General features: G+C 72.9%; 53 protein-coding genes, 1 tRNA gene and 2 pseudogenes (2 of these 56 cut by a window edge). 16 read left to right on the forward strand and 40 right to left on the reverse strand.

The genetic code is table 11. The features are described 5' to 3' along the window. Positions 1 to 44: the 3' portion of a cob(I)yrinic acid a,c-diamide adenosyltransferase gene (locus GA0070621_RS18380; RefSeq protein WP_091197472.1), read on the forward strand. It extends 529 nt beyond the left edge of the window; 44 of the gene's 573 nt are visible here — the last part of the coding sequence; its start codon lies off the left edge, out of view; it ends in the stop codon at positions 42 to 44. Further along, positions 20 to 439, forward strand: coding sequence for a VOC family protein (locus GA0070621_RS18385; RefSeq protein WP_091197474.1), 420 nt, complete (start codon positions 20 to 22; stop codon positions 437 to 439). Before GA0070621_RS18380 ends, GA0070621_RS18385 begins: the two co-directional genes overlap by 25 nt. Before the next feature lie 91 nt (positions 440 to 530). On the opposite strand, the gene GA0070621_RS18390 is transcribed toward GA0070621_RS18385, so the two are convergent. The 3 genes from GA0070621_RS18390 to GA0070621_RS18400 all read right to left on the reverse strand — a co-directional run bounded on the left by GA0070621_RS18390 (position 531) and on the right by GA0070621_RS18400 (position 3,262). After that, a complete protein-coding gene (locus GA0070621_RS18390) occupies positions 531 to 1,265 on the reverse strand; it encodes a DedA family protein (RefSeq protein ID WP_091197477.1) in 735 nt (244 codons plus the stop codon). Between the two features lie 81 nt (positions 1,266 to 1,346). Further along, positions 1,347 to 2,030, reverse strand: coding sequence for a response regulator (locus GA0070621_RS18395; protein ID WP_407940354.1), 684 nt, complete (start codon positions 2,028 to 2,030; stop codon positions 1,347 to 1,349). A 56-nt stretch (positions 2,031 to 2,086) separates the two neighbouring features. Continuing rightward, positions 2,087 to 3,262 (reverse strand): sensor histidine kinase, encoded by a 1,176-nt coding sequence (locus tag GA0070621_RS18400; protein ID WP_157740017.1) that lies wholly within the window; start codon positions 3,260 to 3,262, stop codon positions 2,087 to 2,089. Between the two features lie 131 nt (positions 3,263 to 3,393). Between GA0070621_RS18400 and GA0070621_RS18405 the strand changes: the two genes are divergently transcribed. Further along, positions 3,394 to 3,993, forward strand: a complete 600-nt coding sequence (locus tag GA0070621_RS18405; protein ID WP_091197483.1) for a class I SAM-dependent methyltransferase — start codon at positions 3,394 to 3,396, stop codon at positions 3,991 to 3,993. A 79-nt stretch (positions 3,994 to 4,072) separates the two neighbouring features. Here GA0070621_RS18405 and GA0070621_RS18410 read toward each other — a convergent pair whose 3' ends face one another. The 18 genes from GA0070621_RS18410 to prmC all read right to left on the reverse strand — a co-directional run bounded on the left by GA0070621_RS18410 (position 4,073) and on the right by prmC (position 21,003). Beyond that, positions 4,073 to 4,681, reverse strand: coding sequence for a hypothetical protein (locus GA0070621_RS18410; protein ID WP_091191628.1), 609 nt, complete (start codon positions 4,679 to 4,681; stop codon positions 4,073 to 4,075). A gap of 824 nt (positions 4,682 to 5,505) precedes the next feature. Then, the gene (locus tag GA0070621_RS18415) at positions 5,506 to 5,961 is read right to left on the reverse strand and encodes a DUF2550 domain-containing protein (RefSeq protein ID WP_091197486.1); all 456 of its coding nucleotides are present in this window, start codon (positions 5,959 to 5,961) and stop codon (positions 5,506 to 5,508) included. A gap of 12 nt (positions 5,962 to 5,973) precedes the next feature. Next, positions 5,974 to 6,252, reverse strand: coding sequence for a F0F1 ATP synthase subunit epsilon (locus GA0070621_RS18420; RefSeq protein WP_091197489.1), 279 nt, complete (start codon positions 6,250 to 6,252; stop codon positions 5,974 to 5,976). A 128-nt stretch (positions 6,253 to 6,380) separates the two neighbouring features. Further along, a complete protein-coding gene (locus GA0070621_RS18425) occupies positions 6,381 to 7,523 on the reverse strand; it encodes an LCP family protein (RefSeq protein ID WP_091197492.1) in 1,143 nt (380 codons plus the stop codon). 215 nt (positions 7,524 to 7,738) lie between these two features. After that, entirely contained in the window at positions 7,739 to 9,175 is a 1,437-nt protein-coding gene (gene atpD / locus GA0070621_RS18430; RefSeq protein ID WP_091197495.1) for a F0F1 ATP synthase subunit beta, read from the reverse strand. Then, the gene (locus GA0070621_RS18435; RefSeq protein ID WP_091197498.1) at positions 9,175 to 10,113 is read right to left on the reverse strand and encodes a F0F1 ATP synthase subunit gamma; all 939 of its coding nucleotides are present in this window, start codon (positions 10,111 to 10,113) and stop codon (positions 9,175 to 9,177) included. The genes atpD and GA0070621_RS18435 overlap by 1 nt, the downstream gene beginning before the upstream one ends. A 2-nt stretch (positions 10,114 to 10,115) precedes the next feature. Further along, positions 10,116 to 11,768 (reverse strand): F0F1 ATP synthase subunit alpha, encoded by a 1,653-nt coding sequence (gene atpA, locus GA0070621_RS18440; protein WP_091197501.1) that lies wholly within the window; start codon positions 11,766 to 11,768, stop codon positions 10,116 to 10,118. Positions 11,769 to 11,854: 86 nt separating this feature from the next. Further along, positions 11,855 to 12,676, reverse strand: a complete 822-nt coding sequence (locus GA0070621_RS18445) for a F0F1 ATP synthase subunit delta (protein ID WP_091197504.1) — start codon at positions 12,674 to 12,676, stop codon at positions 11,855 to 11,857. Next, positions 12,676 to 13,206: a F0F1 ATP synthase subunit B gene (locus tag GA0070621_RS18450; protein WP_091197506.1), complete on the reverse strand. Its 531-nt coding sequence runs from the start codon at positions 13,204 to 13,206 to the stop codon at positions 12,676 to 12,678. The genes GA0070621_RS18445 and GA0070621_RS18450 overlap by 1 nt, the downstream gene beginning before the upstream one ends. 26 nt (positions 13,207 to 13,232) lie before the next feature. Continuing rightward, entirely contained in the window at positions 13,233 to 13,460 is a 228-nt protein-coding gene (locus GA0070621_RS18455) for an ATP synthase F0 subunit C (protein WP_091197508.1), read from the reverse strand. A gap of 68 nt (positions 13,461 to 13,528) precedes the next feature. Continuing rightward, a complete protein-coding gene (gene atpB / locus GA0070621_RS18460) occupies positions 13,529 to 14,326 on the reverse strand; it encodes a F0F1 ATP synthase subunit A (RefSeq protein WP_091197511.1) in 798 nt (265 codons plus the stop codon). Between the two features lie 11 nt (positions 14,327 to 14,337). After that, positions 14,338 to 14,574, reverse strand: coding sequence for an AtpZ/AtpI family protein (locus GA0070621_RS18465; RefSeq protein ID WP_091197513.1), 237 nt, complete (start codon positions 14,572 to 14,574; stop codon positions 14,338 to 14,340). A gap of 193 nt (positions 14,575 to 14,767) precedes the next feature. Next, positions 14,768 to 15,199 (reverse strand): hypothetical protein, encoded by a 432-nt coding sequence (locus tag GA0070621_RS18470; RefSeq protein ID WP_091197514.1) that lies wholly within the window; start codon positions 15,197 to 15,199, stop codon positions 14,768 to 14,770. Further along, positions 15,192 to 16,481 carry a serine hydroxymethyltransferase gene (locus GA0070621_RS18475; protein WP_167667043.1) on the reverse strand — a complete coding sequence of 430 codons (1,290 nt, stop codon included), beginning with the start codon at positions 16,479 to 16,481 and terminating at the stop codon, positions 15,192 to 15,194. The genes GA0070621_RS18470 and GA0070621_RS18475 overlap by 8 nt, the downstream gene beginning before the upstream one ends. Positions 16,482 to 16,538: 57 nt before the next feature. Next, a complete protein-coding gene (locus GA0070621_RS18480) occupies positions 16,539 to 18,653 on the reverse strand; it encodes a transglycosylase domain-containing protein (protein WP_091197520.1) in 2,115 nt (704 codons plus the stop codon). 149 nt (positions 18,654 to 18,802) lie between these two features. After that, positions 18,803 to 19,414, reverse strand: coding sequence for an arsenate reductase/protein-tyrosine-phosphatase family protein (locus GA0070621_RS18485; RefSeq protein WP_091197523.1), 612 nt, complete (start codon positions 19,412 to 19,414; stop codon positions 18,803 to 18,805). Next, positions 19,415 to 20,056, reverse strand: a complete 642-nt coding sequence (locus tag GA0070621_RS18490) for an L-threonylcarbamoyladenylate synthase (protein ID WP_091197526.1) — start codon at positions 20,054 to 20,056, stop codon at positions 19,415 to 19,417. Beyond that, positions 20,056 to 21,003, reverse strand: coding sequence for a peptide chain release factor N(5)-glutamine methyltransferase (prmC, locus tag GA0070621_RS18495; protein WP_091197528.1), 948 nt, complete (start codon positions 21,001 to 21,003; stop codon positions 20,056 to 20,058). The genes GA0070621_RS18490 and prmC overlap by 1 nt, the downstream gene beginning before the upstream one ends. Before the next feature lie 73 nt (positions 21,004 to 21,076). Here prmC and GA0070621_RS18500 point away from each other — a divergent pair, with 73 nt between their 5' ends. Continuing rightward, on the forward strand, positions 21,077 to 22,630 hold the full coding sequence (locus GA0070621_RS18500) for a GGDEF domain-containing protein (RefSeq protein ID WP_091197531.1): 1,554 nt from the start codon (positions 21,077 to 21,079) through the stop codon (positions 22,628 to 22,630). Positions 22,631 to 22,657: 27 nt separating this feature from the next. Here the strand turns inward: GA0070621_RS18500 and prfA are convergent, their stop codons facing one another. Beyond that, complete coding sequence (prfA, locus tag GA0070621_RS18505; RefSeq protein WP_091197534.1) at positions 22,658 to 23,746, reverse strand: peptide chain release factor 1; 1,089 nt, start codon at positions 23,744 to 23,746, stop codon at positions 22,658 to 22,660. A gap of 131 nt (positions 23,747 to 23,877) precedes the next feature. Continuing rightward, positions 23,878 to 24,102, reverse strand: a complete 225-nt coding sequence (gene rpmE / locus GA0070621_RS30515; RefSeq protein WP_091197536.1) for a 50S ribosomal protein L31 — start codon at positions 24,100 to 24,102, stop codon at positions 23,878 to 23,880. Between the two features lie 265 nt (positions 24,103 to 24,367). Between rpmE and GA0070621_RS18515 the strand changes: the two genes are divergently transcribed. Continuing rightward, positions 24,368 to 25,264 (forward strand): phosphatase domain-containing protein, encoded by an 897-nt coding sequence (locus tag GA0070621_RS18515; RefSeq protein WP_091197538.1) that lies wholly within the window; start codon positions 24,368 to 24,370, stop codon positions 25,262 to 25,264. Between the two features lie 59 nt (positions 25,265 to 25,323). Here GA0070621_RS18515 and rho read toward each other — a convergent pair whose 3' ends face one another. The 9 genes from rho to argS all read right to left on the reverse strand — a co-directional run bounded on the left by rho (position 25,324) and on the right by argS (position 40,078). Further along, entirely contained in the window at positions 25,324 to 27,369 is a 2,046-nt protein-coding gene (rho, locus tag GA0070621_RS18520; protein ID WP_091197540.1) for a transcription termination factor Rho, read from the reverse strand. 295 nt (positions 27,370 to 27,664) lie between these two features. Continuing rightward, positions 27,665 to 28,603, reverse strand: coding sequence for a homoserine kinase (gene thrB, locus GA0070621_RS18525; RefSeq protein WP_091197543.1), 939 nt, complete (start codon positions 28,601 to 28,603; stop codon positions 27,665 to 27,667). 74 nt (positions 28,604 to 28,677) lie between these two features. After that, positions 28,678 to 29,922: an MFS transporter gene (locus GA0070621_RS18530; RefSeq protein ID WP_091197545.1), complete on the reverse strand. Its 1,245-nt coding sequence runs from the start codon at positions 29,920 to 29,922 to the stop codon at positions 28,678 to 28,680. A 21-nt stretch (positions 29,923 to 29,943) separates the two neighbouring features. After that, positions 29,944 to 30,753 carry a polysaccharide deacetylase family protein gene (locus GA0070621_RS18535; protein WP_091197548.1) on the reverse strand — a complete coding sequence of 270 codons (810 nt, stop codon included), beginning with the start codon at positions 30,751 to 30,753 and terminating at the stop codon, positions 29,944 to 29,946. 302 nt (positions 30,754 to 31,055) lie between these two features. After that, positions 31,056 to 34,325 (reverse strand): efflux RND transporter permease subunit, encoded by a 3,270-nt coding sequence (locus GA0070621_RS18540; protein WP_091197550.1) that lies wholly within the window; start codon positions 34,323 to 34,325, stop codon positions 31,056 to 31,058. 186 nt (positions 34,326 to 34,511) lie between these two features. Then, positions 34,512 to 35,561: a threonine synthase gene (thrC, locus tag GA0070621_RS18545; protein ID WP_091197553.1), complete on the reverse strand. Its 1,050-nt coding sequence runs from the start codon at positions 35,559 to 35,561 to the stop codon at positions 34,512 to 34,514. Between the two features lie 113 nt (positions 35,562 to 35,674). Continuing rightward, on the reverse strand, positions 35,675 to 37,000 hold the full coding sequence (locus GA0070621_RS18550; protein WP_091197556.1) for a homoserine dehydrogenase: 1,326 nt from the start codon (positions 36,998 to 37,000) through the stop codon (positions 35,675 to 35,677). Then, the gene (lysA, locus tag GA0070621_RS18555; protein WP_091197558.1) at positions 36,997 to 38,406 is read right to left on the reverse strand and encodes a diaminopimelate decarboxylase; all 1,410 of its coding nucleotides are present in this window, start codon (positions 38,404 to 38,406) and stop codon (positions 36,997 to 36,999) included. Before lysA ends, GA0070621_RS18550 begins: the two co-directional genes overlap by 4 nt. Positions 38,407 to 38,413: 7 nt before the next feature. After that, positions 38,414 to 40,078, reverse strand: coding sequence for an arginine--tRNA ligase (gene argS, locus GA0070621_RS18560; RefSeq protein WP_091197561.1), 1,665 nt, complete (start codon positions 40,076 to 40,078; stop codon positions 38,414 to 38,416). Positions 40,079 to 40,176: 98 nt separating this feature from the next. On the opposite strand from argS, the gene GA0070621_RS18565 reads away from it, so the two are divergent. The 4 genes from GA0070621_RS18565 (at position 40,177) to GA0070621_RS18580 (ending at position 42,706) form a co-directional block, all read left to right on the forward strand. Then, complete coding sequence (locus GA0070621_RS18565) at positions 40,177 to 41,001, forward strand: DUF3105 domain-containing protein (protein ID WP_091197563.1); 825 nt, start codon at positions 40,177 to 40,179, stop codon at positions 40,999 to 41,001. 10 nt (positions 41,002 to 41,011) lie between these two features. Continuing rightward, a complete protein-coding gene (locus GA0070621_RS18570; protein ID WP_091197566.1) occupies positions 41,012 to 41,677 on the forward strand; it encodes a DUF305 domain-containing protein in 666 nt (221 codons plus the stop codon). A 186-nt stretch (positions 41,678 to 41,863) separates the two neighbouring features. Next, complete coding sequence (locus tag GA0070621_RS18575) at positions 41,864 to 42,559, forward strand: winged helix-turn-helix domain-containing protein (protein WP_091197569.1); 696 nt, start codon at positions 41,864 to 41,866, stop codon at positions 42,557 to 42,559. A gap of 75 nt (positions 42,560 to 42,634) precedes the next feature. Continuing rightward, positions 42,635 to 42,706: transfer RNA gene (locus tag GA0070621_RS18580), tRNA-Arg, on the forward strand. A 53-nt stretch (positions 42,707 to 42,759) separates the two neighbouring features. Here GA0070621_RS18580 and ligD read toward each other — a convergent pair. Then, positions 42,760 to 43,719, reverse strand: a complete 960-nt coding sequence (gene ligD, locus GA0070621_RS18585) for a non-homologous end-joining DNA ligase (RefSeq protein ID WP_091197572.1) — start codon at positions 43,717 to 43,719, stop codon at positions 42,760 to 42,762. A gap of 49 nt (positions 43,720 to 43,768) precedes the next feature. Beyond that, positions 43,769 to 44,548, reverse strand: coding sequence for an isocitrate lyase/PEP mutase family protein (locus GA0070621_RS18590; protein ID WP_091197574.1), 780 nt, complete (start codon positions 44,546 to 44,548; stop codon positions 43,769 to 43,771). Between the two features lie 52 nt (positions 44,549 to 44,600). Between GA0070621_RS18590 and pdxR the strand changes: the two genes are divergently transcribed. Continuing rightward, complete coding sequence (gene pdxR / locus GA0070621_RS18595) at positions 44,601 to 46,001, forward strand: MocR-like pyridoxine biosynthesis transcription factor PdxR (protein ID WP_091197576.1); 1,401 nt, start codon at positions 44,601 to 44,603, stop codon at positions 45,999 to 46,001. 357 nt (positions 46,002 to 46,358) lie between these two features. Here the strand turns inward: pdxR and GA0070621_RS30955 are convergent. Further along, positions 46,359 to 46,523 (reverse strand): annotated as a pseudogene (locus GA0070621_RS30955) (MFS transporter); the annotation flags it as partial. A gap of 132 nt (positions 46,524 to 46,655) precedes the next feature. Between GA0070621_RS30955 and GA0070621_RS18605 the strand changes: the two are divergent. From GA0070621_RS18605 to GA0070621_RS18615, 3 genes are all read left to right on the forward strand, one after another. Continuing rightward, complete coding sequence (locus GA0070621_RS18605) at positions 46,656 to 47,051, forward strand: winged helix-turn-helix transcriptional regulator (RefSeq protein ID WP_091197579.1); 396 nt, start codon at positions 46,656 to 46,658, stop codon at positions 47,049 to 47,051. A 77-nt stretch (positions 47,052 to 47,128) separates the two neighbouring features. Next, positions 47,129 to 47,674 (forward strand): TetR/AcrR family transcriptional regulator, encoded by a 546-nt coding sequence (locus tag GA0070621_RS18610; protein WP_091202592.1) that lies wholly within the window; start codon positions 47,129 to 47,131, stop codon positions 47,672 to 47,674. A gap of 34 nt (positions 47,675 to 47,708) precedes the next feature. After that, positions 47,709 to 49,880, forward strand: coding sequence for an MMPL family transporter (locus tag GA0070621_RS18615; protein ID WP_091197582.1), 2,172 nt, complete (start codon positions 47,709 to 47,711; stop codon positions 49,878 to 49,880). A 23-nt stretch (positions 49,881 to 49,903) separates the two neighbouring features. Here GA0070621_RS18615 and GA0070621_RS18620 read toward each other — a convergent pair whose 3' ends face one another. Beyond that, positions 49,904 to 51,160 (reverse strand): erythromycin esterase family protein, encoded by a 1,257-nt coding sequence (locus GA0070621_RS18620; RefSeq protein ID WP_091197584.1) that lies wholly within the window; start codon positions 51,158 to 51,160, stop codon positions 49,904 to 49,906. 91 nt (positions 51,161 to 51,251) lie between these two features. Here GA0070621_RS18620 and GA0070621_RS18625 point away from each other — a divergent pair, with 91 nt between their 5' ends. Next, a complete protein-coding gene (locus GA0070621_RS18625; protein ID WP_091197588.1) occupies positions 51,252 to 51,443 on the forward strand; it encodes a DUF2795 domain-containing protein in 192 nt (63 codons plus the stop codon). A 28-nt stretch (positions 51,444 to 51,471) separates the two neighbouring features. Here GA0070621_RS18625 and erm read toward each other — a convergent pair. Continuing rightward, a pseudogene (gene erm, locus GA0070621_RS18630) lies at positions 51,472 to 52,257 on the reverse strand (ErmE/ErmH/ErmO/ErmR family 23S rRNA (adenine(2058)-N(6))-methyltransferase); the annotation flags it as partial. Positions 52,258 to 52,596: 339 nt separating this feature from the next. Continuing rightward, entirely contained in the window at positions 52,597 to 53,493 is an 897-nt protein-coding gene (locus tag GA0070621_RS18635; protein ID WP_091202594.1) for a Gfo/Idh/MocA family protein, read from the reverse strand. A 175-nt stretch (positions 53,494 to 53,668) separates the two neighbouring features. On the opposite strand from GA0070621_RS18635, the gene GA0070621_RS18640 reads away from it, so the two are divergent. Together GA0070621_RS18640 and GA0070621_RS18645 are read left to right on the forward strand one after the other, a co-directional pair. Continuing rightward, on the forward strand, positions 53,669 to 54,064 hold the full coding sequence (locus GA0070621_RS18640; RefSeq protein WP_091202595.1) for a hypothetical protein: 396 nt from the start codon (positions 53,669 to 53,671) through the stop codon (positions 54,062 to 54,064). After that, the gene (locus GA0070621_RS18645; RefSeq protein WP_091197595.1) at positions 54,057 to 54,473 is read left to right on the forward strand and encodes a hypothetical protein; all 417 of its coding nucleotides are present in this window, start codon (positions 54,057 to 54,059) and stop codon (positions 54,471 to 54,473) included. The genes GA0070621_RS18640 and GA0070621_RS18645 overlap by 8 nt, the downstream gene beginning before the upstream one ends. Positions 54,474 to 54,533: 60 nt before the next feature. On the opposite strand, the gene fabG is transcribed toward GA0070621_RS18645, so the two are convergent. Continuing rightward, positions 54,534 to 55,292, reverse strand: a complete 759-nt coding sequence (fabG, locus tag GA0070621_RS18650) for a 3-oxoacyl-ACP reductase FabG (protein WP_091197599.1) — start codon at positions 55,290 to 55,292, stop codon at positions 54,534 to 54,536. 70 nt (positions 55,293 to 55,362) lie between these two features. Then, positions 55,363 to 56,123: the end of an alpha-amylase family protein gene (locus tag GA0070621_RS18655; protein WP_091197602.1), read on the reverse strand. The gene runs 892 nt beyond the window's last position; 761 of the gene's 1,653 nt are visible here — the last part of the coding sequence; the start codon falls outside the window, past its right edge; it ends in the stop codon at positions 55,363 to 55,365.

The following is a 56,123-nucleotide window of genomic DNA, read 5'->3' on the forward strand; positions in this document are numbered from 1 at the left end:
ATCCGGACGGAGATGTGCTATGGGTGCCGGGCGGGAAGCGCTGACCGTCGGCGGCCTGCACCATGTCGAGGTCTGGGTACCCGATCTCGCCGCCGCCATTGCCGGTTGGGGCTGGCTTCTCGGCGAGTTGGGCTGGACGCCGTACCAGGACTGGCCGGCCGGCCGGTCGTGGCGGCTCGGCCCCACGTACCTGGTGATCGAGGAGTCCCCGGCGTTGAGCGGCCGGGTGCACGACCGGCTCGCGCCCGGTCTCAACCACCTGGCCTTCCACGCCGGCCCGCCGGCCGCCGTGGACCGGCTGGTCGGGGCCGCCCCGGAGCACGGCTGGGAACTGCTCTTCCCGGACCGCCACCCGCACGCCGGCGGTCCCGGCACCTACGCCGCCTACCTGACCGACGGTCAGGGGTACGAGGTGGAGCTGGTCGCCGCACTCGACTGACGGCCGCTCCCGCCGGGCTGTGTGCCTGGCGGCGCTGCTGCACACGGTGTGCCCCGGCGGGTCGGTGACCTGGGCCGCCCCGGCCCGGCGCTCAGGACCGGTCCAGCGCACCACGACGTGCCGGGGCGCTCCGGCCGGCACCGGGCCGGCGACAAGCCGTCGGGCGGGAGCCGTCCCGCCAGTCGGTCAGCCGGCGGCGTCCCCGGACCGGCCCGGGACAGGTCCGCGCGTCCCGGCGTACCCGGAACCGGTGGCCGCCGAACGCGACGGCGACCGCCGCGACGACCAGCACCCCCGCGGCGGCCGGCAGCGCGGTCGGCGCCGCGCCGACCGCCCAGCCCAGCAGCACCGTCCCCGGCACCCAGACCGCCACCGCCAGCGCGTCGAAGAGCACGAACCGGCGGTACGGCAGCCCGGCCGCCCCGGCCACCCGGGGCACCAGGGTACGGACGAACGCGGTCCACCTGCCGAGCAGCACGGCCGGCCCGCCCCGGGCGGCGACCAGGTTCTCGGCCCGTCGCCAGCGGCCCTCCCCCACCCACCGGCCCAGCCGGCCGCGCCGCAGCCGGGGCCCGAGCAGCCGCCCCTCCAGGTAGCCGAGCTGGTCCCCGGCGAACGCCGCGAGCGTGGTGACGGACAACGCGACGTCCAGGTCGAGACGACCGGCCCGGGCCAGCAGGCCGACCGTCAGCATGGTGGTGGCGGCCGGCAGCACCATGCCGACCAGCAGGCCCACCTCGGCGGCGAGCACGGCAGCGGCCGCCAGCAGGACGTACGCCGGCGGGAGGGTGCCGAGCCGGTCCAGCAGGGAGTCCAGGAGAGTCACGTCAACCAGCGTGCCGGGGCGAAGCGGTCGCGCCGTCCTTCCGCCGGCCGGTCGGGGTCCTCCGGGTGGCCGGTTGCCTCCCTAGGGGTTCCCCGCCACCGGGTTGAAGTCGTCGTCGACCAGGCCGAGCCGGTGCGCCAGCACCGCCGCCTGCACCCGGTTGCGCAACTCCAGCTTCTCCATCGCGGCGGACACGTGCGTCTTCACGGTGGTGATCCCCAGGTGCAGTCGCGCGCCGATCTCCGCGTTCGACAGCCCGGCGCCGACCAGCGCCAGCACCTCCCGCTCCCGGGCGCTGAGCAGCCGCAGGCCCGCCGCGCGCCCGGCCGGGCCCGGCCGCCGTTCCCGGTCGTGGGCGGCGAGTGCCCGGTGTACGACGCGGGCCAGCACCGGCGGCGCCAGCAGCGCCTCACCCCGCGCCGCCCGGCGTACCGCGTCCACCAACTCCTCCGGGGCGCCGTCCTTCACCAGATAGCCGATCGCGCCCGCGCCGAGTGCGCCGTACACGTTCGCGTCGTCGGCGAAGGTGGTCAGCACCAGCACCCGAGCGGACGGTTGCCGGTCCAGGATCCGTCGGGTCGCCTCGATGCCGTCCATCCGGGGCATCCGCAGGTCCATGAGGATCACGTCCGGCCGCAGCCGCTCGACGAGACGTACGGCGTCGTGGCCGTCCCCCGCCTCGCCCACCACCTCGAAGCCGCCGGCCGTCCGCAGCAGCAGGCCGACCCCGGCCCGGACGAGGGTCTGGTCGTCGACCACGAGCACTCTGATCAAGCGTTCTCCCCGATCACACGTTCTGCCTGATCACGCGCTGTCCCCGATCACGCGTTGTCCCTGATCGGCAGCCGGGCCCGTACCCGCCAGCCGCCGCCGTCCGTGGTCGACGCGGTGAGCGTGCCACCGAGCAGGCCGACCCGCTCCCGCATCCCGTTCAACCCGTAGCCGGACGCCGGCAGCGCGGGGCGCGGCCGCACCGGCCCGCTGTCCAGCACCTCCAGCAGCAGCGCACCGTCGACCACCTGCACGTCCACCGAGGCGATCGCCCCCGGTCCGGCGTGCTTGAGGGTGTTGGTCAGCGCCTCCCGCACCACCCGGGCGGCCGTCGTACCCACCACCAGCGGCACCCCGGCCAGCGCCGACGGCACGGTCGCCTGGACCGCCACGCCCGCCTCGCGGACCCGCCGGGTGGCGTCCCGGATCACCTGCCCCGGCTCCACCTGCGGCTCGGCCGGCTCTACCGCATCCGGATCCCGGAGCACCTCCAGCAGCTCCCGCAGTTCGTCCAGCACCTGCCCGGCCGTGTCGCCCAACTCGCTCAGGGCGGACACCGCCTCGTCCGTCCGGCCGGTGTGCTGCACCGCGTACCGGGCCGCGCCGGCGCGCAGGGCGATCGCCGCGATGTGGTGGGCCACGATGTCGTGCAGGTCCCGCGCGATGGCGGCCCGCTCGGCGAGCCGGGCCGCCCGGGTCTCCGCCGCCCGCCGTTCCTCCACCTCCCGGGCGCGTTCCTCGGCCGCCGCCGCGGCGTGCCGCACCCCGCGCAGGTACCGCCCGAACGCCATCGGCGCGGCCGCCACGCCCGCCAGCATGACCAGGCGAATCACTCCAGCAGCACCGCCGGAGAGAACCTCCGCGTTGCCCCGGGCCAGGACGTCGACCAGCGACACCCCGAGGAAGAGGACGTACCCCGCCGCCGTCGAGGACCGGCCGGACCGGTACGCGACGCAGCCCAGCGCGACCGCCCCGGCGAGCTGCGCGGTGTCCGCGCCGGCCAGCGCCACCGCGTCGGCGACCAGCATGAGCGCCGACTCCGCGAACAGCACCGGCCAGGGCCACCGGCGTACGGCCACCAGGGCGAGCCCGGCGAGGACCGCGAAGACGCCCGCCAGCTCCCGGGGTGACCCGTGCATTGCGACCCGGGTACTGGCCAGGCCCAGGGCGGCCGTGACCAGCCCGAGCAACAGCTCGCGCCACCAGCCACGCCACCCACCCGTCACCTGGCCAACCATACGGACGTACACCGCCCGCGCCGGCCCTCCCATCGGCCACCGCGCCTCCTCCAGGTGGCCGGTACCCGGACCACCGGCACGAGGGCCGCGCCGCCGTCCCGCACCTAGCGTCGATCGGCATGATCAGCGACGCACCGGCCTTCCTCATCCAGTTCGTCCGGCACCCGATCACCACCGGCGCGGTGCTGCCCAGCGGATCGACGCTGGCCCGGGACATCACGGCGGCGGTGCCGCGGGCGGGCCATCCCCTGGTGGTCGAGCTGGGTCCGGGGACCGGGGCGTTCACCCGGGCGATCCAGCGGCGGCTGGCCGGACGCGGTCACCACCTGGCGGTCGAACTCAACCCGGCGTTCGCCACCGGCCTGGCCCGCCGGCACCCCACCGTCGAGGTGGTACGCGCCGACGCCGCCGCCCTCGGGGAACTGCTGGCCGAACGCCGGCTGGCACCGGCCGACGTGGTCGTCAGCGGGCTGCCCTGGGCCGCCTTTCCGGCCGTACGGCAGCAGGCCATCCTCGACGCCGTGGTCGGAGCGCTGAGCGCGGGTGGGGTCTTCACCACCTTCGCGTACCGGCACGCGCTGCCGGCCCGCCCGGCGCGACGCTTCCACCGGCTGCTGGCCGGTGCCTTCGACGAGGTGACCGTGGGCCGGACCGTCTGGACCAACCTGCCACCGGCCCTGGTCTACCACTGCCGCCGCCGGCTCCACCCCCGCTCCTGACCCCGCCAGCCGCGTCCGGACCCGGAGACGCCGCTGGCCGGCACCCCCATGTTCAGGGGTGCCGGCCAGCGGTGTTGTGTCAGCTGTTCCAGTTCTGGGCGACCAGGTCAGCGGCCTGCTGCTCCCACTGGGCGTAGGCGTCCGGGTACGCCGACACCTGCACCGTCTGCGCGGCCTTGGTCAACGGCATGTCCTGCCACCCGTCGACCTGCCTCAGACCCTTCAGGAACGCGGTCGTCGCGTACTCGGGGTCGGTGATCTGCTCCGGGCTACCCCAACCAGAGGACGGCCGCTGCTGGAACAGACCCAGCGAGTCATGGTCGTTCGCGTCACCGAGGTGACCCAGGTTCTCCAGCTTCGACTCCTGAAGCGACGTCGCGATCGAGATGACCGCGGCCCGCTCGGGCATGCCGGCCTTCTTCGTCGCCGCGATGATCGCCTTCGCGTTCGCGGTCTGCTCACCGTTCAGGTCGATCTTCGACTGGGCGCCCTGCACACCGTGCGGGACCAGCTTGCCCATGTCCACGGCCGGCTTGTCCACGGCCGGCTTGTCGGCCTGCACGGCGGCGACGGGGGTCATCGCGGTCGTGGGGGTCGTGTCGTGGTGGTGCAGCGGGCCGGCCGCCAGGCCACCGGCGAAAGCCAGACCAGCAACACCGAGAACGCTCTTACGCAGCATCGTATTCATGACCAAAGCTCCATTCGGGGGTTTGGCACACACGCCGACAGGGGGTCGGGGCATGCGCAAGCACCGTCAGGCGCCCAAAACAAGGGGAAAGTCTTTCGACCGGCAGACTCACGGGGCGACGGGGGGTCGCCTCTTCGCGGCGCCGGGACCATGTACAACGACCGACGACCCACCAACATTCCGGGCCCGGGCCACCCCGATCGCAGCGGGCGGCCACCAGCCCCCAGGTTCGGGGGCCTTCCTCGGCCGTGCAGCCCGGTACAACACCCGCCGACCGCCGACCATTCCCTCCGCGACGCCACCCCGCCGCCCCGCGGAACCGGACACCCGACGCATACCACCCGCGCCGGCCGGGCGACGCCCGCCAAGATCCACACAACATCCCCGCAATGGGCCCATCCCCGGCACGACGAAACCGCAACATCGCCGAAAGGCGGCCCCTCGGGGAACGCGGCGGCACAACATCCCCGGAAACCGGCCCCACGGGGGGCGCGCGACGCCCCCCACATGCCCCAAACCGGCCCCACGAGGCTCGACGCCACAACTTCCCGGACACAGCGCCCCTCCGGCACACGGCGAAGCCGCAACTACCCCCGAAACAGGTCGCTCACCCACGCCCACGTGCGAAGGCGCACGACGCGGGGGCGGCGGCGGGGGGGAATGGTGCGGGGATCACACCGGTCCGGTTGAGCCGGGCATGGGCGAGCCACCGTCCGAGAAACCGCAACCACCCAGCCGACGGGACCACAGCGCCGAGACCGCAAACGCCGGACGCGGGCGCCAGGGCCAGATGACTCCGGCCCAGGGCGCCACGCCCAGGGAGGTCAGGCGGCGGGCCAGTCCTGGGAGGCCAGACGCGGCGAGGCCGCCCCGGGCGGGGCGGCCTCGAGCCAGGAGAGAAAGCCGGTGACCGTGGATCGTGCCATCGCGATCTCCACCGGCGCGTGGTGACTGGTACAGCGCAGGATGATCCAGTCGGCCGGCATGGAGAGGCGCTCCTGCCCCTCGGGCAGCCGGCGGCGCTCCACGGCGAGCCCCTTGCGGGAGAGCACCCGCTTGGGCCGCAGGGCGAAGCTGAACATGCGGTACCAGCGGAGTTCGTCGCCGAGGAAACGGCCGAAGCCGGGTGACCAGCCTCGGCCGTCGAGGATCGTGGAGACCCGCACGCTGAGGCGGATGATGCCTCCGCTGCGGGTGAACAGTGCCCGCCGGACGAAGAGGATCGCGAGCGCGGCGATTACGACCGCGACGCCGATTCCGATCCCTTCCACGATCTCCATCGGCGGGTCGGCTCAGCGTGCCGGAGTGGCCGGGGAGGCGCTCTCGGCGAGGACGGTGACGCCCTCACCGGTCACCGACACGAAGCCGCCGGCGATGTCGTACGCGAGCTGCTGGCCGCCGGGCTGCTTGATGCGGACCTGGCTGGGCTCGGCGAGCTGGCCGAGCAGAGGCGCGTGCCCCGGCAGCACACCCAGCTCACCTTCGGTCGTCCGGGCGACGACCATCTCGGCCTCGCCGGACCAGACCTTCTCCTCGACGGCTACGAGCTCGACGTGAAGCTGCTGTGCCACGCTGTCTCCTTGCTGCGGCGGCGGATTGCGGAAAGTCTAGTCGCGGCCCCGAGCGCCACCCAACGCGGGTGCCGAGACCTGCGACACGTCACAGGCCCGGCACCCGATCGGGTCCGCTGGCGCTCAGGCTAGCTGTTCTTCTGCTTGAATTCCGGGTGCTCCAGCATGAATGCGTCGAGCTGTTCGTCGCGCATCGCCGCGAAGAAGTCGTCGGCCGCCGGGAGCAACTGCTCCCCCTTGTACGCCGAGCCGGTGCCGATGTTCGCGCCGGGCAGCTTGATGGTCACGATCGAGTCGGCCCGGATGTTCTTCAGGGCGAGCCCGAAGTCGACCACGCTGTTGCCTCGGCCGTTGAAGATCAGCGACTCGCCGGCCGCCCGGAGCACCCGGTCCAGCTTGATCGGATTGGTCACCACGTCGGCGCTGAACGCCTGGCTCACCATCGCCTTGACGAACTGCTGCTGGTGCCGCTGCCGGCCGTAGTCGGAGTCCGGGACGCCGTTCTTCGGGTAGCGCTGGCGTACGTAGTCCAGCGCCTGCCAGCCCTTGAGGTGGGCGTCGCCCTTCGGGTACACCGCCTGCGGGCCGAGGTAGCCGCCACCGCCCGGCTTCAGCTGGCGCATCTTGCCGTCGGGCTGGCGGTGCTCCGACCGCACCTCCCGCTCGATGTACATGTCGACGCCGCCCATCGCGTCCACGATCTTCCGGAAGCCGGTGAAGTTGATGATCGCGCCGGCGTCGAAGCGCTTGATCCCGGTGATCTGCTGGACGGTCTTGGCGAGCAGTTCGAAGCCGGCGGCGGCGTCCGGGTTCTGCCCCGGCAGCCGGCTGCCGTACGACATGGCGGCGTTCAGCCGGTCGTTGCCGCCCCGGAAGTTCGCCTTGGGGAACTTCGGGATTTCGACCCGCAGGTCCCGCGGCAGCGAGTAGAGGTAGCCCTTGTCCAGCCCGGCCGGCACGTGCAGGACCATGATCGAGTCGGCCAGCGGCGGGGTCTCCGGGTTGCGGGGGTCGATACCGACCAGCAGGATGTTGAGCGGGCCCTTGATGTTGCTCTTCTTCTCGGCGGCGCCGGCCGCCTGGTCGCCGAAGAGGTCCCCCTTGCCGACCGCGCCCTCGTAGCGGGCCACCAGTGCCTGGTAGCCCACCAGCACGCTGCCGCTGAGCATCATGAGGACCACGCCGAGGACGGTGCACACCCGGGCCCATTTGGGCACGCCCCACCAGATGGACCGCTTGCCACGGTTCCTGCCGGCCTTACCCACGAGCATCTCCAATCGTCACGCCCACGACTGGCAGACGGGCGCACGGAACCGTTTCGTTGCAAGGGATCAGAATTCGTGACGTGAAGTCGTGTCACGAACCGTACCGCGCGGTCGAGCGAAGCGCTTGCCCGTGGACTGGACATCTGGTAACGGCAGGGGCCTGAACAGGCAAAGGCCGCCCCGGCAATGCCAGGACGGCCTTCACAGGTGTGACGGGGGTCTCAGCCCTCCATCAGCTCCTTCGCCTTGCGCTCCAGGTCCTCCAGACCGCCGCACATGAAGAAGGCCTGCTCGGGGAAGTGGTCGTACTCGCCCTCGCTGATCTTCTTGAACGCCTCGATGGTCTCCTTGATCGGGACCGTCGAGCCCGGCACGCCGGTGAACTGCTCGGCGGCGTAGGTGTTCTGCGACAGGAAGCGCTCGATCCGCCGGGCCCGGCCGACGGTGATCTTGTCTTCCTCGGAGAGTTCCTCGATACCGAGGATGGCGATGATGTCCTGCAGGTCCTTGTAGCGCTGCAGGATCCGCTTCACCTCGGTGGCGACCTGGAAGTGCTCCTGACCGACGAAATCCGCGGCGAGGATCCGGGACGAGGACGCCAGCGGGTCCACGGCCGGGTAGATGCCCTTGTCGGAGATCGACCGCTCCAGGTTGGTGGTCGCGTCCAGGTGGGCGAACGTGGTGGCCGGCGCCGGGTCGGTGTAGTCGTCGGCGGGCACGTAGATCGCCTGCATCGAGGTGATGGCCTGGCCCCGGACGGAGGTGATCCGCTCCTGGAGCTCGCCCATCTCGTCGGCCAGGGTCGGCTGGTAACCCACGGCGCTCGGCATGCGGCCGAGCAGCGTGGAGACCTCGGAACCGGCCTGGGTGAAGCGGAAGATGTTGTCGATGAAGAGCAGCACCTCCTGCTTCTGCACGTCGCGGAAGTACTCCGCCATGGTCAGCGCGGAGAGGGCGACCCGCAGCCGGGTGCCCGGCGGCTCGTCCATCTGGCCGTAGACCAGCGCGGTCTTGTCGATGACGCCGGACTCGGTCATCTCGGCGATGAGGTCGTTGCCCTCACGGGTGCGCTCACCCACGCCGGCGAAGACCGAGGTACCACCGAAGTTCCGGGCCACGCGGGTGATCATCTCCTGGATGAGCACCGTCTTGCCCACGCCGGCACCGCCGAACAGGCCGATCTTGCCGCCCTTCACGTACGGGGCGAGCAGGTCGATGACCTTGATGCCGGTCTCCAGCATCTCGGTCTTCGGCTCCAGGTCCGCGAAGGCCGGGGCCTTGCGGTGGATCCCCCAGTGGTCGTCCGGGTTGAGCGTCTCGCCCTCGGTGAGGTTGAGGCACTCGCCGATCGCGTTGAACACGTGACCCTTGACCGCGTCGCCGACCGGCACGCTGATCGGCGAGCCGGTGTCGCGCACCTCGGTGCCGCGGACCAGGCCGTCGGTCGGCTGCATCGAGATGGCGCGGACCAGGTTGTCACCCAGGTGCTGGGCGACCTCCAGGGTCAGCGTCTTCTCGCCGCCGGAGAGCGTCACGTTGACGTGCAGGGCGTTGAACAGGTCCGGCATGCCGTCGCGCGGGAACTCGGCGTCGACGACCGGGCCGATGACCCGGACCACGCGACCGGTGGCCGTCTTGGTCTCTACTGGGGCAGTCATCACACTTCACTTCCCGACGCGGCCAGCGCGTTGGCGCCGCCGACGATCTCGCTGATCTCCTGGGTGATCCCGGCCTGGCGGGCCGAGTTCATCTCACGCGTGTACTTGTCGATCATCTCTTCGGCGTTGTCGGTGGCGCTCTTCATCGCCCGCCGCCGCGCCGCCGATTCGCTCGCCGCCGACTCCAGCAACGCCGCATAGATCCGCGTGTTGATGTACTTCGGCAGCAGCGCGTCGAGCAGCGCCTCCGCCTCCGGCTCGAACTCGTACGCCGGGAGCAGCCCCTGGGGGGCCTCCGACCGCGGACGCTCGTCGACCTGCATCGGGCCGATGATCCGGGTCACCGGCGTCTGGGTCATCAGCGACTTGAACTCGGTGTAGACGATGTGCAGCTCGTCGATGCCGAGGACCCCGTCAGCGCCGGGGCCGCCGTCCACGTCGTCCGCACCGCCCACGAACGCCTTGATCAGCGTCTCGCCCACCTCGCGGGCGTCGGAGAAGGCCGGCTGCTCCGAGAAGCCGGTCCAGCTCGCCTCGATCGGCCGGTTGCGGAACCGGTAGAACGTCACGCCCTTGCGACCGATGACGTAGAGCACCGGCTCCTTGCCGTCGGCCCGCAGCCGGGCGATGAGCGACTCCGCCGTCTTGATCGCGTTGGAGCTGTACCCACCGGCCAGGCCCCGGTCGGCGGTGACCAGCAGGACGCCCGCCCGCCGCACCCGCTCGCGCGGGGTGAGCAGCGGGTGGTCGATCCGCGCGTTGGAGGCCAGCGCCGTGAGGACCCCGGTGATGGCCTGGGCGTACGGCAGGGACGCCGCCACCCGGGCCTGGGCCTTGGCGATCCGGCTCGTCGCGACGAGCTCCATCGCCTTGGTGATCTTCTTCATCGACTTCGCCGAGCGGATCCGTTGACGAAGAACGCGAACCTGGGCGGCCATCGTCAGCTCTCAGCCGGGCGGTCGACCGCGCTGTCGCGGAAGCGGGTCACCGTCTCGCGGTTCTGCTCGCCCTCCAGCGCCTTGGCCGGGGCCTCATTGACCCGCACCTCGTCCTCCTTGCCGAGGAAGAGCTGCTTGAACTCGGCGATGGCCGAGTCGAGCGAGCCGATGATGTCGTCGTTCCACTTGTGGTCCGCGATTCCGGCCAGCACACCCTGGTGCTTGTGCCGGAGGTACTGCAGGAACTCCGACTCGAAGCGCTTGACCTCGCCGACCGGGATGTCGTCCAGCTTGCCCTCGGTGCCGGCCCAGACGGAGACGACCTGCTCCTGCACCGGGTACGGCGAGTAGTTCGGCTGCTTGAGCAGCTCGACCAGCCGGGAACCGCGCTCGAGCTGGGCACGGGAGGCCTTGTCCAGGTCGGAGGCGAAGGCGGCGAACGCCTCCAGCTCGCGGAACTGGGCCAGGTTGAGCCGGAGCGAACCGGCGACCTTCTTCATCGGCTTCACCTGCGCGGCGCCACCGACCCGGGACACCGAGGTGCCGACGTTGATGGCCGGCCGGACGCCCTGGTTGAACAGGTCGGTCTCCAGGAAGATCTGGCCGTCGGTGATGGAGATGACGTTGGTCGGGATGAACGCCGAGATGTCGTTCGCCTTGGTCTCGATGATCGGCAGACCGGTCATCGAGCCGCCGCCCAGCTCGTCGGAGAGCTTGGCGCAGCGCTCCAGCAGCCGGGAGTGCAGGTAGAAGACGTCACCCGGGTACGCCTCGCGGCCCGGCGGGCGACGCAGCAGCAGCGACACGGCCCGGTACGCCTCGGCCTGCTTGCTCAGGTCGTCGAAGACGATCAGGACGTGCTTGCCGCCGTACATCCAGTGCTGGCCGATGGACGAGCCGGTGTACGGGGCGAGGTACTTGAAGCCGGCCGGGTCGGAGGCCGGGGAGGCGACGATGGTGGTGTACTCCATCGCGCCCGCCGCCTCCAGCGTCCCCCTGATGGAGGCGATGGTGGAGGCCTTCTGGCCAATGGCGACGTAGATGCAGCGGACCTGCTTCTTCGGGTCGCCGGAGCGCCAGTTGTCCCGCTGGTTGAGGATGGTGTCCAGGGCGACCGTGGTCTTGCCGGTCTTCCGGTCACCGATGATCAGCTGACGCTGGCCGCGACCGATCGGGGTCATGGCGTCGACGGCCTTGATACCGGTCTGCAGCGGCTCGTCGACCGACTTGCGGGACATCACGTTCGGAGCCTGGAGCTCCAGCTCGCGGTAGCCCTCGTTCGGGATGTCGCCGAGGCCGTCGATCGGCTGGCCGAGCGCGTTGACCACGCGGCCGAGGAAGGCGTCGCCGACCGGGACGGAGAGCACCCGGCCGGTGCGCTTGACGCGCTGCCCCTCCTCGATACCGCCGAAGTCACCGAGGACGACGACACCGATCTCCCGGACGTCGAGGTTCAGCGCCACGCCGAGCGTGCCGTCCTCGAACTCCAGGAGCTCGTTGGTCATGGTCGAGGGCAGACCCTCGACGTGGGCGATGCCGTCGCCGGCGTCGGCGACGGTGCCGACCTCCTCACGGGAGACGTCGGCCGTGTAGGAGGAGACGTAGCGCTCAAGGGCGCCACGGATATCCTCCGTCGAGATGGTCAGCTCGGCCATCCTCTGCTTCCTTCAAGTATCAGGGGCCCGGGATACCTAGTACCGACCGGTCCGATGGCGTCGAATCAGGGCTGTGGAGGCGCTGGTCAGCGCTTCGCGAGCGCGTTGCGGGTCTCGTTGAGGCGGCGCAGGACGGTGCCGTCGTACAGGTCGGAGCCGACCCGCACGCTCACCCCACCGAGCACCTCGGGGTTGACCGTCTGCTTGACGGAAACCTCTCGACCGTACATCTCCGAGAGGCGGGCACCGAGGCGTCGCTCCTCTTCGTCACTCAGCGGGGCCGCCACGGTCACGTACGCGACCTGACGGTCCCGCCGGTCGGCGGCCAGCTCGACCAGCCGGGTGAGCGCCCCGACGAAGGAGCGCCCCCCGAAGCCGGCAAGCGCGGCCTCGACGAGGCGGACGGTGACCGGCCGGGCCTTGCCGCCGAGCAGCTCGCGGGCCAGCGTGGCCCGCCGCTCGGCCGCGGCCATCGGGTCGGAGAGCGCGTTGGACAGTTCCGCGGAGCCCGAGACGACCTGCCCGAAGCGGAACAGCTCGTCCTCGACCTCGCCCAGCTCGCCGGCCTTGTCGGCGCTCGCCAGGAGCGCCTCGACGCCCAGCCGCTCGGTGCCGTCGAGCAGTTCCGACGGCGCCGACCAGCGGCCGGAGACCAGCGAGGTGAGCAGGTCGAGCGCGTCGGCGCCGATCTTGCCGGTCAGGATTCCCGTGAGCAGCCCGCTGCGGTCGTCGCCCGAGCGGGCCGGGTCCGACAGCGCCCGGCGCAGCCGCGGCTCGCGCCGCAGCAGAGCGGCGACGGAGAGGATGTCGTCGGCGGTGGCGGCCACCGCCGACGGCTCCGCGCCGCGGACGTACGCGTCGAGGCGCTCGGCCCCGGCCTGGTACGACTCCCGGCTGGCGGCCTGCATCAGCGGGCCCCCGTGCTCTCAAGACCGCTCAGGAACCGGTCGACGGTGCCCTTGCGACGCGCCTCGTCGGCGAGCGACTCGCCGACGATCTTGCTGGCCAGGTCCACCGCGATGGTGCCGACCTCGGTGCGCAGCTCGCGCACGATGGTGGCCCGCTCGGCGGAGAGCTGCTCCTTGCCGGCCGCGATGATCCGGTCGGACTCCTCGCGCGCCTTGGCGAGGATGTCCTGACGGATGCCCTCGGCGTCGGCCCGGGCATCGTCGCGGATCTTGGCGGCGTCGGTACGCGCCTCCGCGAGCTGCGCCCGGTACTGCTCGAGCAGCTGGTTGGCCTCGGCCTGGGCGGCCTCGGCGCGCTTGATGCCGCCCTCGATCGCGTCGACCCGGGCCTGGAACGTCTGCTCCATGCGCGGGAAGACGAACTTCATCAGCACGAAGCAGAGCACGATGAAGGCGATGCCACCGACCACAATCTCCTGCCAGATCGGCAGGATGGGGTTGTGTTCAGCACCCTCGGCGAGGAAGTACATGGATGACCTCCCGATCAGAGGGGGGATTACTTAGCCCAGACGAAGCCGAACGCGACGCCGAGCAGGGCCAGCGCCTCGATGACGGCGAAGCCGATCCAGACGTACGGCAGGGTCATCCGCGACGACTCCGGCTGGCGGGCGGTCGACTGGATGTAGGCCGAGAAGACCAGGCCAACGCCGATGCCCGGGCCGATGGCGGCCAGACCGTAGCCGATGGCGGCGGTGCTGCCCGATACCGCGGCGAGAACGTCCATTGGTGTGTTCCTCCTGGTTATCACGCGTGACTGTCACGCGGGACGACAACGGTTGGTGCGAAAGTTGATCAGTGCTCTTCGGCAAGCGCGCCCTGCACGTAGCTGGCGGTCAGCACGGTGAAGACGTAGGCCTGCAGACAGATCACCAGGAACTCGAGGAAGGTCAGCGCGACGGTCATCAGCCAGGAGAGCACCGAGACCGGGGCCAGCAGCGCGGTGGCGTTGAGCATCGCGAAGCCGCCGAGCGTGAAGACCAGCAGGAGCATGTGACCGGCGAACATGTTGGCGAACAGACGGACGGCCAGCGAGAACGGCCGGACCAGGAACGTCGAGAACGCCTCGATCGGGATCAGCAGCGGCAGGATGTACCACGGCGCGGGCGGGATCAGCGAGTTCTTGAAGTACTTCGCGGCGCCGTGGTGCTTGATGCCGACGTAGTTGAACAGCACGTAGCTGATGATCGCGAGGAACGCCGGGAACGCGATGTGCGAGTTCGGCGAGATCTGGAAGAACGGGATGATCGCGAACGCGTTCGTCAGCAGGACGAAGCAGAACAACGTCGTGAAGTACGGCGCGAACCGGACGCCCTGGTGCCCGATCATGTCGACCGCGATGTTGTTGCGCACGAAGCCGTAGATCGACTCGGCGAACCACTGCTTCTTGGTCGGCACGAGCTGGGGGTTGCGGTAGCTGAGCAGGAAGAACAGGATCAGGATCCCGACCGCCAGCCAGACCATGAACGTGATCTTGGTGAACCAGTAGGAGTTGTGCGCACCCCAGGGCAGGATGCTGGGCAGGTAGAAGTCCTCCACACTGGGAGGAAAGTTTGCCGCGCCCTGTGCAAGGACGTTCGCCTGTCCGAACACCGCGTCCCTTCCTATTGAGGCGTGCCGAGCTTGCGCACGACCAGGATGATCCCCCCGGCCATGCCGAGCACGATCCCGATACCGGTGGCGATGCCATCGGTTTCGAGCCAACGGTCGACCAGCCAGCCGATGAATCCCCACACGAGCATGCCCGCGATCAGATAGCTGAGCGCGGTCCAGCCCTGACCGGCACCGGGCGGAACGTCGCCTGGGCCGTCAGCGCTGGGGGGTTTCTGGTCACCGGCCATGACGGGGCGAACGATATCAGTCGAGGAGACGCGGCTGTGCCTCACCCCCCGCACAACCTGGTTGTGTGGGACACGGGCGGGCGAAGTCTTCTGGAGGCACGCTACTCCCCTCCCGCCCCTGAGAGAATGACCGATCGCGGACACACCGGCGTGCCGTCCGAAAGATGAGACGGCACCCGGCGAAGCCGGGCGGTCAGCGCCGGGCGCGTCGGGCGTGGACGGTGGTCAGCCACCAGATGTGCACCCCGGTCCAGACCGCCACGCCCGCCGCGATGCCCAGGCAGAGCGGGATCAGCCCTGGCCAGCCGGTCGAGGCCACCAGCGCCATCACCGCCCCGAGCATGGTCATCTTGGCGACGTAGACGCCGACCCCGAAGGGCAGCACCAGCTGCGGGTCGCGGGCGTCGGCCCAGGCCAGCACGACCGTGGTGAGCGTGTAGCTCAGCGCGGTGACCGCGACCCCGAGCGCCGCGCCGAGCGCGCCGTCCGCGCCCCGGGTCGTACCGCCGACCACCGCCGCCGCCGCGGCCAGCACCACCGACGCGATCAGCAGCACCGGCAGGTGGCGCAGCCGCCAGCCACGGTCCGCGGCCGCCTCCGCCGCGCGCGTCCCGGGCTCAGCCACGGGGGTACGCCGGGAAGGCGGTGACCAGCTCGGTCACGTCGGCGGCGATCCGGGTCAGCTCGTCGGTGCCCCCGGAGGCCGCCGGATCGGTACGGACCGCCCGGGCGATCAGTGTGGCGATCGCGCGCATCTCGCCCTCCCGCATGCCCTGGGTGGTGACGCTGGGGGTGCCCACCCGCAGGCCGGAGGCGACCATCGGCTTCTCCGGGTCGTACGGGATCGCGTTCTTGTTGAGCGTGACGCGCGCGGCGTCGCAGCGCGCCTCCGCGTCCGCCCCGGTCACCCCGAGCGCGCGCAGGTCGATCAGGGCCAGGTGGGTGTCGGTGCCACCGGAGACCGGCCGCATGCCCTCGGCGGCCAGCGCTTCGGCGAGCGCCTGGGCGTTGCTGATCACCTGGGCAGCGTACGCGCGGAACTCGGGCTGGGCGGCCTCGCGCAGCGCGACCGCCTTGGCCGCGACGGCGTGCATCAGGGGGCCGCCCTGGGTGAACGGGAAGACCGCCTTGTCGATCCGGGCGGCCAGCGCCTCCCGACAGAGGATCATGCCGCCGCGCGGGCCGCGCAGCACCTTGTGGGTGGTGGCGCAGACCACGTCGGCGTACGGCACGGGGGACGGGATCGCCCCGCCGGCGACCAGCCCGATGAAGTGCGCCGCGTCCACCGTCAGGTACGCGTCGACCTCGTCGGCGATCTCCCGGAACCGGGCGAAGTCGATCAGTCGCGGGTACGCCGTCGCGCCACAGATGATCATCTTGGGCCGGTGCGCCCGGGCCAGGTCGCGTACCTCGTCGTAGTCGATCAGTTCCGTGTCGGGCCGGACCCGGTAGCCGACCGCGTGGAACCACTTGCCGGAGAAGTTCACCCGGCTGCCGTGGGTGAGGTGGCCGCCGTGCGGCAGGTCCATCGCCAGCACGGTGTCCCCCGGCTGCACCAGGGCGGCGTACGCGGCCAGGTTGGCGCTGGCGCCCGAGTGCGGCTGGAGGTTCGCGTGTTCGGCGCCGAACAGCTCCTTCGCCCGGGCGACGCCGATCTCCTCGGCCCGGTCCACCTCGGCGCAGCCGCCGTAGTACCGCCGGCCCGGGTAGCCCTCGGCGTACTTGTTTGTCAGCGTGGAGCCGAGCGCGGCCAGCACGGCCGGGGAGGTCAGGTTCTCGCTGGCGATCAGCTGCAACCCGCCGCGCAGCCGCGCCAACTCTCCCAGCACCACCCCGGCGATCTCCGGATCTACGGCGCTGAGCTGCTGGAAGTCCGGCCCCCAAAAGGCTTCCCTCGCGTTCTCCACAGCGAAGGAGTCTACGGAGCCGCGCACCGGAAGCCGTGCGATGCCTCCACACCGGCGTCAGTTGCCGGTGCGGGGGCCGCTGCGCTGGAAGGCGACGGCCTGGCTGGGCGGGACGAAGTCCCGCACCGGCTGATCGCGCAGTACGTACTCCATCAGGGTGCCCACGGCGGCGATCTGCCGGGTCTGCACGCCGCCACCGACGGCGTCCTGGGGATCGTCCGGGTTGGCGGCGATCGTGGCCACGGCGAGCTGCGGGGTGAAGGCGACCACCGTCTCCGTCGCGTTCCGGTCCGAGCTGCCGGTCTTGCCGCCCAGCGGGCGACGGAGGGTGCGCTCCAGTTCCTCGGCGGTGCCGCCGTCGCAGCGCCGGTACATCGACTGGTCGCCGACCGGGCAGCGGGACGCGTCCGCCGCCGCGCGGGCCACGTCGGTGTCGAGCACCTGCCGGCAGTCCGTCTTGCCGGCGGCGTACTTGCGGCCTGAGGAGTCGGCGATGGAGGTAACCGGGGTGGGCCGGCACCAGGTCCCCTCGGCGGCCACCGTCGCGTACGCCCCGGCCAGGTCGAGCGGGGTGGTGGCGACGACGCCGAGGGTGAACGGGCCCCAGCTCCGCGCCCCCTCGCGGGCCAGCCGGGCGTCGTCCGGCGCGCGCAGCACGATGCCCAGCCGCTCGGCCATCTCCACCACCCGGTCCGTTCCCACCTGCTGGCTCAACCAGGCGAAGTAGGTGTTCACCGAGCGGCCGAACGCGCTCCACATGGTCCGGGTGCCGTCCATCCAGTCCGGGTTGGCGTTGGACGGGCACCACCGGCCGCCGCAGCTGGCCGGACCCGAGCCGGTCGGATAGTCGCTGACGAAGACGGACGGGGCGTCGTACTCGGTGTCCAGCGGCAGCCCGGACTCCAGCCCGGCCAGCATGGTGAAGAGCTTGAAGGTCGAGCCGGCCTGGTAGCCGACGATCCCGCCGCCCCCGGCGATGAGCTGGTTGACGGTGTTCGGGTAGTTCTCCTGCCCGTCCGGGTTCGGGGCGACGCTGTAGTTGCGGTTCACCGCCATGGCCAGCACCCGGCCGGTGCCGGGCTGCACCACCGCGGTCGGGGCGGCCCGCTTGTTGGTGGCGGCGTAGATGCTCAGCACCTGCTCGTTGGTCTTGCGCTGCACGTCCGGATCGAGCGACGAGACGATCGACCAGCCGCCCCGGCGCAGCGTCCGCTGCCGCTCCTCGGGCGAGTTCCCGAAGGCGGGCTGGGCGTTCCACCACTGGGTGAACCAGTCGCAGAAGAAGCCCCAGTCGTTGTGCTCGGCCGGCACGGCGGCGCAGTCGTTCGGCGTGGAGCTGGGCTTCAGGTCCAGCTTCGTGGCCTTGGCCCGGTCGCCGTCGACGGGGTTGACCTGCGCGGTCTCCACCAGCCGGTCCAGCACGTACGCCCGGCGGGTCAGGGCCGCATCGGCGTTCCCGTTGATCGGGTCGTCGCTGTCGGGCGAGCGGACCAGCCCGGCCAGCAGGGCCGCCTGGGCCAGGGTCAGCTTCGCCGGGGTGGTCGAGAAGTAGCGCTTGCTGGCCGCGGCGATGCCGTACGCCCCGGCGCCGAAGTACGCGATGTTCAGGTAGCGACTGAGGATCTCGTCCTTGCTCAGCTCGCGTTCCAGGGCCAGCGCGTACCGCATCTCCCGGATCTTGCGACCCGCGGTGATCTCGGTCGCCTTGGCCCGCTGCTCCGCGGACAGCCGGGGATCGCTGGCCAGCGCGTTGCGCACGTACTGCATGGTCAGCGTGGAGGCGCCCTGCCGGGTGCCGCCGTCGCGCCGGTTGACGGTGAAGGCCCGCACCACCCCGCGTACGTCGACGCCGTGGTGCTGGTAGAAGCGGACGTCCTCGGCGGCCACGATGGCCTGCCGCATCACCGGCGCCACCTCGCCGACCGGCACGTCCACCCGGTCCTCGACGTAGAACGAGGTGATCAGGGTGCGGCCGTCGTTGGCGTAGAGGTTGGAGCGCTGGGCCGGCTGCGGCGCGAGCAGCGACTCCGGTAGTTGGGCGTAGGGCATCAGCCCCTTGAAGCCCAGCCCGAACACCAGCGCGGCGGGCAGTGCGGCCGCGGCCAGGGTCAGCCCGGCGAGCACGCCGGCGAGCAGGACGGTGAACAGCTTGTCGAGATGGGCCCGGTTCATCAGCTCTCCCCGCAGGAGCCGGCTGTACGAGACCCATTCAGAATGGCCGGAATCGGCGGTTAAGCGGCCATCTTCCGCAAAACACGCAGGAATTTCGCGAGGAAGGATGAAGCTGGACAGAACTCCCTACGCGCGAGCGGTCCCGGGACTCAGGACAGCAGCGCGGCAGCCAGCGGGTGCACGGTCTCCTCGATCTCGTCGGCCACCCGGGTGAAGCACTGGTCGCCCCGGCCCCACGGATCGTCGAGATCGTCGGTGGGCAGCGTGGCGGCACCCTGCCGGGCCGCGTCCACCGCGGCCACCAGGGCCACGCCCCGGGCGTACACCGCCGCCGGGGTGGCCTCGACCGGGGGCAGCCCGGACCGCTCCACCCCGCCCAGCAGCCGGCCGAACTCGCCGAGCACGAACGTGCGGGCGGCGGCGTCCGGCCGCAGCGCCACCACGTACTCCTGCTGGTCGGCGGTGGCGGTGAGGACCAGATCGGCGGCGTCGATGAGGTCGGAGCGGAGCTTGCGGGCGGCGAAGCCCGCCACCGCACCGCCGCGCGAGGTCACCTGCCGCGCGGCCGGCGGATTCATCTCCTCGCCGGCGTGCCAGCCGCCGGTGCCGGCGCTGTGGCTGTGCACCAGCTCGTCGGCGCCGGCCGGGTCGACACCGAGGCGCCGCAGCCGCTCCTCGACGGCGAGCACCAGCAGCCGCTCGGCCATCGGCGACCGGCAGATGTTGCCCATGCAGACGTGCAGGACGGTGAACGGCGGCACTCAGACCCCCTGCTCGTCGAGGATGTCCGGCACCACGTCGCGCAGCTTCACCAGCGACACGGCGCCCTGACGCAGCACCCGGGGCACGTCGCCGGTCAGGTCGACGACCGTGCTGGGCACCGGATCCACCGCCGGGCCCGCCTCCAGGTAGGCGCGGACGCCGTAGCCGAGCTGCTCGCGGGCCTCCTCGGCGGTGAGCGCGGCCGGCTGCCCGAGCTTGTTGGCCGAGGCCACCGCCATCGGGCCGGTCTCCCGCAGCACCTCCAGCGCCACCGGGTGCAGCGGCATCCGCACCGCCACCGTGCCGCTGGAGTCGCCCAGGTCCCAGGCGAGGCTCGGCGAGTGCTCCACCACGATGGTCAGCGCGCCCGGCCAGAACGCCTCGACCAGGTCGCGGGCCGCCCGGGGCAGCGAGAAGACCAGGCCGTCGAGGGTGTGCCGGGACCCGATCAACACCGGGGACGCCTGCCGGGAACCCTTGGCGTCCGCGAGGGCCTTCACCGCGTACGGGGTGAAGGCGTCGGCGCCGATGCCGTAGACCGTGTCGGTCGGCATGACGACGAGTTCCCCGTTCTTGACCGCCTCGATGGCAGCGGCGATGCCGCGGTCCCGGTCGGCGGGCGACCGACAGTCGTAGAGCATCACGAGGAGCCAGTCTGCCACGCCGGGCCGGGCTCGGCGTGGCGGCCGTCCGACCGGCGGGACGCGGTGGCGAACCGGGCCCGCCCGAGCAGGTCGCGATGCTCCTCGACCCGCTCGTACCGACCGTCGCCGGCGAGCAGCGCGGGCACCGCCGTCCCGTGGGTGTCGTCGTGCTCGACGCCGAGCACGCCGCCGGGCCGGAGCAGCTCGGCCGCCCGGGCGACCACCGGCCGGATCACGTCCAGCCCGTCCGTGCCACCGAAGACCGCCTCGTCCGGGTCGTACCCGGCCACCTCGGGCGGCACCACCACCGACCGCGGCACGTACGGCGGATTGCAGAGCAGCACGTCGACCCGGCCGACCAGGTCGGCGAGCAGCCGCGGATCCGTGACGTCGGCGACCACCACCTCGACCCGGGTGTCCCCCGCGGCGGCCCGGTCGGCGGCGTTGCGCCGCAGCCAGGCCAGCGCCGCCGGGGACCGCTCCACCGCCACCACCCGGGCCCCGGGCAGCTCCTGGGCCACCGCCAGGGCGATCGCGCCGGAGCCGGAGCACAGGTCCACCACCAGCGGGGAGCCGAGCCGGCGCCCCTGCTCGACGCCCCAGCCGGCGAGCAGCTCGGTCTCCGGACGGGGTACGAACACCCCCGGGCCGACCGCCAGCTCCAGGTGCCGGAATCCGGCCGAACCGGTGAGGTGCTGGAGGGGTTCCCGGGCCACCCGCCGAGCCACCAGCGCGTCGAGCCGGTCACGCTGCTCCGGGGTGAGGCCGTCCGCCAGCGCCAGCCGGCCGCGCGGCACGTCCAGCACGTACGCGACGAGCTGCTCGGCCTCCGCGCGGGGCGCCTCGATCCCGGCCGCCGCCAGGGCCCGGGCCGCCCGGACGACCGCCGGCGAGGGCCGCTCGCGTTCTGTCCCTTTGGACGGGTGTTGCGGGAGAGAGGTCACGACATAATCATGAAGCGTCGCGGGCCGCCGCACGAGCGGGTGCGCCCCGACCCACAATGACAGGGAGGTCCGAGTGGGCTGGCTCGACCGGGTCGACGACCAGGTTGACGCCCTCCGACGCGCCCGGGCGTTGCAGGAGGTGAGCCGCTCGGCGGAGGCCTGCACCCTCCTCGACCGTGTGATCCGCACCACCGCCGACCCGTACGCGCGGGCCGACGCGCTGGTCCAGCGCCTCTCCGCGCTGATCAACCTCGGCCGGACGGCCGAGTTCACCCGCGCCATCGAGGAGGCGTCCGCCGCCGTCCGGGACCTGGCCGAGCCGTACCTGCACGGGCACCTCAACGCCCTGGCGGCCCTGGCCGCGCACCACCAGGGGGCGCTGGACCGCTGCGTCACCCACCTGGTCAAGGCGGCCCGGGCGCTGACCGCCGACGACGACCCGGACCGGGACACCGCGTGGGGCTGGCACGACCTGGCGATGGCCTACTCGTACCTCAGCTTCCACGGGCACGCGCTCGGCGCGATCGAACGCGCCCGCCAGGTGGGCCTCACCGCCGGCATCCCGGAGGAGACGTTCGCCGCGCCCGGCATCCGGCTGCGCAACGCGGTCGCCCTCGACCACCACGGCGACAGCGACGGCTGCCTGCGGGTGCTGCGCGACGTGGCCGGCGACTTCAACCGTTTCCTCCGGCTGGGGCGGGCCAGCAGCATCCGGCCGAGCAGCCTCGCCGCGTACGGCTACGCCGCCGCCCGGCGGGCCGCGCTCGGCGACCGGGTGGAATCCGACGGCGACGCCGATCCCGCCCGGCTGCTCGGCCACGGCGGGGACAGCGCTCGCGCCCGTGACCTGCGCGAACTCGGCCAGGTCTGCCTGGCCGTCGCCGACGGCCGGCCGATCGAGGCGGTGGCCCGGCTGGACACCACCCGGGTCTCGAACGAGACGCTGGGCGCGGCCGAGCCGCCCCGGCTCCGCAGCATCGCGCTGGCCCGGGCCGGGGACCACGCCGGCGCGCACCGGGCCGACCGGCACGCGTTCCGGCTGGCGGCGCAGCGCAGCGACCGGCTGCGGGACGTGTACATCGACGGCATCGCCGCCCGGATCGACCACGAGGAGATGCGCCGTGAGGCCGCCCGGTACGAGGGCGAGGCGCTCACCGACCCGCTGACCGGGCTGCCCAACCGGCGCCGGCTGGAGCGCTACATCGGGGCGGTGGTGGCCCGGGGCGAGCGGGTGGTGATCGGCGTCTGCGACCTGGACGGCTTCAAGGCGGTGAACACCCGGCACGGCCACCACTCCGGCGACCTGGTGCTGCAACGGATCGCCGGGGTGATCAACCGGGTGATGCGCCGGGGCGACTTCGTGGCCCGCTACGGCGGTGACGAGTTCGTGGTGGTGCTGCCCGAGACGGGCATGCCCGAGGCGAACGACGTGGCCCGCCGGATCCAGGCCGCCGTACGCACCGAGGACTGGGAGACGCTGGTCCCCGGCACCCCGGTCGGGGTGAGCATCGGCTTCGCCGAGGTCGCCGGCGGCTCCGGGGTGAGCATCCGGGAGGCGCTGGGCACCGCGTTCGAACTCGCCGACCGGGAGATGCTGCGCGCCAAGGAGGGCCTCCGCGCGTCCTGACCGCGCCTTGCCGCGGCCCGGTGCGGGTCAGCGGCGGGACAGTTCCGTCTCACCGGCGAGGCGGGCGGCCCGGTCGGCCTCGGTGAGGGCAGCCAGCACGCCGTCCAGCTCACCGGCCAGGGCCAGGTCCAGGTTGTACGCCGTGTAGCCGATCCGGTGGTCGGTGATCCGGTTCTGCGGGAAGTTGTACGTGCGGATCCGCTCCGACCGGTCCACGGTGCGCACCTGCGCCTTGCGGGCGTCCGAGGCGGCGGCGTCGGCCTGCTCCTGGGCCGCGGCGAGCAGCCGGGCGCGCAGGATCCGCATGGCCTGCTCCCGGTTCTGGAGCTGCGACTTCTCGTTCTGGCAGGAGACCACGATCCCGGTGGGCACGTGGGTGATCCGGACCGCCGAGTCGGTGGTGTTGACCGACTGCCCACCGGGCCCGGACGAGCGGAACACGTCGATCCGCAGGTCGTTCGGGTCGATGGTGACGTCGACGTCCTCGGCCTCCGGCAGCACCAGCACACCGGCCGCGCTGGTGTGGATCCGGCCCTGCGACTCGGTGACCGGGACGCGCTGCACCCGGTGCACGCCGCCCTCCCACTTGAGCCGGGACCAGACCCCGTTGCCGCCCTCCGGCACGCCCTTGGTCTTGATCGCCAGGGAGACGTCCTTGACCCCGCCGAGGTCGGAGTCCTGCGAGTCGATCACCTCGGTGACCCAGCCGTGCCGCTCGGCGTACCGGGTGTACATCCGGAGCAGGTCACCGGCGAAGAGCGCGGACTCCTCGCCGCCCTCGCCCGCCTTGATCTCGACGATGACGTCCTTGGCGTCGTGCGGGTCGCGCGGGATCAGCAGTTCCGCGAGCCTCTCCTCCAGCGCCGGCAGGGACGCGGCGATCGTCTCCGCCTCGCCGGCGAAGGCCGGATCCTCGGCGGCCAGTTCGCGGGCGGCGGCCAGGTCGGCCCGGGCCTGCTCCAGCTCGCCGGCGGCCTTGTGCAGTGGGACCAGTTCCGCGTAGCGCCGGCCGACCCGGCGCGCGGTGCCCTGGTCGGCGTGGATGGCCGGGTCGGCCAGCCGCTTCTCCAGCTCGGCGTACTCGTCGAGGAGGGCGGTCAGGCGCTCACTGCTCATGCTGCTGATGCTCCTTCGGCGACGGCGGGGACCGGGCGGTGGGCGGGAACAACCACGCGGGAAACAAACGGGCGGAAACGGACGAACGCCCGCGCCCGGCGCGAAGCCGGACACGGGCGTCGTCGGAGCAGCTACTTGGCCTTCTTGGCCTGAACCTTGGCGTACTTCTGCTGGAACTTCGCGACCCGACCGGCGGTGTCGAGGACGCGCTGCTTGCCGGTGTAGAACGGGTGGCAGGCGCTGCAGGTCTCGACGCTGATCTGACCGCCCTTGGCGGTGCTGCGGGTGGTGAAGGAGTTACCGCAGGAGCAGCGGACCTCGGTGGTCACGTACTCCGGGTGGATGTTGGGCTTCATGTCGCCTCGGTCCTTTCGTCGGTGGTCGCCGGGTCGCCGTCGGGTGCCCCGTCGTCCGCGACGGGCTCGGGCGTGAACCGGAACCGGTGGCCGATTGACCAGTGTGCCATGGGCGTACGCCGGCCCGGCGAGCGGGCCGCACAGCGGGTCCGGCAGGCGCAACGCACGGCCCTCCTCGCGCATTCCCACCGGGTGTGCGGGCATTCCCCCCGCGTACGGTGAGCCCCGGCGCGGACCGGGACCGGACGGAACGGGGGTGAGTGGGATGTTCCGCCTGATCGCGACCCGTGGGCTGCCCGCCTCCGGCAAGACCACCTTCGCCCGTCGCCTCCAGCCCGGCGTGGTCCGGGTCAACCGGGACGACCTGCGCCGGATGATGCACGGCGAGCGGCTCTTCACCCAGTGGGCCGAGGGGCAGGTCACCCGGGTCCAACGGGCGCAGGTGACGGCGCTGCTGGCGGCCCGGGTGAGCGTCTGCGTGGACGACACCAACCTGCGCTCTCGCACCCTGCGCGACTGGGCGGAACTGGCCGAGCGGTTCGGCGCCGCGTTCGAGGTGCACGACTTCACCGACGTGCCGCTGGAGGAGTGCCTGCGCCGGGACGCCGCGCGGTCGGAGGTGGACCGGGTCGGCGAGGCCGCGATCCGCCGGCTGCACGAGCGTTACCTGGCCAACCGCCCGCTGCCGCTGCCGATCCCGACCGTACGCACCGGCGGCCCGGCCCGGGTCCACGAGGCGCGGACCGAGCGGCCGGACATCGTGCTGGTCGACATCGACGGGACGGTCGCGCTGAACGTGTCCCGCAGCCCGTACGACATGACCCGGGTCGGGGAGGACATGCCGAACGAGGCGGTGATCGCGGCGGTCCGGGCGATGCACGCGGCCGGACACGGGGTGGTCTTCTGCTCGGGGCGGGACGCCTCGGCCCGGGCCGACACGGTGGCCTGGCTGGACCGGCACGTCAAGGTGCCGTACCTGGCGCTGCACCTGCGGGCGATCGGCGACCACCGCAAGGACGCCGTGGTCAAGCAGGAGATCTACGAACGGGAGATCCGGGACCGGTACCGGGTGGTCGGCGTCTTCGACGACCGGCAGCAGGTGGTCCGGATGTGGCGCTCGCTCGGCCTGACCGTCTTCCAGGTCGCCGAAGGCGACTTCTGACGTGCGACGAGGGGCACGACCCGAAGGCCGCGCCCCTCGTCTTGTCGCCTCCTACCGGGTCACTCGCCCGGCGTGGACTTCGCGATCTGCATCAGGAACTCGATGTTGGTGCGGGACTGCTTGAGCCGGTCCAGCAGGAGGTCGAGCGCCGCCTGCGAGTCCAGCGAGTGCAGCACCTTCCGGAGCTTGTGGACGATGGCCAACTCCTCCGGCGCGAGCAGGACCTCCTCCTTGCGCGTACCGGAGGGGTTGATGTCGATCGCCGGGAAGACCCGCTTGTCGGCGATCTTCCGGTCCAGCTTCAGCTCGGCGTTGCCGGTGCCCTTGAACTCCTCGAAGATGACCGTGTCCGCCATGGACCCGGTCTCCACCAGCGCGGTGGCGAGGATGGTCAGCGAGCCGCCGTTCTCGATGTTCCGCGCCGCGCCCAGGAAGCGCTTCGGCGGGTAGAGCGCGGTGGAGTCGATACCACCCGACATGATCCGGCCGCTGGCCGGCGCCGCCAGGTTGTACGACCGACCGAGCCGGGTCACCGAGTCGAGCAGCACGACCACGTCATGCCCCAGCTCGACCAGACGCTTCGCCCGCTCGATCGCCAACTCCGCCACCGTGGTGTGGTCCTGCGGCGGACGGTCGAACGTGGCCGCGATGACCTCGCCCTTCACCGACCGCTGCATGTCGGTGACCTCTTCCGGCCGCTCGTCGACCAGCACCACCATCAGGTGGCACTCCGGATTGTTACGGGTGATCGCGTTCGCGATCGCCTGCAACACCATCGTCTTACCCGCCTTCGGCGGCGAGACGATCAACGCCCGCTGACCCTTGCCGATCGGCATCACCAGATCGATGACCCGGGTGGTCAGGATGTGCGGCTCGGTCTCCAGCCGCAGCCGCTCCTGCGGGTACAGCGGGGTGAGCTTGTAGAACTCCGGCCGACGCCGCGCCTCCTCCGGCTCCATCCCGTTGATGGTGTCCAGCCGGACCAGCGGGTTGTACTTGTCGCGCCGCTGCTCGCCCTCGCGGGCAGCCCGTACGGCACCGGTGATCGCGTCGCCGCGGCGCAGGCCGTACTTCTTGATCTGGGACATCGAGACGTACACGTCGTTCGGGCCGGCCAGGTAGCCGGTGGTCCGGACGAAGGCGTAGTTGTCGAGCACGTCGATGATGCCGGCGACCGGGACGAGCACGTCGTCCTCGCCGACCTGCGGCTCGCGGCCGCCGCCCTCGCCCTCGGCCCGCTCGCCACGGCCACGCCGGCGGTCCCGGAACCGGCTGCGCCGGCCGCGCCGGCCGCCGCCCTCGCCGTCGTCGTCCGCGTCGTGGTCACGCTCGGCGCGCTGACCACGGTCGTTGCGCTCGTTGCGCTCCGCCCGCTCACCGCGCTCGGCCCGCTCACCGCGCTCGGTCCGCTCACCGCGCTCGGTCCGCTCACCGCGCTCGTTGCGCTCGGCCCGCTCGGCACGCTCGCCGCGCTCTGCACGGTCGCCGCGCTCTGCACGGTCGCCGCGCTCGGCCCGCTCGCCCCGCTCGGCCCGCTCGCCCCGCTCGGCCCGCTCGCCCCGCTCGGCCCGCTCGCCGCGCTCGGCACGGTCGCCGCGCTCGGCCCGCTCCCGGGTCCGGCTCTCGCCGCGCTCGGCCCGCTCGCCGGTCTCGGCGGCGGCCTCCTCGGTGCGCGCCTCGGCCGGCCGGGCCTCGGTCGCCGCAGTCGCCGCGGCGGCCCGGCCACGCCGGCTGCGGGTACGCCCCTCGGTCGGCTCGGCGACCGGTGCCGGCTCGGCCGGCCGGCGCTCGGTCTCGGCCCGCTCCTCGCGTACCTCGGCGTGCACCTCTTCCCGGGCGGGCGCGGCCGCCGCCGCGACCTCGGCACGTGGTCGAGGGGTCCCGGCGGCGGCGCCGCCCTGCCGCTCGGCGATCGCGCTGATCAGCTCGCCCTTACGCATGCGAGCCGTGCCAGAGATGCCGAGCGACGCGGCCAGGCTCTGGAGCTCCGGCAGCAGCATCGCCGACAGGCCGGTACCGCTGCGCCGACGACGCGTGGGGGCGGCGGCGGTGGCATCGCCAGCGACGTTGGAAACATCCGACGTCACGTCGGTGGTGTCGCTCAATGGATTCCTTCCCTCGATAGGCCGGGACTGCCCGGAGTCGAAACCAGGTGGCCGGGCGGCCTCGGTGCACCCGCCTCGCATGGACGCGTCGCGGGAGTCTGTGACACAGCAGCCGGTCGGTTTCCCGACTCACCAACATCGGTGAGCAGGTCTCGCCGTCTGCGGCGACCTGTGGAAACTGCGGTGCGGCGTGGGCCTTTGGCAGGGGTGACGGGCTGACCGCCGAGAGCTTCGGGGGTGCGCCGCCCCGCAGGAAGATCGCATGCTTCGCGGCTGTGCTGAGTCTAGAGCGTAATCAACTCTTCCGACCTGCGGCAACAGGGTCCCGCTCGGCGTGTCCAAGTCTACCCCGGGCAACCCGGGCGCCGCTGACATCTATCGGTAACTCCCAGCACTGCCAATCTGTTCCCGCGGCAAATCCCGCGGGGACCTCGGTCAACGCCAGCACGGTGGGCCCCGCCCCACTGACCACAGCCGCCACACCGGCCGCACGCAGCGCACCCACCAGGACGGCCGTGCCCGGCATCCCCTCGGCCCGGTAGTCCTGGTGCAGCCGGTCGACGGTGGCCGGCAGCAGCAGCGCCGGATCGGCGGTCAACGCGTGCACCAGCAGCGCCGCCCGACCGGCGGTCAGCGCCGCGTCGCCGTGCGGCACGGCGGCGGGCAGGGCGGCCCGGGCGGCGGCGGTCAGGCCCCGCTCGCCGGGCACGAAGACGGTGGGGCGCACGCCCTCCGCGACGGCCAGCGAGACCGCCCGGGCCCCGGCCTGCTCCGTCCAGGCGACCGTGAACCCGCCGAGCAGGCAGGGGGCGACATTGTCCGGGTGACCCTCGATCTCGGCGGCCAGCCGGAGCGCGGCGTCGTCGGCCAGCCGGGCCGCGCCGTCATCGACCAACGCACGGGCCAGCAGCACCCCGGCGACGATCGCCGCCGAGGACGAGCCGAGGCCCCGCGCCTGCGGAATCCGGTTGACGCACGTCAGCGACAGCCCGGACGGCTGCGCGCCGAGCACGTCGAAGGCGGCGCGCATGGATGTCACCACGAGGTGCCGGTCGTCCGCCGGCAGCTCCCCGGCGCCCTCACCGGTCACCGTCACCCGTACGCCTCCGGTGGTCACCTCGGCCGCCACGTCGTCGTACAGCCCCAGGGCCAATCCGAGCGCGTCGAAACCCGGGCCCAGGTTCGCGCTGGTCGCGGGCACCCGCACCCGCACCGGGCCGGAGGCGAAATTCATCGGCACCGGCTCATGCTAGGACCCGGCACCGACAGCGCGCCGGTCCGCCCGGTGCGTGGGAACGGCGGGGCCGGTCAGGGCGTACGGGTGGGCTCCGGCTCCGCCGCCGGCTCGGTGAGCGAGAGCCGTCGGGTGGCGAGCCGCCAGCCCAGCGCGTAGACCACCGTGACCAGGCCGCAGCCGGCCAGCACCGTCCGCTCGCTCACCTGGTCCACCACCAGCGCCACCACCAACTGGCTGGCCGAGATGGCCAGCGTCGCCAGCATCATGTCGGTGGCGAACACCCGGCCCCGCAGCCGGTCCGGCACCTCGCCCTGGAGGGCGTAGTTGGACAGCACCCAGTTGCTGCCGCCGCCGAGGTGGGCCAGGAGGACCAGCACCAGCACCAGCGGGAACCAGCCGACCAACGACGCCCCGACGTAGGCCACGCCGTAGAGGGACATGGACAGGGCCAGGCCGCTGAGCAGCCAGGCCCGGTTGGTAAGCACCCGCCGCATCAGGATCGGCCCGACCAGGGCACCCGCGCCCCGGAAGGCGAAGAGCAGGCCGGTGCCGACCGAGCCGACCCCGTACACCGCGGCGAGCAGCGGGAAGACGGTGAGCACACCGTTGCCGAGGCCGACCGCCGACTTCACGGTGACCAGCGCCAGCACCCGCGGCCGGTGCGCGATGTAGCGCAGCGCCTCGTGGATCGCCGGCCAGGTGCGCGGGTGCGCCAGCCCCGGGTCGCGGGGCGCCTGCAACGGCCGGCGGATCCGGGTGGCCACGCCGGCGGCCACGGCCAGGCCGCCCGCCGCCACCCAGAAGCTGACGTACGGGCCGGCGGCGGCGCTGAGCATGCCGCCGAGCGACGCGCCGACGACGGTCATCGTGCCCCAGGCCGAGCCGGCGACGGCGTTGCCCGCGGCCAGGTCCGCCGGATCGAGCACGTTGGGCAGGGCGGCCTGGGCCGCCGGCGAGTAGAACGCCTTCGCCACCGCCACGGCCGCGATGGCGACCAGGGCGAGCCACGCCGTGCCGGCGCTCCGCACCCCGAGCAACAGCAGGACGCCGGCCAGCGCGGCCAGGTTCGCCGCGATCATGACCTTCCGCCGGTCGAACCGGTCCGCGACGGTCCCGGTGTACGGCAGCAGCAGCGCCGTCGTGCCGGTGTCCACGGCGAGGACCAGCGCGCCCCACACCCCGCTGCCGGTCAGCTCCGGCAGGAGCACCAGCAGCGGCACCATGACGAACCAGTCCGAGCCGAACACCACCAGCTCGGCGAAGAAGAGATTGCGGAAATCGCGGTTGCGGACGACGACCGAGACAGTGGGTGACACGCCGGAACCCTATCGGGCCGGTCACCCGACGGCGGCGCGGCGGAGCAGTTCGGAGACGGTCACGAAGGTGTAGCCGCGGTCCCGCAGCCCATTGATCATGTCCGGCAGGCCGCGGAGCGCGACGAGGCGTTGCTCGGTGCCGACGTCGTGGCCGAGCAGGACGGTGCCGGGCTGGACGTCGGCGACGATCCGCCGGGCGTGGCCGACCGGATCGCGCGGGAACTCGCCCTCGACCATCTGCAGGGTCCAGAGCACCAGTCGGTAGTCGAGTTGGGCCGCGGCGTGCAGCACCGCACCACCCAGGTGCCCCCACGGCGGGCGGAGCAGGCGGGGTGCCACGCCGGTGGCCGCGGTGATCGCGTCGTGGCTGCGCCGCAGGTCGTCGTACGCGGTGTGGGCGTCCATCCGGGCCAGGTCGTGGTGCGCCCAGCTGTGGTTGCCCACCTCGTGCCGGCCCAGCCGGCCGCGGACGAGCGCGGCGTTCTCCCGCGCCCGGAGGCCGACCATGAAGAAGGTGGCCGGTACGTCGTACCGCTCCAGGGTGTCCAGCACCATCGGGGTCCACTGTGGCAGCGGACCGTCGTCGAAGGTGAGCGCGAGCAGGCGTTCGGTGGTGTGTACGCCCCAGACGGCCTCGATCATGCCGGCGCCCACGTCCTGGTAACGGCTGCCCAGGGTGGCGCTGGCCGGCCCGCCGGCGATCGGGAGCCGACGGTCGGTGATCCAGGTGGTCTGCGCGGTGCCGGCGGCGCCCAGCGCGACGCCCCCGGCCAGCAGGGCGGCCCGGCGCAGCACCGTCCGCCGGTTCCACCGCCTCATGCCGTCCGCCATGGCCCCGCTCCCACGCCGCCCGGCCACCCCGCGAACGGGGTGCCCCGACACCCGTAACAGGTGCCGACCCGCTCACGGTACCGCTCCAAGCCAACACGAACGGTCTCCTCGCGCCCCCGCCCCGCCGCCGGCGCACCCTCCCCCGCCGACGCTCCGGCCCTGCCGGCTCCTGCGGCAATGCCCGCCGCAACGGAAAGAGTGGCCACCCGAACGGGATGACCACTCCTTCCGGGCACCTGCGGCGCGAAGCCGGGCACCTGTTGCCTGATGCCGGGCGACGCGGGCCGCCCGGCGGGGCCGGCTCAGTCGGTGGGCGGCAGCGGAGACTGGCGGCTCTTCGGCAGGCGCAGCACCTCGAACTGGTCCGTACCGTCGAGGAGCGCGCCCGACGGGGTCGGCCGGACCGACGGCACGGCGGGAGGCACGGCGACCTCGGCCGGAGATTCGCCGCCGCCGACGGTCACCGGGACCGGGGTCAGGACCGGGGCCGGGGTCGCGGGTGCCACCGGTTCCGGCGTGCCCCGGCGCTCGCGCAGCGCGTCCTTGGCGCGCTCCACCATCGTGTAGAGGGTCGGCACCAGGATCAGCGTCAGCAGCGTCGAGCTGATCAGACCGCCGATCACCACGATCGCCAGGGGCCGGGAGATGAAGCCGCCCTCACCGGTGAGCCCGAACGCCATCGGCAGCAGGGCGAACACGGTGGCGACCGCGGTCATCAGGATCGGCCGCAGCCGCCGCCGGCCGCCCTCGACCACCGCGTCGGTGACGCTCATCCCCTGCGCCCGGTACTGGTTGATCAGGTCGAGCAGCACGATCGCGTTCGTCACCACGATGCCGACCAGCATGAGCACGCCGATCAGCGCCGGCACGCCCAGCGGCGTCCCGGTGGCCAGCAGCAGCACGATCGCGCCGGTGGCCGCGAACGGGACGGAGACCAGCAGGATCAGCGCCTGGGTCAGGCTGCGGAACGTGGCGACCATGATCAGGAAGACGATCGCGATCGCGGCCAGCACGGCCAGCAGCAGGTCGGCGAAGGCGTCCTGCTGGTCGGCGCTGACGCCGCCGACGGTGACCGTCGCGCCCGGCACATCCAGCGCGTCCAGCCGCTTCTGCAGCTCCTTGGTGGTCGCGCCGAGGTTGGAGCCGGTGACCGTACCGGTGACCGAGACGCTGCGCTCGCCGTCGATCCGGGTCACCTGCTGCGGGCCATCGACCTGGTTGACGTCGGCGATGTCGTCCAGCTTGACCGGGCCCACCGGCATCGCCCGTAGCTCGTCCACGCTCAGCGGGGGACGGGCCCCGGTGCTGAGCACCACGTTCTGCGGGGTGCCGTCCAGGGTGACCTGCCCCAGCGGGGCACCCCGGTACGCCTGCGCGACGAGCTGCCCGACGGCCGCCTCGGTGAGCCCGGCCCGGGCCGCGGCGACCCGGTCCACGGTCACCTCGACCCGGGGCACGCGGGTGGCGAGGCTGGTGGCGACGTCCTCGACGCCCGGCGTATCGGCCACCGCGCCCCGGACGGCCTCGGCGGCCCGGTTCAGCGTGTCCTGGTCGGCCGCCTGCACGACCACTTCGAGCTGGTTGCCGGAGCCGCCGTTCTGCCCGGCGCCGAAGCTCAGCTCGCCCACCTCGGGGCCGAGGGCGTCGAACTCCGTACGCAGGCTCCGCCGGACCGTCGCGGCGTCGGTGTCCTTGGCGAGCGCGACCGAGAAGGAGGCGGTGTTGCCGGCGCCGACGCCCGCCCACGGCGTGTTGCCGCCGCCGGCCGTGACCTGGTAGGTCTTCACCCCCGGGGTACGCCGGAGCACCTCCTCGACCCGGGCGGCGGCGTGGTCGGTGCCGGCCAGCCCGGTGCCCGCCGGCAGCTCCTGGCGGATGCTCAGGGTGTCCCGGCCGGAGTCGTCCAGGAAGTTGGTCTCCAGCTTCTGGGCCAGGCCGAACGTGCCGACCAGCACCAGCAGGCCCAGCCCCACGGTGGCCCAGCGGGTGCCCCGGGAGCGGGTGGCGAAACCGATCGCCGGCAGGTACGCCCGCTGCAACCGGCTGCGCAGCTCCTTCTCCTCGGCGGCGCGCCGGACGCCGGCCTGGTCCGCGGCGGTGCCGCCGGGCGGCTTCAGGAACCAGTACGCGAGCACCGGGATCACGGTCAGCGACACCAGCAGCGAGGCGAGCAGGGCCACCGTCACGGTGATCGCGAACGGCGCGAAGAGCTGCCCGACGAAGCCACCCACCAGCGCGATCGGCGCGAAGACGGCGACCGTGGTGAGCGTCGAGGCGGTGACCGCGCCGGCCACCTCGCGGACCGCGCCGAGGATGGCGTCCCGCTTCGGCTCGCCGTACTCCAGGTGCCGCTTGATGTTCTCCAGCACCACGATGGAGTCGTCGACGACCCGGCCGACGGCGATGGTCAGCGCGCCGAGGGTGAGCAGGTTGAGCGAGTGGCCCTCGGCCCAGAGCACGATCAGCGCGACCAGCACCGAGAGTGGGATGGAGACCGCGGTGACCACGGTGGAGCGGATCGAGAGCAGGAAGACCAGGATCACCACGACCGCCATCAGCAGACCGAGCAGCCCCTCGGTGGTGAGGCTCTCGATGGACCGCTCGACGAACGGGGCCTGGTCGAAGACCACGGTAAGGTCGGCGCCGGCGCTGGCCTTCAGGTCGTCGAGACGGTCCCGGATGTCGTGGGAGATGCGAACCGCGTTGCCGTCCGGGGTGGCGGTGACCGCGATGCCCAGGCTGGGCTTGCCGTTGGTCCGGGTGAACCCGGTGGCCGGGGCGAGCTGCTGCTCCACCTGGGCCACGTCGCCGAGGCGTACCGGCGCGGCGGGGGCGGTGGTGAGCACGATGCCGCGCAGCTCGTCCATGTCCCGGATCGGGGTGCCGACCTGCACCGGGAGCGACCGGTCGCCGTCGGCCACCGCGCCGGCCGGCACCGCGACGCCGTTGGTCCTGAGCGCCTGGCCGATCGCCGTGGGGGCCAGCCGGGCCGCGGCCAGCTTCGCCGGGTCGGGGGTGATCAGCACGACCTGGTCGCGGGTGCCGGTCACCGCGACCGTGCGGACCCCGTCCAGGCCCTCCAGCTCGGGTACGACGGTGCGGCGCAGCTTCTCCGCCAGGGCCTGCTCGTCGTCGCCGCCGGTCGCGGCGACCACCACGACGGGCAGGTCGTCGGTGCTACCGGCGATGACCTGCGGGTCCACCCCCTCGGGGAGCTGCCCGCCGATGCGGTTCAGCGCGGTCTGCATCTTGTTGACCACGTCGTCCAGATTTGTGCCGAACGCGTAGCTCACCTGGACGGTGGTGGCGCCCTCACGAGAGGTGGAGGTGACCTTCTCCAGCCCCGGAATGCCCTGGAGGCTGTTCTCGATGGGCTCGGTGACCTGGGACTCGACGATCTCCGGCGCGGCGCCCGGGTAGGTCGCCACGATGAACGCGGCGGGAAACTCCAGCGACGGCAGGAGCTGCTGCTTCAGCGACGGCACGGCGTACGCCCCGAACGCCGTGGTCACCAGCGCGATGAGGAGGACCAGTCCCCGGTTGGCAAGGCTGAATCTGGCGAGCAGCGACATCGGCGTGGCTCACTCCTGGAAGGGGGTGGGATTGGTCCACAAAGTCTGCCCCACGCGCTCCGCCCACCCCGCACCCACCCACCCCCTGACCACCACCTGGTTGATCAAGAATTTTCGGTCCGGAAACGGCGTGACCGGGACGCGAACCTGTTGATCAACTCAGCAGGCCGAGGAGGGGGAGGAACCTCAGGCGAGGTCGAGGGAGCGGGCGGCGGCCAGGGGGTCGTTGGCGATGGTCACCGGGGCGGGGGCGGTGGAGATGGCCCACTCCGGGTCCTTGAGGCCGTGGCCGGTGACCGTGCAGACCACCGTCGACCCAGCCGGCACCCGACCGGCGGCGGCCTGCTGGAGCAGACCGGCCACGCTGGCCGCGCTGCCCAGCTCGACGAACACACCCACCTCGCGGGCCAGCAGCCGGTACGCCGACAGGATCTCCCGGTCGGAGACCGCCGAGATCAGGCCGTCCGAGGCGTCCCGGGCGTCGACGGCCTTGGTCCAGCTCGCCGGGTTGCCGATCCGGATCGCGGTGGCGATGGTCGACGGCTCCGACACCACCTGGCCGGTGACGATGGGGGCCGCGCCGGCCGCCTGGAAGCCGTACATCCGCGGGGCCTTCGTGGCGTTGCCGGCCGACAGGTCCTCGCAGTAGCCCATCCAGTAGGCGGAGATGTTGCCGGCGTTGCCGACCGGCAGGCAGTGGATTTCGGGGGCGTCGCCGAGCGCCTCGACGATCTCGAAGGCGGCGGTCTTCTGGCCGTGCAGCCGGTCGATGTTGACCGAGTTGACCAGGGCGACCGGGTAGTCCTGGGCGAGCTTGCCGGCCAGCCCCAGGCAGTCGTCGAAGTTGCCCTGCACCTGGAGCAGCTTGGCCCCGTGCACCAGCGCCTGGGCCAGCTTGCCCAGCGCGATCTTGCCCTGCGGCACCAGCACCGCGCAGGTGATCCCGGCCCGTGCCGCGTACGCGGCGGCGGAGGCGCTGGTGTTGCCGGTGGAGGCACAGATGATCGCCTTGTTACCGGCCTCGACGGCGGTGGAGACGGCGACCGTCATGCCCCGGTCCTTGAAGGAGCCGGTGGGGTTGGCCCCCTCCACCTTCAGCCAGACGTCGGCGCCGATCCGGGCGGAGAGCACCGGCGCCGGCAGCAGCGGCGTGTTCCCCTCGTGCAGGGTGACGACCGGGGTGGCGTCGGTGACCGGCAGCCGGTCCCGGTACGTCTCGATCAGACCCCGCCACATGTCGCTCTCCTCGCCTCGACCGCCCCGGTGGTGTCGGGGCTCCAACCAGCGTGGACCAGCCTCGCGGACCGGCCACGGGCACACCTCGCCTTAACCACCAGTCGGGACGGAGGCTACGCCTCGCCCTCGACCCGCAGCACGCTGGTCACCGAGCGGACGATCGCCAGCCCGCGCAGCTCCCGTACGGTGGCCGCGAGCGCGGCGTCCGGCGCCACGTGGGTGACGATGACCAGCTCGGCGTCCTCGCCCCGGCCGGCCGGGCCGCCGCCCGCCGGGCCCTGCCGCACGGTGGCGATGGAGACCTCGTGCCGGGCGAAGACCCCGGCCACCGCCTCCAGCACACCCGGTCGGTCGGCCACGTCGAGGCTGATGTGGTAGCGGGTGAGCGCCTCCCCCATCGGCCGCACCGACAGGTCCGCGTACGCCGACTCGCTGGCGGCGTGCACCCCGGCCAGGCGGTTGCGGGCCACCGCCACCACGTCGCCGAGCACGGCGCTGGCGGTCGGCGCGCCGCCCGCGCCCCGGCCGTAGAACATGAGCTGCCCGGCCGCCTCGGCCTCGACGAAGACCGCGTTGAACGCGTCGCCGACGCTGGCCAGCGGGTGGGTCCGCGGGATCATCGCCGGGTGCACCCGCACGCTGACCGTCTCCCGGCCCTCCGCGTCGGCGCCCCGGGCGGCGATGCAGAGCAGCTTGATGGTGCAGCCCATCGCCTTGGCGCTGGCCACGTCGGCGGCGGTCACCTCGGTGATGCCCTCGCGGTGCACGTCCGCCGCGGTGACCCGGGTGTGGAACGCCAGCGAGGCGAGGATGGCCGCCTTGGCGGCGGCGTCGAAGCCCTCCACGTCGGCCGTCGGGTCAGCCTCCGCGTACCCCAGCTCGGTGGCCTCCTCCAGCGCCTCGGCGAAGCCGGCGCCGGTGGCGTCCATGGCGGAGAGGATGAAGTTGGTGGTGCCGTTGACGATCCCGGTGACCCGGTTGATCCGGTCGCCGTGCAGCGACTCGCGCAGCGGGCGCAGCAGCGGGATGGCCCCGGCGACGCTCGCCTCGTAGTAGAGGTCCGCGCCGCCCTCGGCGGCGGCGTCGTGCAGCGTCGCGCCGTCCTCGGCGAGCAGCGCCTTGTTGGCGGTGACCACGCTCTTGCCCGCGCGCAGCGCCTCGACCAGCCAGCTCCGGGCCGGCTCGATGCCGCCGACGACCTCCACCACGACGTCCACGTCGTCCCGCTTGACCAGCCCGAGCGGGTCGGTGGTGAACAGGGCGGGGTCGACCGGCAGGTCGCCGCGGTCCCGGCCGAGCCGGCGTACGGCGATGCCGGCGATCTCCAACGGGGCGCCGATCCGGGCGGCGAGGTCGGCCGACTGCTCGTGCAGCAGCCGCACCACGTCGCTGCCGACCGTGCCGCAGCCGAGCAGCGCCAAGCGAACGGGTGAGGTCATCCGACATCCAATGCGAGCAGGTCCGCTTCGGTCTCCCGGCGGACGATCAGCCGGGCCCGACCGTCGCGGACGGCGACGACCGGGGGCCGCGGGACGTGGTTGTAGTTGCTGGCCATGCTCCGGCAGTACGCCCCGGTGCCGGGCACCGCGACAAGATCTCCGGGCTGCACGTCAGCGGGCAGGAATTCATCCTTCACCACGACGTCCCCGGACTCACAGTGCTTTCCCACCACGCGGGCGAGCATCGGCTCCGCCGTCGAGACCCGGTTGGCCACCGTCGCCGAGTACGACGCGTCGTAGAGCGCGGTACGGATGTTGTCGCTCATCCCGCCGTCCACGCTGACATAAGCACGACCATCGGCTGCGCCGCCACCAGTGCCTAACGGCACGGACTTGACCGTGCCGACCTCGTAGAGGGTGAAGACGGCGGGCCCGACGATGGCCCGGCCCGGCTCGATGGACAGGTGCGGCACGGCCAGGTTCTCGGCCGCGCACTCCCCGTCGACGATCTTGCGGAGCCGCTTGGCCAGCTCGTGCGGCGCGGCCGGATCGTCCTGGGTGGTGTACGCGATGCCGAACCCACCGCCCAGGTCCAGCTCGGGCAACTCCACCCCGCGGGCGTCGCGGATCTGCGCCTGGAGGCTCAGCACCCGGCGGGCGGAGACCTCGAAGCCGCTGGCGTCGAAGATCTGCGAGCCGATGTGCGAGTGCAGTCCGCGCAGCTCCAGCACACCCTCGTCGATGATCTTGAAGGCCGCCGCCGCAGCCGCACCGCCGGCGAGCGAGAAGCCGAACTTCTGGTCCTCGTGCGCGGTGGCGATGAACTCGTGGGTGTGCGCCTCCACGCCGACGGTGACCCGGACCAGCACCTTGGGGCGTACCCCGCGCTCGCGGGCGAGCGCGGTCAGCCGGTCGATCTCGGTGAACGAGTCGAGGATGATCCGGCCCACCCCGGCGTCCAGCGCCCGGGTCAGCTCGGTCACCGACTTGTTGTTGCCGTGGAAGCCGATCCGCGCAGGCTCCATCCCGGCCGACAGCGCGGTGGCCAGCTCACCGCCGGTGCAGACGTCGAGGAAGAGGCCCTCCTCGGCGATCATGCGGACCACCGCGCGGCAGAGGAACGCCTTGCCGGCGTAGTAGACGTCGGCGTCGGGGAAGGCGGCCCGGAACTCGCGGCAGCGCGAGCGCAGGTCGTCCTCGTCCAGCACGTACACCGGGGTGCCGTACTCGGCGGCCAGGTCACGGACGTCCAGGCCGGCGACCGCCAGCGCGCCGTCCGCGCCGCGCGTCACGTGCCGCGGCCAGAGCTGCGGCACCAGGGCGTTGACGTCGACCGGGGTACGCAGCCAGGCGGGCCCCCGGTGGCCGATCTCGCCGTGCAGGGCACCGGCCTCGTGCGCGCGCATGTGCTCGTTACATCCTTTCCGGGGCGGAGACGCCGAGCAGGTGCAGGCCGTTGGCGATGACCACCCGCGTCGCGTCGTTGAGCCAGAGCCGGGCCCGGTGCAGGTCGGTGACCTCCTCGTCGCCGCGCGGCAGGATCCGGCAGTTGTCGTAGAACCGGTGGTACGCCCCGGCCAGCCGCTCCAGGTAGCGGGCGACCAGGTGCGGACCGCGCAGCTCGGCCGCCGAGGACACCACGGCCGGGAACTCGGCGAGCGCCTTGAGCAGCTCGTTCTCCTTCTCGTGGGAGAGCAGCTCGGCGTGGAAGCCGGCGGCGTCGCCCCGGGTCAGCCCCACCTCGGCGGCGTTGCGCCCGACGCTGGCCGTCCGGGCGGCGACGTACTGCACGTAGTAGACCGGGTTGTCGCGGGTGGCCCGGGTCCACAGCTCCACGTCGATGTCGATCGGGGAGTCGCTGGAGTAGCGGGCCAGCGCGTACCGGGAGGCGTCCACGCCGATCGCGTCGACCAGGTCCTCCAGGGTGACCACGGTGCCGGCCCGCTTGCTCATCCGCACCGGAGCGCCGTCGCGGACCAGGTTGACCAGCTGGCCGATGAGGATCTCCAGGTTGTGCTCCGGGTCGTCGCCGAAGCAGGCGGCCATCGCCTTCATCCGGCCGATGTAGCCGTGGTGGTCGGCGCCCAGCATGATCACCACGCGCTCGAAGCCGCGCTCGCGCTTGTCGAGGTAGTAGGCGCAGTCGGCGGCGAAGTAGGTCCACTCGCCGTTGGACTTGCGCAGCACCCGGTCCTTGTCGTCGCCGAAGTCGGTGGTACGCAGCCAGGTCGCCCCGTCGGCCTCGAAGATGTGCCCCTGCTCCCGCAGCCGGACCAGCGCCTTCTCCAGCTCGCCCCGGTCGTGCAGGTCCTTCTCGTTGAAGTAGGTGTCGAACTCCACGCCGAAGTCGCGCAGCGACGACTTGATCTCCTCGAACATGAGCTGGACGCCCTCGACCCGGAACACCTCCTGGGCCGCGGCGTCGTCCAGCTCCAGCACCTCCGGCCGGCGCTTGACCACCTCGGTCGCGATCTCCGCGATGTACGCGCCGCCGTAGCCGTCCTCCGGGGCCGGCTCGCCCTTCGCGGCGGCCAGCAGGGACCGGGCGAACCGGTCGATCTGGGAACCGGCGTCGTTGAAGTAGTACTCCGTGCCGACGTCGGCGCCGGTGGCGCGGAGCAGCCGGCTGAGCGCGTCGCCGACGGCCGCCCAGCGGACGCCGCCGATGTGCACCGGGCCGGTCGGGTTCGCCGAGACGAACTCCAGGTTGATCTTCTGGCCGGCGAGGGTGTCGCTGCGGCCGTACTCCGGGCCGGCCTCGACGATGACCTTGGCGAGCTGGCCGGCGGCGGCCGCGTCGAGCCGGATGTTCAGGAAGCCCGGGCCGGCGATCTCCACCGACTTGATCCCCGGCGCCCGCCCGAGCTGCTCGGCCAGGTCGGTGGCCAACTCCCGCGGGGGTACGCCCACCTTCTTGCTGAGCTGCAGCGCCAGCGTCGAGGCGTAGTCGCCGTGCTCAGGGTTACGGGGTCGCTCGACGGTGGTCTGCGCGGGCAGCGCGGCGCGATCCAGGCCCCGGTCTTCGAAGACGGCATGGGCTGCGGAGAGGACGACCTCGGCGAGTTCTGCGGGAGTCACCGATCCATGTTATCGGGGGTAGACTCGGGCACCGCGGCGGCGACCAGCATGTGAACCGGGGTCGCGGCTCCCCTGACCGACCGACCTGACGAGGCACGATGAGCATCAGCACCCCGGGCGGCCCGGAGCGCCGCCCGACCGTGGTCAGCACCGGCAAGAAGCCGGCGGCCGGCCGGCCGGCCGCGGGCGACAAGCCCGCCGGCGACAAGGCGGGGGCCGGAAAGGGCACCCCGCGGGCAGGCGCCGGCGGCAAGGGCCGCAAGCCGATCGCGCCGGTGAAGGTCAGTCAGGGCCGGTCGTGGGGGCCGATCGCGCTCTTCGTCGCGGTCGGCGTGCTGGCCGTCGGCATCGTCGGGGTCGGCGCCTGGGCGGTCTACCGGGGCTCCCAGCCGTGGCAGGAGCGGGCCGACGCGATCAAGGGTGTGGTCGACTTCCGCAAGAAGGACAAGGACCTGGTCGCCGGCGGCAACCACCAGGCGGGCACGATCAAGTACGACGTCCTCCCGCCGGTGGCCGGCCCGCACAACCCGGCCTGGCAGAACTGCATGGGCGACGTCTACGACGCCCCGATCGCCAACGAGCACGCGGTGCACAGCCTGGAGCACGGCACGGTCTGGATCACCTACCGCCCGGACCTGCCGGCCGACCAGGTGGCGAAGCTCAAGGCCAAGGTGCAGGGCAAGGAGAAGCTGATGCTCAGCCCGTACGAGGGGCTGGACAAGCCGATCTCGCTGCAGGCCTGGGGCTTCCAGCTCAAGGTCGACAACGCCGACGACAGCCGGATCGACGACTTCATCAAGACGCTGCGGGTGAACGCCTCCATCGAGGGGCCGAACGCCAACTGCGACCAGGGCGTCACGGCCACCGGCACCACCCCGCGGGACAACCTGGGCAACCAGATGCCCGAGCAGCCGACCCAGTGAGGACGCCGCGATGACCGCCGTGACCACGGACGCCGACCTCGCCGAGGCCCCGGCCACCGATGACGGTGGCCGGCGGGGGGTGCGCCGCTTCGGCACCATCGCCCTGGCCGCCGCCGTCGTGGTCGGTCTCCTGCTCGGGTACGCGGGTGGCCTGCTCACCCCGACGCTCGCCCGTCCGGGTGAAAACTCGGTCGAGGCCGGCTTCGCCCGGGACATGACCACCCACCACGCGCAGGCGGTGGCGATGGGGCTGATGGCCTTCCAGCAGGGCCAGGATCCGGAGGTACGCCAGATCGGCGGCGACATCGCCACCGGGCAGCAGGGCGAGATCGGCACCATGCAGACCTGGCTGCGGCTGTGGAAGCTGGACCCGACCGGCGACCAGCCGCCGATGGCCTGGATGTCGGACGGGGCCGGCCTGGTCAAGGACGGCCTGATGCCGGGCATGGCCACGCCGGACGAGATGAAGAGGCTGCGGGCCGCCCAGGGGCGCGAGTTCGATCTGCTCTTCCTCCAGCTGATGATCCGGCACCACCTCGGCGGGGTCCACATGATCCAGGGGGTCCTCGACGAGGGGCACGACAAGGATGTGCTCCTCGTCGCGCAGACCATGAAGAACACCCAGCAGAAGGACCTGACCAACCTCCAGGCCGCACTCAAGCGGCTGGGTGGCTGAGCCGTCCCAGCACCTGCTCCCGTAGGGCCCGCGTCACGCGACGCGGGCCCTACGGCGTAACCGGCCCGACCCTTGTCCGTTATGCCGGCTAATCACGTTTCATGGTCATCCAACCCATTGCACTGCTTGGAGACTTTTCTCCCCACATATCGTGACCAGTTGCGATTCGGGCTCGTTGCGCAGGACGTGGGGGTTGCACTCAGAGACGCAGGGCGGTCGGTGACCAGCTGGTGCCGACGCCACACCATCGGCGGTGACGGGGCGGTGGCAGCCGTCCGTCGCGGACAGCGGCCGGGCGAGTCGGGAACGCTCAGCCGCGAACAGGAACTCGAACTGATCGACGTGCTGCGGGGCGTCCACCCCGACGAGTTCGGCCTGGACGAGGAGCTCTGGACGCGACAGAGCCTGACCGCCCTCATCCAGCGCCGGTTCGACCTGGCGATGGACGCCGGCACGGTCGGGGCGTACCTGCGGGCCTGGGGGTTGGGTCCGCGGGAGCCCCGGGAGCGGGCCTGTGGGCTCTGCGTGGCCGCGGTCGAGCGCTGGGTACGCACCGAGTACCCGTCGATCACCGGGGCCGCCCAGGAGCACGCCGCGGAGGTCTACTGGATCGGCCGGATACGCCTGCGCGGCACCATGCCGGCGGCCGACGTGATCTCGGCGGTCTCCTCCCGCGGCCGGGTACGCTTCATGATCACCACGCCCTCGGTCGACCCGCCGCTCCCCCGCGACTTCGTGCTGCGCCTCAGTGGCGCCGAGGAGCGCACGGTGCACCTGATCGTCGACGGCTCGTGGCCCCGCAACGAGTGGCCGCGCCGCCTCCCCCGGCGCATCGTCCTGCACCCGCTCCCCAGCTGCGGCCGGTCCCTCGCCGCCGCGTGAGCACGCGAAGATCAGCGCGCGGGGTGCCGATTGGGTGATCCGGAGGCGGGTTTGCTACTCTTCTCGGGTCGCTGAGCCCCCGTAGCTCAGGGGATAGAGCACCGCCCTCCGGAGGCGGGGGCGCAGGTTCGAATCCTGCCGGGGGCACAGACATCAGAAGCCCGGGCCGATGGCCCGGGCTTCTGCCGTGTACGCGGCGGTCAGCCGGCCTCGCGACGGGCCTTCGCGCGACGCTTGCCCTCGTGCATCGCCTGCACCCGGGCCACCGGGATGGTCCGCCCCTCGGCGACCAGATCGGCCGGGAGCGACTGCGGAGCCGGCAGCGCATCCGCCCACGGGTCCCGCTCGGCGACCAGCGCCGGCACGGTCCGTACGGTGAAGTCGGCGGGCGTGACCGACTCCAGGTCGTCCCAGCCGACCGGGTACGACACCGGCGTGCCCGGCCGGATCCGGGGGCTGTACGCCGCCACCACCGTCGCCCCGTACGCCCGGGTCGAGTCGACGAACACCCGGCCGCCCCGGTCCTCGACGATGAAGGCGGTGGTGGCCAGCGCCGGGTCGAGCCGTTCGGCGTGGACGGCGAGAGCCCGGGTCGCGGCGGCGGCCTCCTCGGCGGTGGTCCCGGCGTCCACCGGCACGATCACGTGCACGCCCTTGGCGCCGCTGGTCTTCACCGCCCCGGCCAGCCCGACGTCGGCGAGCGCCTGCCGGACCAGCAGCGCGGCCCGGACCGCCGCGCCGAACGAGTCGCCGGGGGGCGGGTCGAGGTCGAGCACCAGATGGCTGGGGTGCTCCGGCCGGCCGGCGACGCCCAGCGTCGGGTGGTACTCCACCGCCCGCTGGTTGGCGAACCAGAGCAGCGTCCGTCGGTCGTCGCAGAGGGCGTACGAGATCCGCCGGCGGGACGCCTCCGCCCACACCGAGGTGCGGCGCACCCAGTCCGGGGTGTACTTCGGCAGGTTCTTCTGCATGAACGGGTCCTGCCCGGGCCGCACCCGGACCACCGAGAGCGGCCGGTCGCGCAGCTCCGGCAGGATCCGCTCGTGCACGGCGTCCAGGTAGTCGACCAGATCGCGCTTGGTCGCCCCGGCCCCGTCGAACAGCGGCTGGTCCAGATTGGTCAGCGAGATCCCGTCCCGGGTCTCGTCAGCGGTGGCCATCCGTTCACCTTTCCGGGCCGGGGACGCCTCGGCAACCCCGACACCCGGTCTAGTCCCCGGCCGGAAACACCTCGCCGCCGGACCGGATCGCGGCGAGCATCTCGACGGTACGGGCGCGGGCGGCCGCGTACACGCCGGTGCCGAAGCTGATCCGGGCCACCCCGAGGGCGGCCAGCTCGGCCACGGCCGGCGCACCGGGGCGGGCGAACACGTTGACCGGGGCGTCCACCTCGGCCACCACGGCCCGGATCGCCGCCCGGTCGGCCAGCACGATCGGGTAGACACAGTCCGCGCCGGCCGCCCGGTAGCGGCGGGCCCGCCGTACCGCCTCGGCGAGCCGCCCCTCCGGCGGCCCGTACGCCCGCAGGTGCACGTCCACCCGGGCGTTGAGCACCAGGTCCACCCCGGCCGCCCGGGCCGCCGCGCGTACCCCGGCGAGCAGGTCGGCCTGCTCCTCCACGTCGCACAGTTCCCGGGTACGCGGGTCGGAGTCCTCGATGTTGCACCCCACCGCGCCGGTGGCCAGCAGCCGGTCGACCAGTTCGGCCGGGCCCAGCCCGTACCCCCGTTCCAGGTCGGCGGTGACCGGGACGGGCACGGCGGCGGCGATCCGGGCGACCGCGGCGAACATCTCGTCCACCGGGGTGGCCTCGTTGTCGGCGTGGCCGAGCGCCTCGGCGACCGCGCCGCTGCTGGTCGCGACGGCCGGAAAGCCGGCGGCGGCCACGGCCCGGGCCGACCCGGCGTCCCAGGCGTTGGGCAGGATCAGTGGATCTCCGGGGCGGTGCAGCGCGCGCAGCGTCGCGGCCCGTCGGCTCAGCTCGGTCATGCGGCGATTCTCGCCGCGTCGGTGGGCGGCCCTAAGCTCCAATTCCGTGCCGATGGACTGGGCCGATTTCGGCGTCGACCTGCACCTGGAGCTGGACGCGAGTGGCGGCCGGCGGGCCGGGCTGGAGCGGGCGCTGCGCGACGCCATCCGCGACGGCCGGCTGCCGCCGTCGACCCGGCTGCCGGCCACCCGCACCCTCGCCACCGAACTCGGGCTGTCCCGGGGCACGGTCAGCGCCGCCTACGACCAACTGGTCGCCGAGGGCTGGCTGGTGGCCCGGGTCGGTGCCGGCACCGAGGTCAGCCCGCTGCGCCGGGCCACGCCGGCACCGGCCCCACCGCCGCCCGGGGCGCCGCCCTTCCGGTACGACCTGCGCCCCGGCAGCCCCGACGTCGGACTGTTCCCGGTCTCGGCCTGGCTGCGGGCCACCCGGCGGGCACTCGCGGTCGCCCCCACCGAGGCGTACGGCTACGGCGACCCGCGCGGCCGACCGGAGCTGCGCCTCGCGCTCGCCGGCTACCTGGGCCGGGCCCGTGGCGTGCTCGCCGATCCGGAGCGGATCGTGGTCACCACCGGGTACGTCCAGGCGCTGGTGCTGCTCACCACCGTGCTCCGCGACGCCGGCACGCCGACCGTGGCAATGGAGGATCCGGGGCTCGCCTTCCACCGGGAGGTGGTCCGCCGGCACGGCGGGAGCGTGCTGCCGCTGCCGGTGGACGACCGGGGTGCCCGCACCGACCTGCTCGGGACCGGGCGCCTCGCCCGGGTGGGCGCCGCCGTGGTGACCCCGGCGCACCAGTTTCCGACCGGGGTGACGCTGCACCCGGCCCGCCGGCACGCGCTGACCGACTGGGCCCGGCGTACCGGCGGCCTGGTCGTCGAGGACGACTACGACGGCGAGTTCCGGTACGACCGGCAGCCGGTCGGCGCCGTCCAGGGCACCGCCCCCGAGCAGGTCGCGTACGTCGGCACGGCGGCGAAGACGCTGGGCCCCGCGCTGCGCCTGGCCTGGCTGGTGCTGCCCGCCCGGCTGGTGGATCCGGTGGTGGACGCCAAACGTCACCTCGACCTGCACACCGAGACGATCGGCCAGCTCGCCCTCGCCGATCTGATCGCCACGCACGGCTACGACCGGCAGGTCCGTACCGTCCGGCGGCGCTACCGGCAGCGGCGGGACCTGCTGCTGGACCGGCTGGGCGGGCGCCGCGCCCTCAGCGGGATCTCGGCGGGGCTGCACGCCACCGTCCACCTCCCGCCGGACGGCCCGCCCGAGGCGGAGGTACTGGCGGCGGCAGCCGCGCGCGGGCTCGCCGTCGGCGGGCTGGACGGGCACCGGCACCACCCGGCGGGCCGGCCACCCGGCCTGGTGGTCGGGTACGCCCGCCCGCCTTCGCACGCGTACCCGGCGGCGGTGGACCTGCTGGCCCGGGTGCTCGCCGACCTGGGCGCCTGACCCCGGCCGGGGTCCGGCCCTGCCGCGTCCGCCCCGGCCGCGCCCGACGGTCAGGCGCGGCCCAACACGGGTCCGCGCACGCTCTGGACCTGATGTCGTGAACGAATCAGCGAACCGGCCCGTCCGTCGGTTGCCGATTCGCCGATTCGTCTACGACATCACCTCGAAAGGGCGCGAAAGGTGGTACCGGAAGCGCGGGCGGAACGGTCGTGCCGCCGGCCCCCGAGGCCGCTTCCACCGATGCCGCCACCGGCCTGCCGACCCGGGCCCCGCCGGCGGGTCGACCGGGCCGGGCGCAGTGCGACCAGCAGGGCTGCGGTGACCAGGGCGGCTCCCACCGCGAACGCCGTTCGGTAGCCGCCGGCCGAGCAGGTCGCCGAGGCGCCCGGCGAGCAGCAACAGGCCGCCGAAGGCCACCGGGTACGCGTTCACCACCCAGGCCAGGCCCGCGGCGGAGAAGCCGGGGTCGGCCTGGACGGCCGGCTGCGCAACGGCGACGATGCTGCCGTCCAGGATGATCATCAGGCTGCCGGCGCAGAGCACCAGCAGTGCGGGCCAGCGGTTGGCCCCGCCATCGGAACGCCTCCTTGGTGCACGGTTTGTTACCGAGGTCATGGTCTGTGACCATCAGGCGGAGCGGAAGGAGGCACTTTCGTGTCCCAGGGGAACAGCTGTGTGACCGTGACCGCCCACCAGGCCCGGGCCTGCACGGTGCGGGAGGCGCTGGACCGGGTCGGCGGCAAGTGGAGCATCGGCATCCTGATCGCGGCCTCGCGGGGACCGATCCGCTTCACCGAACTGGAGCGGCAGGTGGAGGGGATCAGCCGGCGGATGCTCACCCTGACCCTGCGCAACCTGGAGCGGGACGGCCTGCTGCACCGGCACGTGTACCCGACCGTCCCGCCGAAGGTGGAGTACACCGCCACCCCGATGGCGCTGGAGCTGTACGAGTCACTGGTGGCCCTGACCGAGTGGGCGGAGCGGCACCGGGCGGCGATCAGCGGGGCGCGGGCGGCGTACGACCGGGAGCACGGGACGCCGGTCGCGTGAGCGGTGTGGCGAAGACCACCCGACCAGTCTGACCGATCGGTCAGGTGCTGACCGATCGGTCAGGCATGCTGGAGGGCATGGCACGGTCGGTACCGGAGACCCACGACGAGATCCTCGCCGCGGCGGCGCGGCGGTTCGCCGTCACCGGCTACAAGGGCACCTCGTTGCAGGACATCGCCCGCGAGGTGGGCTGCTCCAAGGCCACCGTGCTCTATCACTTCGCCAACAAGGAAGCGCTGCTCAGCAAGCTGATGGCGCCGGCCATCACGGTGCTGGAGGCGCTCGACGCGCGGATCGCCGGGCACACCGGCGCCGACGCGCAGCGGGTCGCCGCCGAGGGCTTCGTCGACCTGGCGGTGCGCTTCCGCCGGGAGATCGCGCTGCTCCGCGGCGAGTTCCCCGACCTGCTCCAGCAGCCCGCCTTCGCGCACATCCAGCAGATCTCCGAGCGGCTCGTCGCGGCGTTCGCCGGCCACTCCGACCGTCCGTCGGCGCGGATCGCCGCGCTGGTCGTGCTGGCCGGGACCGCCGAGACCTGCGCCGAGTTCATCGACATCCCAGACGAGGAACTACGGCCCGCGCTGCTGGCCGTCGTCCGGCGGGCCCTCGAACCCAGCACCTGAACCCAGCTCCGATCCCTGAGGACAAGGAACCTTCATGGCGACCCTGCTGTACCGGCTCGGCCGGGCATCGTTTCGCCGGCGGCGGCTCGTCGCCGTCGTCTGGCTCGTCGTACTCGTCGGCCTCGGCGCCGCCGCGTTCACGCTGAAGGGCTCGACGGCAAGCAACTTCACCATGCCGGGCACCGAGTCGCAGCGCGCGATCGACCTGCTCGCCGAGCGCTTCCCGGCGGCCAGCGGGGCCACCGGCACGATCGCCGTCAAGGCGCCCCAGACCGGCCAGCTCGGCACCCCGCAGGGGCAGGCCGTGGTCAAGCAGGTCACCGAGGAGGCGGCCACCCTGCCCGGGGTGGTCGGCGCGGTCGACCCGTACCAGGTGCAGGCGCTCAGCCCCGACGGCCGGTACGCGCTGATCCAGGTGCAGTTCGCCGGGCGCGCGGACGAGGTGACGGACGCGCAGCGCACCGCGTACGAGAAGGTGGGTGCGCAGGCCGAGGCGCAGGGGTGGCAGATCGCCCCCGGCGGCGAGGTGCTCAACGCCGAGCCGGAGGTCGGCTCGACCGAGGCGCTGGGCGTGCTGGTCGCCGCGATCGTCCTGATCGTCACCTTCGGCTCGCTGGTCGCGGCCGGGATGACCATGCTGAACGCGCTGATCGGGGTGGGCGTCGGCATGGCCGGCCTGTTCGCGCTCAGCGGCGCGGTCGAGCTGACCAGCACCGCGCCGATCCTGGCCCTGATGCTCGGCCTCGCGGTCGGCATCGACTACTCGCTCTTCATCACCTCCCGGCACCGGCAGAACCTGCTCGACGGGCTCTCCCCCGAGGAGGCCGTGGGCCGGGCGGTCGGCACCGCCGGCTCTGCGGTGGTCTTCGCCGGCGCCACCGTGGTCATCGCGCTCGCCGGCCTGGCGGTGGTGAACATCCCGTTCCTCACCGTGATGGGTCTGGCCGCCGCCGGCACCGTGACCGTGGCCGTCCTGGTGGCGATCACCCTGGCCCCGGCGCTGCTCGGCTTCGCCGGCCGCCGGGTGCTCCCCCGCCGGCTGCGCCGCCGGGAGGCGGTCCGCACCGGCGCGGAGGACCGCTCGGGCTTCGGGTTCCGCTGGGCACACTGGGTGACGAAGCTACGCGTTCCGGCCATCCTGGTCGGCCTGCTCGGCCTCGGCCTGCTCGCCCTGCCCGCCCAGGACATGCGCCTGTCCCTGCCGGACGCCGCCACCGCGGCGGAGGGCACCCCGGCGCGGGTCAACAACGACCTCGTCCGGGAGGGCTTCGGCCCCGGTTTCACCGGCCGCCTCGCGGTGGTCGTCACCGCCGACACCCCGCAGGCCACCCAGGCCGCCGTACCGCAGGTCACCGCGCTGATCCAGAAGACGGACGGGGTGGTCGCGGTGACCCCGGCGCAGTTCGACCCGACCGGCCGGACCGCGCTGCTCGGGGTCGTCCCGAAGACCGGCCCGACCGACGCGGCCACCGAGAGCCTGGTGCACCACATCCGCGACAACGTCGCCGGCATCCGGAACGCCGACGTGCTGCTGACCGGCGCGACCGCGATCGGCATCGACGTGTCGGAGAAGCTCTCCGACGCGCTCCCGGTCTATCTGCTGCTGGTCGTCGGCCTGTCGGTGCTGCTGCTGATGCTGGTGTTCCGCTCGATCCTGGTGCCGGTGAAGGCGGCGCTGGGCTTCCTGCTCACCGTGGCGGCCACGTTCGGCATCACCGTCGCGGTGTTCCAGCAGGGCCACCTGGCCGGCCTGGTCGGGCTGGACACCGCGGGCCCGCTGGTCAGTTTCCTGCCGATCCTGCTCATCGGCATCCTGTTCGGCCTGGCCATGGACTACGAGGTCTTCCTGGTCTCCCGGATGCGGGAGGACTTCGTGCACGGCGACACGGCCCGGCAGGCCACGATCAACGGGATGGGGCACGGGGCGCGGGTGGTCACCGCCGCCGCACTGATCATGATCTCGGTCTTCGGCGGCTTCGTCTTCCTCGACGACCCGGTGATCAAGTCGATGGGCTTCGCGCTCGCGGTCGGCGTCGCGATCGACGCCTTCGTGGTCCGGATGACCATCGTCCCGGCGGTGATGTCGCTGCTCGACACCGCCGCCTGGTGGATTCCCCGCTGGCTGGACCGGATCCTGCCCAACGTGGACGTCGAGGGCGAGGGCCTGCGCGCCCACCTCGCCGATCGGGAGCCCGCCGAGGTGTGATCCCGGGGCACCTGCCCGGCCGGTCAGACGCCGGCCGGGTAGGTCTCCATCTCGCCCGGGCTGGCGAGCGCCGGCAGGGGATGCAGGGCGGTGGACTCGTCGCACCAGATGAACGCGTCGTAGCGCTCGCCCAGCCGGGTGGGCACGTAGTTGCCCCAGGACTCGAAGCTCGGGTCGTAGACCACCCCGATGGCCCGGTGGTCCGCCTCCCCGGTGACCCACTCCGGCTGGTCCGGACCACCGAAGACCAGCACCGCCCGCTCCGGCATCAGCTCGTGCAACCGCCGTTCCACCGAGCCCTCCCGGGCCGGCGGCACCACCATGGTCTCGGCCGGCGAACCCCAGCGCGGCGCGGCGATCACCGTGCCCCGGTAGCTGCCGAAACCGACCAGCGCCACCGCGTCCCGGCTGTGCCGCTCCCGGGCGAGCTGGCCGATGTTGATCATCCCGTCCGCCGCCATGTCGGTGGCCCGGGCGTCGCCGACGTGGGTGTTGTGCGCCCAGACGATGCCCCGGGACTCCGCGCCGTAGCGGTCGAGCAGCCGGTCCAGGGAGTCGGCCATGTGGGTGTCCCGGACGTTCCACGACTCCGGCCCGCCGCCGACCATCGTCCGGTAGTAGCGCTCCGCGCCGGCCACCACCGCCGCGTTCTGCCAGGCCGAGAAGCGGTCCGCGCCGTCCGCGGTGGCCTGTTCCCGGGTACGGGCCAGCAGCCGGATGACCTCCTCCTCGCACCGGGCCGAGACGAACCGGCTGGCCGTGCCGTACTCCTCGAACCGTTTGCCGTACGGCTCGAAACAGCGGTACGCCTCCTGCGCCGCCTCCAGCGAGGCCGGATCCTCCTCGCCCAGGTAGTCGAAGATGGCCTGCATCGACTCCCACAGGCTGTAGACGTCCAGTCCGTGGAAGCCGGCCCGCTCCGCCTCGGGGCGGTCCAGGTTCCAGGCCCGCAGCCAGCGGCAGAAGCGGGCCACCTCGGCGTTGGCCCACATCCAGGTGGGCCAGCGCTCGAAACGTTCCAGCGCGGTCTGCGGATCCGCCAACCCGCCCGCGGCACCCACCACCGAACGGTGCACCCGGTCGCAGTCCGGCCAGTCCCCCTCCACCGCGACGAAGTCGAAGCCCTGCTCGGCGATGAGCCGACGGGTCAGTTGCTCGCGTAGCCGGTAGTAGTCGTAGCTGCCGTGCGTCGCCTCCCCGATCATGACGATCCGGGCGTCCCGGACGCGTTCCAACAGCGGGTCGAAGTCGCTCGGCGCGCCGAGTCGCTGTACCAGCATGCCCGCGGCTACCCCCCGACCCGCCCGGGCAAACCGCCCCCGGACGTAAGGGCCGCTGCTTACCTGCGGGCGGAGCGGGTAGCCGGCCGGTATGACGGTGACCGGGGTGCAGTGGCAGGAGTTCCTGGCCGGGCTCGACTACCCGGTCTCCCGCGAGGATCTCGTCCGCTGGTGCCAGGAGAACGGCGGCAGCACCGAGATGTTGCAGATGCTCAGGGCGCTGCCGGCGGAGGAGTTCGCCTCCCCCGCCGAGCTGGGCGCGGCGCTGAATACCCTGGCCTGATCCTCGCGGCCCCCGGCTCGACGGCGTGCAGCAGCCGGAACACCACCAGCCACTGCTCCGGCCAGACCAGACCAACCGGAATGTCCGGATCGAGCCGGGCCGCCCGTAGCGCGCCCTCGACCCGGCGGCGTGGGTGGGCGATGCGCAGCGAGGCCGCGAGCGAGCCGCCGACGCCGCCGAAGCCGAGCTCCACCATCCTCCGGTACGCGGGCAGCGCCGCCGGGGACAGCAGCGGCTCCGGGCGACGTTCGATGCGCAGGATGCCGCCGTCCACGGCGGGTACCGGGCGGAACGCGGCGCGGGGCACCCGGCCGGCCAGCCGCCAGTGGTGCTCGGGCCAGGTGAGCACGGTGAGCCGGCTCCACCGGCCGTGGTCGCCGGCGCGCTTGCGGGCGTACGCGAGTTGGGTGAGCAGGGTCGCCGACCGCAGGCCGGGCGCGGCGAGGCACCACCGGACCACGGCGGCGGTCAGCGACCAGGGAATGTTGCCGACCACGGCGAACGGCTCGGCGGGCGGCTCGGCGGCGAGGAAGTCGGCCGGCCGGATCCGGACCTGCGGCAGGGTCGCGCAGGCCGCGGTCAGCCCCGGGAGGACGGCCGGGTCGACCTCGTACGCGATCAACCGGCCGCAGCGGGCGGCGAGCGGCCGGGTCAGCCGGCCGTCCCCGGCGCCCACCTCCAGCAGCAGGTCGTCGGGGCCGGGGCGGGCCGCCCGGAGCATCCGCACGACGGCGGCCGGGTCGGCGAGGAAGTTCTGGGACAGTACGCGACGGGACCGGTCGCGTGCGGTGGTACGGGATCGGCGGGGCGCCACAAGATCGTCCTGTCTGTCGCCGGACGGCGACGGTACGGACAGGCAGCGCGGAGCGGGGCCTGTCCGAGCGGAATCGGGACTCGGACGACCCTGGAAGTCGGCGGAACGCGAAGGCGGCGCGCGACGGCCGGCCCGGTCACGGGCCGGCGGTGCGGACGGTCAGGTCAGGCGCGGTGGGCGTTCCGGCCGGCCAGGGCCGGACGCCGGACTCGCGGACGGGCGACCAGGAGGAGGCCCCGCGCGGCCGGCGTGACGGCCACGTCGATCAGGGCATGCGTACACATGCCGGCCAGGCTAGCGCCCCGCCCGCCGCCGCACGAGGCGATTTCGGGCCCCGGCTCAGAGTTCGATCGTGCGGCCCTCGGCGCGGGCGGTCTCGGCGGCGTCGAGCACCGCCACCACCTCGCGGCCGAACCGAACGTCGCAGCGGTGGTCCCGGGTGCCCGCCTCGACCTCCTCCAGCAGTTGGTCGATCGCCGTGCCGAACGCCTGGAGCGCGCTGCCGTCGCCGGGCGGGACGGTCTCGGTGCCGTTCTCGCCGAAGAAGACGAAGTCGTGGGTGGTCGCCTCGGTCGGCGCGTCCAGGGTGAGCGACAGGGTGCTGGTGGCACCGCCGTCGTGGGTGAGCAGCAGGTGCACCAGGCCGCTCGGGCCGTCCATCGCGGCCACCCGGGTGACCCGGCCGAGCACCGGCAGGATCAGCGACAGCGCGTGCGGGCCGATGTCCCAGAGCGCGCCCCGCTCCCGCCGCCACGGCGAGTTCCCGTACGGGTTTCCGGGCTGGAAGATGGAGGCGAACATGGTCGCCCGGGCGTGCTGCCAGCCACCGGCCGCCGCAGTGGCGGCGAGGAAGCCGGTGACGTTCGGGTGGAAGCGCTGGGTGAAGAAGACGACCGAGGCCACCCCGGACGCCTGCGCGGCGGCGACCACCCGGTCGGCCTCGGCGAGGCTCAACGCCAGCGGCTTGTCCAGCAGCAGGTGCCGCCCTACGCCGGCGGCCCGGACGGCGATCTCGGCCTGCACGTCCGGCGGCAGCGCGACCGCGATCGCGTCGCAGGCGGCGAGCAACTCGTCCACGTCGCCGAAGGCCGGTACGCCGTGCCGGGCGGCCAGCGCGGCGACCTTCTCCGGATCCCGGCCCCAGACCCCGGCCAGTTCGGCTCGCGGGTGGGCGTCGATGGCCGCGGCGTGCGTCTCCGCCGCCCAGTAGCCGGTGCCGAACAAGCCGAACCGCAGCACGTGTCCCCCTGCCGTCGTCGTCCGCCACGGCGTACGCCCGTGGTCGTGATCCACGCTAGTCGTCCGGCCCTCGCCGCGCGCCCCTGACGCGGCGGGCGAGCCGGGCGACAGCGGCTACTACGACGCTTAGTAGGCTGTGCCGGTGAACGGGACTGCTTCGCCGGTGGCGTCGATGACCAGCGCCGCGGCGGCCGGCTCGCCGGTGGACGGGATCCTCGCGACGGCCACGATCGTGCTGTCGCTCGTAATCGCGGTCTGGGCCCTGGTGGCGGCGCTGCGCCACCAGGCGCCGGATCGGCTCCAGGTCGGCGGGCTGGCCGTGCTGGAGGCGGCGCTGCTCGCGCTCGCGGCGCTGGCCCTGGTGGCGCTCGGCGGCGGCGAGCGGCCGGGCGAGCCGGGCGCGTTCTTCGGCTACCTGGTGACGCTGGTCTGCCTGCCGCCGCTGGCCTGGGTGCTGGCCCGGATGGAGCCGACCCGGTGGGGCTCGGCCATCGTCTGCGCGATCTGTCTGGTCGCCCCGGTCGTGGTGGTCCGCCTCCAGCAGACCTGGGAGGTCGTCGGTGGCTGAGACGCAGGCGCCGGAGCGCACCACCAACCGGGGGCCGGGCCGGCTGCTGATCGCCGTCTACATCCTCTTCGCCATCGCCGCGACCTCGCGGGCCGGCCTGCAGATCGCCACCAAGTTCGACCGGGCGCCGGTGGCGTACCTGCTCTCCGCGGTGGCCGCGCTGATCTACATCGTGGCCGCCGTCGGGCTGGCCCGGGCCGGGCACGCCGGCCGCCGGGTGGCGCTGGCCTGCTGCACGGTGGAGCTGGTCGGGGTGGTCGCGGTCGGCGTCCTCAGCGTGGCCGACAAGGCGCTCTTCCCGGACGCGACGGTCTGGTCCGGGTTCGGCAGCGGCTACGGCTACATCCCGCTGGTCCTGCCGATGCTCGGCCTCTACTGGCTCTGGCGCACCCGCCGCGACCCCGCCTGACCGTCCCGCCCGGCCGCTGCCGGGCGGGACGGCGACCCGGCGGGCGGGACGGCGACCCGGTCAGTCCTTGGGGCCGCCGGCGACGTAGATGACCTGTCCGGAGACGAAGGACGCGCCCTCGCTGGCCAGGAACGAGACGGTGTGCGCGACGTCCTCCGGGCGGCCGGTGCGGCGGACCGGGATCTCGGCGGCGGCGTGCTGCTGGAGCGCCGCGAAGTCCACCTTCATCCGGGCGGCGGTGGCCGCGGTCATGTCGGTGACGATGAAGCCCGGCGCGACCGCGTTGACGGTCACCCCGAACGGGCCCAGCTCGATGGCCAGGGTCTTGGTGAAGCCCTGCAGGCCGGCCTTGGCGGCGGCGTAGTTCGCCTGACCCCGGTTGCCCAGCGCCGAGGTGCTGGAGAGGTTGACGATCCGGCCCCACTTCCGCTCGACCATGTGCTTCTGGGCCGCCTGGCTGAACAGGAAGGAGCCGCGCAGGTGCACGCCCATCACCGTGTCCCAGTCGGCGTCGGTCATCTTGAACAGCAGGTTGTCGCGGAGCACGCCGGCGTTGTTGACCAGCACGGTCGGCGCGCCCAGCTCGGCGGCGACCCGCTCGACGGCGGCCTCCACCTGGGCCCGGTCGGAGACGTCCGCGCCGACCCCGAGCGCCCGGCCGCCGGCGGCGGCGATGGCGTCCACGGTCTCCTTGGTCGCGTCCTCCTCGATGTCGACCACGGCGACGGCCATGCCGTCGGCGGCCAGCCGGCGGGCGGTGGCCGCGCCGATGCCGCGCGCGGCTCCGGTCACGATGGCGACGCGGGGCTCCTCCGACATGATTACCTCCCGGTAACTTGGGCTCGATCGAAGGAGCTTAACCCAGGCGTACGCCGGGCCGACCCGGTCGTCACAGCCCATCGCCGCGGCAGAGCCGGATCCACCGGTAGCCGTAGCCGCCGAGCTTGAGGCGGTCCAGCTTGCCGACCTCCGGGTAGTTGCGGTCGGTGAACACGTCGATCGGCAGGTCCGCCTCGGGGGCGAGCATGCTCAGGTCGACCTCGACGTCCTCGGTGCCGAGGTGGTGCAGGAACACCATGGTCCCGGTCGGCCCGTCGGCCCGGTGCGCGAGCACCCCGGGCGGCATCGGCACGTCGATGTGGGAGGTGGTGCCGGTGCCGATCTCCGGGGCCTCCCGAAGCGTACGGATCATCCGCTCGAACCAGCCCAGCAGCGACCTCGGGTCCCTGCGCTGGGCGGTCACGTTGACCCGCTGGTAGCCGTACTCGCCCTTGTCGACCACCGGGCGGACCAGCTTCTCCGGGTCCGCCGTGGAGAAACCGGCGTTCTCCTGGTACGACCACTGCATCGGGGTACGGATCGCCTCCCGGCCGGGCAGCGACAGGTCCTCGCCCATGCCGATCTCCTCGCCGTAACGGAGCACCGGCGTGCCGCGCAGCGAGAACTGGAGCGCGTACGCCAGCTCGATGCGCCGACGGTCGTTGCCGAGCATCGGGGCGAGGCGGCGGCGGATGCCCCGGCCGTAGAGGCGCATGTCCTCCTCGGGGCCGAACTGCTCGTACACCTGGTTGCGCTGCTCGGCGGTGAGCCGGGACAGGTCGATCTCGTCGTGGTTGCGCAGGAAGGTCGCCCACTGCCCACCCGCGGGCA

The sequence above is a fragment of the Micromonospora narathiwatensis genome (assembly GCF_900089605.1).
GTDB lineage: Bacteria > Actinomycetota > Actinomycetes > Mycobacteriales > Micromonosporaceae > Micromonospora > Micromonospora narathiwatensis.

Excerpts from the sequence above, each read along its gene's own strand:
- GA0070621_RS18615 (WP_091197582.1), top strand. The coding sequence starts at position 47,709 with ATGGCGACCCTGCTGTACCGGCTCGGCCGGGCATCGTTTCGCCGGCGG.
- GA0070621_RS18540 (WP_091197550.1), bottom strand. The coding sequence starts at position 34,325 with ATGTCGCTGCTCGCCAGATTCAGCCTTGCCAACCGGGGACTGGTCCTC.
- GA0070621_RS18405 (WP_091197483.1), top strand. The coding sequence starts at position 3,394 with ATGATCAGCGACGCACCGGCCTTCCTCATCCAGTTCGTCCGGCACCCG.
- pdxR (WP_091197576.1), top strand. The coding sequence starts at position 44,601 with ATGGACTGGGCCGATTTCGGCGTCGACCTGCACCTGGAGCTGGACGCG.
- lysA (WP_091197558.1), bottom strand. The coding sequence starts at position 38,406 with ATGCGCGCGCACGAGGCCGGTGCCCTGCACGGCGAGATCGGCCACCGG.
- GA0070621_RS18450 (WP_091197506.1), bottom strand. The coding sequence starts at position 13,206 with ATGTACTTCCTCGCCGAGGGTGCTGAACACAACCCCATCCTGCCGATC.
- GA0070621_RS18480 (WP_091197520.1), bottom strand. The coding sequence starts at position 18,653 with ATGAACCGGGCCCATCTCGACAAGCTGTTCACCGTCCTGCTCGCCGGC.
- GA0070621_RS18620 (WP_091197584.1), bottom strand. The coding sequence starts at position 51,160 with ATGCTGGTACAGCGACTCGGCGCGCCGAGCGACTTCGACCCGCTGTTG.
- GA0070621_RS18515 (WP_091197538.1), top strand. The coding sequence starts at position 24,368 with ATGTTCCGCCTGATCGCGACCCGTGGGCTGCCCGCCTCCGGCAAGACC.
- prfA (WP_091197534.1), bottom strand. The coding sequence starts at position 23,746 with ATGAGCAGTGAGCGCCTGACCGCCCTCCTCGACGAGTACGCCGAGCTG.
- GA0070621_RS18565 (WP_091197563.1), top strand. The coding sequence starts at position 40,177 with ATGAGCATCAGCACCCCGGGCGGCCCGGAGCGCCGCCCGACCGTGGTC.
- GA0070621_RS18465 (WP_091197513.1), bottom strand. The coding sequence starts at position 14,574 with ATGGCCGGTGACCAGAAACCCCCCAGCGCTGACGGCCCAGGCGACGTT.
- thrB (WP_091197543.1), bottom strand. The coding sequence starts at position 28,603 with ATGAATTTCGCCTCCGGCCCGGTGCGGGTGCGGGTGCCCGCGACCAGC.
- GA0070621_RS18535 (WP_091197548.1), bottom strand. The coding sequence starts at position 30,753 with ATGGCGGACGGCATGAGGCGGTGGAACCGGCGGACGGTGCTGCGCCGG.
- GA0070621_RS18410 (WP_091191628.1), bottom strand. The coding sequence starts at position 4,681 with ATGAATACGATGCTGCGTAAGAGCGTTCTCGGTGTTGCTGGTCTGGCT.
- ligD (WP_091197572.1), bottom strand. The coding sequence starts at position 43,719 with ATGGCCACCGCTGACGAGACCCGGGACGGGATCTCGCTGACCAATCTG.
- GA0070621_RS18490 (WP_091197526.1), bottom strand. The coding sequence starts at position 20,056 with ATGCTCTACGACTGTCGGTCGCCCGCCGACCGGGACCGCGGCATCGCC.
- GA0070621_RS18425 (WP_091197492.1), bottom strand. The coding sequence starts at position 7,523 with ATGCTCGTGGGTAAGGCCGGCAGGAACCGTGGCAAGCGGTCCATCTGG.
- GA0070621_RS18610 (WP_091202592.1), top strand. The coding sequence starts at position 47,129 with ATGGCACGGTCGGTACCGGAGACCCACGACGAGATCCTCGCCGCGGCG.
- rpmE (WP_091197536.1), bottom strand. The coding sequence starts at position 24,102 with ATGAAGCCCAACATCCACCCGGAGTACGTGACCACCGAGGTCCGCTGC.
- thrC (WP_091197553.1), bottom strand. The coding sequence starts at position 35,561 with ATGTGGCGGGGTCTGATCGAGACGTACCGGGACCGGCTGCCGGTCACC.
- GA0070621_RS18590 (WP_091197574.1), bottom strand. The coding sequence starts at position 44,548 with ATGACCGAGCTGAGCCGACGGGCCGCGACGCTGCGCGCGCTGCACCGC.
- GA0070621_RS18445 (WP_091197504.1), bottom strand. The coding sequence starts at position 12,676 with ATGCAGGCCGCCAGCCGGGAGTCGTACCAGGCCGGGGCCGAGCGCCTC.
- GA0070621_RS18435 (WP_091197498.1), bottom strand. The coding sequence starts at position 10,113 with ATGGCCGCCCAGGTTCGCGTTCTTCGTCAACGGATCCGCTCGGCGAAG.
- GA0070621_RS18570 (WP_091197566.1), top strand. The coding sequence starts at position 41,012 with ATGACCGCCGTGACCACGGACGCCGACCTCGCCGAGGCCCCGGCCACC.
- GA0070621_RS18415 (WP_091197486.1), bottom strand. The coding sequence starts at position 5,961 with ATGGAGATCGTGGAAGGGATCGGAATCGGCGTCGCGGTCGTAATCGCC.
- GA0070621_RS18385 (WP_091197474.1), top strand. The coding sequence starts at position 20 with ATGGGTGCCGGGCGGGAAGCGCTGACCGTCGGCGGCCTGCACCATGTC.
- atpA (WP_091197501.1), bottom strand. The coding sequence starts at position 11,768 with ATGGCCGAGCTGACCATCTCGACGGAGGATATCCGTGGCGCCCTTGAG.
- GA0070621_RS18640 (WP_091202595.1), top strand. The coding sequence starts at position 53,669 with ATGACCAGCGCCGCGGCGGCCGGCTCGCCGGTGGACGGGATCCTCGCG.
- fabG (WP_091197599.1), bottom strand. The coding sequence starts at position 55,292 with ATGTCGGAGGAGCCCCGCGTCGCCATCGTGACCGGAGCCGCGCGCGGC.
- GA0070621_RS18455 (WP_091197508.1), bottom strand. The coding sequence starts at position 13,460 with ATGGACGTTCTCGCCGCGGTATCGGGCAGCACCGCCGCCATCGGCTAC.
- GA0070621_RS18550 (WP_091197556.1), bottom strand. The coding sequence starts at position 37,000 with ATGACCTCACCCGTTCGCTTGGCGCTGCTCGGCTGCGGCACGGTCGGC.
- atpD (WP_091197495.1), bottom strand. The coding sequence starts at position 9,175 with ATGACTGCCCCAGTAGAGACCAAGACGGCCACCGGTCGCGTGGTCCGG.
- GA0070621_RS18625 (WP_091197588.1), top strand. The coding sequence starts at position 51,252 with ATGACGGTGACCGGGGTGCAGTGGCAGGAGTTCCTGGCCGGGCTCGAC.